This is a genomic window from Methylobacterium sp. AC315 (assembly GCF_979253755.1).
Genome location: NZ_CEEDEA010000007.1, coordinates 1 through 54,666 on the forward strand (window position 1 = coordinate 1; position 54,666 = coordinate 54,666).

At 65.4% G+C, this 54,666-nt stretch carries 56 protein-coding genes and 1 riboswitch (1 of these 57 only partly in view); of the genes, 29 read left to right on the forward strand and 27 right to left on the reverse strand.

The genetic code is table 11. The annotated features are described in order from the left end of the window. Positions 1–82: 82 nt before the first annotated feature. A complete protein-coding gene (locus tag AC0IY0_RS13775; protein WP_147939597.1) occupies positions 83–373 on the reverse strand; it encodes a DUF2312 domain-containing protein in 291 nt (96 codons plus the stop codon). 361 nt (positions 374–734) lie between these two features. Here AC0IY0_RS13775 and AC0IY0_RS13780 point away from each other — a divergent pair, with 361 nt between their 5' ends. From AC0IY0_RS13780 to AC0IY0_RS13795, 4 genes are all read left to right on the forward strand, one after another. Further along, a complete protein-coding gene (locus AC0IY0_RS13780) occupies positions 735–947 on the forward strand; it encodes a hypothetical protein (protein WP_471764109.1) in 213 nt (70 codons plus the stop codon). Between the two features lie 232 nt (positions 948–1,179). After that, on the forward strand, positions 1,180–1,644 hold the full coding sequence (locus AC0IY0_RS13785) for a Ros/MucR family transcriptional regulator (protein WP_471764110.1): 465 nt from the start codon (positions 1,180–1,182) through the stop codon (positions 1,642–1,644). 454 nt (positions 1,645–2,098) lie between these two features. Then, on the forward strand, positions 2,099–2,515 hold the full coding sequence (locus AC0IY0_RS13790; RefSeq protein ID WP_471764315.1) for a helix-turn-helix domain-containing protein: 417 nt from the start codon (positions 2,099–2,101) through the stop codon (positions 2,513–2,515). Positions 2,516–2,836: 321 nt separating this feature from the next. After that, positions 2,837–3,391 (forward strand): PAS domain-containing protein, encoded by a 555-nt coding sequence (locus AC0IY0_RS13795; protein WP_471764111.1) that lies wholly within the window; start codon positions 2,837–2,839, stop codon positions 3,389–3,391. Between the two features lie 33 nt (positions 3,392–3,424). On the opposite strand, the gene AC0IY0_RS13800 is transcribed toward AC0IY0_RS13795, so the two are convergent. After that, positions 3,425–3,676, reverse strand: a complete 252-nt coding sequence (locus AC0IY0_RS13800; protein ID WP_471764112.1) for a hypothetical protein — start codon at positions 3,674–3,676, stop codon at positions 3,425–3,427. Between the two features lie 190 nt (positions 3,677–3,866). Between AC0IY0_RS13800 and AC0IY0_RS13805 the strand changes: the two genes are divergently transcribed. Further along, a complete protein-coding gene (locus AC0IY0_RS13805; RefSeq protein ID WP_471764113.1) occupies positions 3,867–4,445 on the forward strand; it encodes a PAS domain-containing protein in 579 nt (192 codons plus the stop codon). On the opposite strand, the gene AC0IY0_RS13810 is transcribed toward AC0IY0_RS13805, so the two are convergent. Further along, positions 4,414–4,776, reverse strand: a complete 363-nt coding sequence (locus AC0IY0_RS13810) for a hypothetical protein (protein ID WP_471764114.1) — start codon at positions 4,774–4,776, stop codon at positions 4,414–4,416. The two genes, AC0IY0_RS13805 and AC0IY0_RS13810, sit on opposite strands and share 32 nt — an antisense overlap. On the opposite strand from AC0IY0_RS13810, the gene AC0IY0_RS13815 reads away from it, so the two are divergent. Further along, positions 4,775–5,020: a hypothetical protein gene (locus AC0IY0_RS13815; protein WP_471764116.1), complete on the forward strand. Its 246-nt coding sequence runs from the start codon at positions 4,775–4,777 to the stop codon at positions 5,018–5,020. The two genes, AC0IY0_RS13810 and AC0IY0_RS13815, sit on opposite strands and share 2 nt — an antisense overlap. Positions 5,021–5,036: 16 nt before the next feature. Beyond that, positions 5,037–5,245: riboswitch (cobalamin riboswitch) on the forward strand. A 145-nt stretch (positions 5,246–5,390) separates the two neighbouring features. Next, positions 5,391–7,517, forward strand: a complete 2,127-nt coding sequence (locus tag AC0IY0_RS13820; protein ID WP_471764317.1) for a TonB-dependent receptor — start codon at positions 5,391–5,393, stop codon at positions 7,515–7,517. A gap of 104 nt (positions 7,518–7,621) precedes the next feature. On the opposite strand, the gene AC0IY0_RS13825 is transcribed toward AC0IY0_RS13820, so the two are convergent. Then, a complete protein-coding gene (locus tag AC0IY0_RS13825; RefSeq protein WP_471764117.1) occupies positions 7,622–7,978 on the reverse strand; it encodes a hypothetical protein in 357 nt (118 codons plus the stop codon). Positions 7,979–8,461: 483 nt separating this feature from the next. Between AC0IY0_RS13825 and AC0IY0_RS13830 the strand changes: the two genes are divergently transcribed. The 3 genes from AC0IY0_RS13830 to AC0IY0_RS13840 all read left to right on the forward strand — a co-directional run bounded on the left by AC0IY0_RS13830 (position 8,462) and on the right by AC0IY0_RS13840 (position 13,186). Further along, positions 8,462–9,076 carry a PilZ domain-containing protein gene (locus AC0IY0_RS13830; protein WP_471764119.1) on the forward strand — a complete coding sequence of 205 codons (615 nt, stop codon included), beginning with the start codon at positions 8,462–8,464 and terminating at the stop codon, positions 9,074–9,076. 250 nt (positions 9,077–9,326) lie between these two features. Next, positions 9,327–12,578 carry a bifunctional diguanylate cyclase/phosphodiesterase gene (locus AC0IY0_RS13835; protein WP_471764121.1) on the forward strand — a complete coding sequence of 1,084 codons (3,252 nt, stop codon included), beginning with the start codon at positions 9,327–9,329 and terminating at the stop codon, positions 12,576–12,578. Continuing rightward, a complete protein-coding gene (locus AC0IY0_RS13840; RefSeq protein ID WP_471764122.1) occupies positions 12,575–13,186 on the forward strand; it encodes a PilZ domain-containing protein in 612 nt (203 codons plus the stop codon). The genes AC0IY0_RS13835 and AC0IY0_RS13840 overlap by 4 nt, the downstream gene beginning before the upstream one ends. 165 nt (positions 13,187–13,351) lie before the next feature. Here the strand turns inward: AC0IY0_RS13840 and AC0IY0_RS13845 are convergent, their stop codons facing one another. From AC0IY0_RS13845 to AC0IY0_RS13855, 3 genes are all read right to left on the reverse strand, one after another. Continuing rightward, positions 13,352–13,519: a hypothetical protein gene (locus AC0IY0_RS13845; RefSeq protein WP_471764124.1), complete on the reverse strand. Its 168-nt coding sequence runs from the start codon at positions 13,517–13,519 to the stop codon at positions 13,352–13,354. A gap of 593 nt (positions 13,520–14,112) precedes the next feature. After that, a complete protein-coding gene (locus AC0IY0_RS13850; RefSeq protein ID WP_471764127.1) occupies positions 14,113–14,928 on the reverse strand; it encodes a transglutaminase-like domain-containing protein in 816 nt (271 codons plus the stop codon). Positions 14,929–15,385: 457 nt separating this feature from the next. Beyond that, positions 15,386–15,793 carry a response regulator gene (locus tag AC0IY0_RS13855; protein WP_471764129.1) on the reverse strand — a complete coding sequence of 136 codons (408 nt, stop codon included), beginning with the start codon at positions 15,791–15,793 and terminating at the stop codon, positions 15,386–15,388. Positions 15,794–16,409: 616 nt separating this feature from the next. Here AC0IY0_RS13855 and AC0IY0_RS13860 point away from each other — a divergent pair. Further along, positions 16,410–16,973, forward strand: a complete 564-nt coding sequence (locus AC0IY0_RS13860; RefSeq protein WP_471764130.1) for a PAS domain-containing protein — start codon at positions 16,410–16,412, stop codon at positions 16,971–16,973. A gap of 10 nt (positions 16,974–16,983) precedes the next feature. Here the strand turns inward: AC0IY0_RS13860 and AC0IY0_RS13865 are convergent, their stop codons facing one another. Further along, a complete protein-coding gene (locus AC0IY0_RS13865) occupies positions 16,984–17,310 on the reverse strand; it encodes a hypothetical protein (protein ID WP_471764132.1) in 327 nt (108 codons plus the stop codon). On the opposite strand from AC0IY0_RS13865, the gene AC0IY0_RS13870 reads away from it, so the two are divergent. Next, positions 17,309–17,617 carry a hypothetical protein gene (locus AC0IY0_RS13870; RefSeq protein ID WP_471764134.1) on the forward strand — a complete coding sequence of 103 codons (309 nt, stop codon included), beginning with the start codon at positions 17,309–17,311 and terminating at the stop codon, positions 17,615–17,617. The genes AC0IY0_RS13865 and AC0IY0_RS13870 overlap by 2 nt on opposite strands. Before the next feature lie 27 nt (positions 17,618–17,644). Here the strand turns inward: AC0IY0_RS13870 and AC0IY0_RS13875 are convergent, their stop codons facing one another. Beyond that, positions 17,645–19,492 (reverse strand): methyl-accepting chemotaxis protein, encoded by a 1,848-nt coding sequence (locus tag AC0IY0_RS13875; RefSeq protein ID WP_471764137.1) that lies wholly within the window; start codon positions 19,490–19,492, stop codon positions 17,645–17,647. A gap of 379 nt (positions 19,493–19,871) precedes the next feature. Continuing rightward, positions 19,872–21,545, reverse strand: a complete 1,674-nt coding sequence (locus tag AC0IY0_RS13880; protein ID WP_471764140.1) for a TadG family pilus assembly protein — start codon at positions 21,543–21,545, stop codon at positions 19,872–19,874. A gap of 415 nt (positions 21,546–21,960) precedes the next feature. Here AC0IY0_RS13880 and AC0IY0_RS13885 point away from each other — a divergent pair, with 415 nt between their 5' ends. Beyond that, positions 21,961–22,419 (forward strand): serine acetyltransferase, encoded by a 459-nt coding sequence (locus AC0IY0_RS13885; RefSeq protein ID WP_471764142.1) that lies wholly within the window; start codon positions 21,961–21,963, stop codon positions 22,417–22,419. Positions 22,420–22,957: 538 nt separating this feature from the next. Here AC0IY0_RS13885 and AC0IY0_RS13890 read toward each other — a convergent pair. The 3 genes from AC0IY0_RS13890 to AC0IY0_RS13900 all read right to left on the reverse strand — a co-directional run bounded on the left by AC0IY0_RS13890 (position 22,958) and on the right by AC0IY0_RS13900 (position 24,902). Beyond that, the gene (locus tag AC0IY0_RS13890; protein WP_471764145.1) at positions 22,958–23,227 is read right to left on the reverse strand and encodes a hypothetical protein; all 270 of its coding nucleotides are present in this window, start codon (positions 23,225–23,227) and stop codon (positions 22,958–22,960) included. Between the two features lie 141 nt (positions 23,228–23,368). Continuing rightward, a complete protein-coding gene (locus AC0IY0_RS13895) occupies positions 23,369–23,614 on the reverse strand; it encodes a DUF6894 family protein (RefSeq protein WP_147939625.1) in 246 nt (81 codons plus the stop codon). Positions 23,615–24,269: 655 nt separating this feature from the next. After that, entirely contained in the window at positions 24,270–24,902 is a 633-nt protein-coding gene (locus tag AC0IY0_RS13900) for a PAS domain-containing protein (protein ID WP_147939626.1), read from the reverse strand. A 111-nt stretch (positions 24,903–25,013) separates the two neighbouring features. Between AC0IY0_RS13900 and AC0IY0_RS13905 the strand changes: the two genes are divergently transcribed. Together AC0IY0_RS13905 and AC0IY0_RS13910 are read left to right on the forward strand one after the other, a co-directional pair. After that, positions 25,014–25,316: a hypothetical protein gene (locus AC0IY0_RS13905; RefSeq protein WP_471764147.1), complete on the forward strand. Its 303-nt coding sequence runs from the start codon at positions 25,014–25,016 to the stop codon at positions 25,314–25,316. A 273-nt stretch (positions 25,317–25,589) separates the two neighbouring features. Continuing rightward, on the forward strand, positions 25,590–26,015 hold the full coding sequence (locus AC0IY0_RS13910; protein WP_419829784.1) for a VOC family protein: 426 nt from the start codon (positions 25,590–25,592) through the stop codon (positions 26,013–26,015). Between the two features lie 566 nt (positions 26,016–26,581). Here AC0IY0_RS13910 and AC0IY0_RS13915 read toward each other — a convergent pair. The 3 genes from AC0IY0_RS13915 to AC0IY0_RS13925 form a co-directional block, all read right to left on the reverse strand. After that, positions 26,582–27,205, reverse strand: coding sequence for a hypothetical protein (locus AC0IY0_RS13915; protein ID WP_471764150.1), 624 nt, complete (start codon positions 27,203–27,205; stop codon positions 26,582–26,584). A 250-nt stretch (positions 27,206–27,455) separates the two neighbouring features. Next, positions 27,456–27,785 (reverse strand): BrnA antitoxin family protein, encoded by a 330-nt coding sequence (locus AC0IY0_RS13920; protein ID WP_447674484.1) that lies wholly within the window; start codon positions 27,783–27,785, stop codon positions 27,456–27,458. Beyond that, positions 27,772–28,056: a BrnT family toxin gene (locus AC0IY0_RS13925; protein WP_447674483.1), complete on the reverse strand. Its 285-nt coding sequence runs from the start codon at positions 28,054–28,056 to the stop codon at positions 27,772–27,774. Before AC0IY0_RS13925 ends, AC0IY0_RS13920 begins: the two co-directional genes overlap by 14 nt. A gap of 633 nt (positions 28,057–28,689) precedes the next feature. On the opposite strand from AC0IY0_RS13925, the gene AC0IY0_RS13930 reads away from it, so the two are divergent. Next, entirely contained in the window at positions 28,690–30,114 is a 1,425-nt protein-coding gene (locus tag AC0IY0_RS13930; protein WP_471764152.1) for a hypothetical protein, read from the forward strand. A gap of 39 nt (positions 30,115–30,153) precedes the next feature. On the opposite strand, the gene AC0IY0_RS13935 is transcribed toward AC0IY0_RS13930, so the two are convergent. The 3 genes from AC0IY0_RS13935 to AC0IY0_RS13945 all read right to left on the reverse strand — a co-directional run bounded on the left by AC0IY0_RS13935 (position 30,154) and on the right by AC0IY0_RS13945 (position 31,544). Beyond that, positions 30,154–30,279 (reverse strand): hypothetical protein, encoded by a 126-nt coding sequence (locus tag AC0IY0_RS13935; protein WP_471764153.1) that lies wholly within the window; start codon positions 30,277–30,279, stop codon positions 30,154–30,156. A 399-nt stretch (positions 30,280–30,678) separates the two neighbouring features. After that, positions 30,679–30,921, reverse strand: coding sequence for a hypothetical protein (locus AC0IY0_RS13940; RefSeq protein WP_447674480.1), 243 nt, complete (start codon positions 30,919–30,921; stop codon positions 30,679–30,681). Between the two features lie 230 nt (positions 30,922–31,151). Next, positions 31,152–31,544, reverse strand: coding sequence for a winged helix-turn-helix transcriptional regulator (locus AC0IY0_RS13945; protein WP_447674479.1), 393 nt, complete (start codon positions 31,542–31,544; stop codon positions 31,152–31,154). Between the two features lie 82 nt (positions 31,545–31,626). On the opposite strand from AC0IY0_RS13945, the gene AC0IY0_RS13950 reads away from it, so the two are divergent. Beyond that, the gene (locus AC0IY0_RS13950) at positions 31,627–32,358 is read left to right on the forward strand and encodes an SDR family NAD(P)-dependent oxidoreductase (protein WP_147942017.1); all 732 of its coding nucleotides are present in this window, start codon (positions 31,627–31,629) and stop codon (positions 32,356–32,358) included. 105 nt (positions 32,359–32,463) lie between these two features. On the opposite strand, the gene AC0IY0_RS13955 is transcribed toward AC0IY0_RS13950, so the two are convergent. From AC0IY0_RS13955 to AC0IY0_RS13975, 5 genes are all read right to left on the reverse strand, one after another. Further along, positions 32,464–32,640: a hypothetical protein gene (locus AC0IY0_RS13955; RefSeq protein ID WP_187278610.1), complete on the reverse strand. Its 177-nt coding sequence runs from the start codon at positions 32,638–32,640 to the stop codon at positions 32,464–32,466. 136 nt (positions 32,641–32,776) lie between these two features. Further along, on the reverse strand, positions 32,777–32,956 hold the full coding sequence (locus AC0IY0_RS13960; RefSeq protein WP_419829781.1) for a hypothetical protein: 180 nt from the start codon (positions 32,954–32,956) through the stop codon (positions 32,777–32,779). Between the two features lie 300 nt (positions 32,957–33,256). Beyond that, positions 33,257–34,696 (reverse strand): hypothetical protein, encoded by a 1,440-nt coding sequence (locus AC0IY0_RS13965; RefSeq protein ID WP_471764156.1) that lies wholly within the window; start codon positions 34,694–34,696, stop codon positions 33,257–33,259. Between the two features lie 538 nt (positions 34,697–35,234). Beyond that, complete coding sequence (locus tag AC0IY0_RS13970) at positions 35,235–37,661, reverse strand: PAS domain S-box protein (protein ID WP_147907263.1); 2,427 nt, start codon at positions 37,659–37,661, stop codon at positions 35,235–35,237. Between the two features lie 184 nt (positions 37,662–37,845). Beyond that, positions 37,846–38,958, reverse strand: coding sequence for an FAD-binding domain-containing protein (locus AC0IY0_RS13975; RefSeq protein ID WP_471764158.1), 1,113 nt, complete (start codon positions 38,956–38,958; stop codon positions 37,846–37,848). A gap of 258 nt (positions 38,959–39,216) precedes the next feature. On the opposite strand from AC0IY0_RS13975, the gene AC0IY0_RS13980 reads away from it, so the two are divergent. Next, positions 39,217–40,353: an S-(hydroxymethyl)glutathione dehydrogenase/class III alcohol dehydrogenase gene (locus tag AC0IY0_RS13980; protein ID WP_147856776.1), complete on the forward strand. Its 1,137-nt coding sequence runs from the start codon at positions 39,217–39,219 to the stop codon at positions 40,351–40,353. Between the two features lie 132 nt (positions 40,354–40,485). Then, positions 40,486–41,319 (forward strand): S-formylglutathione hydrolase, encoded by an 834-nt coding sequence (gene fghA / locus AC0IY0_RS13985; RefSeq protein WP_147938724.1) that lies wholly within the window; start codon positions 40,486–40,488, stop codon positions 41,317–41,319. A gap of 92 nt (positions 41,320–41,411) precedes the next feature. Here fghA and AC0IY0_RS13990 read toward each other — a convergent pair whose 3' ends face one another. Together AC0IY0_RS13990 and AC0IY0_RS13995 are read right to left on the reverse strand one after the other, a co-directional pair. After that, positions 41,412–41,822 (reverse strand): DUF1236 domain-containing protein, encoded by a 411-nt coding sequence (locus AC0IY0_RS13990; RefSeq protein WP_147907259.1) that lies wholly within the window; start codon positions 41,820–41,822, stop codon positions 41,412–41,414. A gap of 365 nt (positions 41,823–42,187) precedes the next feature. Continuing rightward, on the reverse strand, positions 42,188–43,258 hold the full coding sequence (locus AC0IY0_RS13995; RefSeq protein WP_147938725.1) for a malate/lactate/ureidoglycolate dehydrogenase: 1,071 nt from the start codon (positions 43,256–43,258) through the stop codon (positions 42,188–42,190). Positions 43,259–43,432: 174 nt separating this feature from the next. On the opposite strand from AC0IY0_RS13995, the gene AC0IY0_RS14000 reads away from it, so the two are divergent. From AC0IY0_RS14000 to AC0IY0_RS14020, 5 genes are all read left to right on the forward strand, one after another. Continuing rightward, positions 43,433–44,596 (forward strand): ABC transporter substrate-binding protein, encoded by a 1,164-nt coding sequence (locus tag AC0IY0_RS14000; RefSeq protein WP_471764160.1) that lies wholly within the window; start codon positions 43,433–43,435, stop codon positions 44,594–44,596. A 33-nt stretch (positions 44,597–44,629) separates the two neighbouring features. After that, the gene (locus tag AC0IY0_RS14005) at positions 44,630–45,505 is read left to right on the forward strand and encodes a branched-chain amino acid ABC transporter permease (RefSeq protein ID WP_007562633.1); all 876 of its coding nucleotides are present in this window, start codon (positions 44,630–44,632) and stop codon (positions 45,503–45,505) included. Then, positions 45,502–47,349: a branched-chain amino acid ABC transporter ATP-binding protein/permease gene (locus AC0IY0_RS14010; RefSeq protein ID WP_419829777.1), complete on the forward strand. Its 1,848-nt coding sequence runs from the start codon at positions 45,502–45,504 to the stop codon at positions 47,347–47,349. Before AC0IY0_RS14005 ends, AC0IY0_RS14010 begins: the two co-directional genes overlap by 4 nt. A gap of 5 nt (positions 47,350–47,354) precedes the next feature. Beyond that, positions 47,355–48,113 (forward strand): ABC transporter ATP-binding protein, encoded by a 759-nt coding sequence (locus tag AC0IY0_RS14015; RefSeq protein WP_147856343.1) that lies wholly within the window; start codon positions 47,355–47,357, stop codon positions 48,111–48,113. Between the two features lie 151 nt (positions 48,114–48,264). Continuing rightward, on the forward strand, positions 48,265–48,915 hold the full coding sequence (locus AC0IY0_RS14020) for an SAM-dependent methyltransferase (protein ID WP_147938759.1): 651 nt from the start codon (positions 48,265–48,267) through the stop codon (positions 48,913–48,915). Between the two features lie 57 nt (positions 48,916–48,972). On the opposite strand, the gene AC0IY0_RS14025 is transcribed toward AC0IY0_RS14020, so the two are convergent. Next, positions 48,973–50,316: an APC family permease gene (locus AC0IY0_RS14025; RefSeq protein WP_147938727.1), complete on the reverse strand. Its 1,344-nt coding sequence runs from the start codon at positions 50,314–50,316 to the stop codon at positions 48,973–48,975. A gap of 359 nt (positions 50,317–50,675) precedes the next feature. On the opposite strand from AC0IY0_RS14025, the gene AC0IY0_RS14030 reads away from it, so the two are divergent. From AC0IY0_RS14030 to AC0IY0_RS14050, 5 genes are all read left to right on the forward strand, one after another. After that, positions 50,676–51,458 (forward strand): SDR family NAD(P)-dependent oxidoreductase, encoded by a 783-nt coding sequence (locus AC0IY0_RS14030; RefSeq protein WP_147907253.1) that lies wholly within the window; start codon positions 50,676–50,678, stop codon positions 51,456–51,458. Positions 51,459–51,639: 181 nt separating this feature from the next. Then, positions 51,640–52,338 carry a GntR family transcriptional regulator gene (locus AC0IY0_RS14035; RefSeq protein WP_471764320.1) on the forward strand — a complete coding sequence of 233 codons (699 nt, stop codon included), beginning with the start codon at positions 51,640–51,642 and terminating at the stop codon, positions 52,336–52,338. A 91-nt stretch (positions 52,339–52,429) separates the two neighbouring features. Beyond that, complete coding sequence (locus tag AC0IY0_RS14040) at positions 52,430–53,182, forward strand: ABC transporter ATP-binding protein (RefSeq protein ID WP_147907251.1); 753 nt, start codon at positions 52,430–52,432, stop codon at positions 53,180–53,182. Then, entirely contained in the window at positions 53,175–53,945 is a 771-nt protein-coding gene (locus AC0IY0_RS14045) for an ABC transporter ATP-binding protein (RefSeq protein WP_471764164.1), read from the forward strand. Before AC0IY0_RS14040 ends, AC0IY0_RS14045 begins: the two co-directional genes overlap by 8 nt. Positions 53,946–54,044: 99 nt before the next feature. Beyond that, positions 54,045–54,666, forward strand: partial view of an ABC transporter substrate-binding protein gene (locus AC0IY0_RS14050; protein ID WP_147907250.1) — the 5' portion only. The gene runs 611 nt beyond the window's last position; 622 of the gene's 1,233 nt are visible here — the first part of the coding sequence; it begins with the start codon at positions 54,045–54,047; its stop codon lies beyond the right edge, outside the window.

Genomic DNA, 54,666 nt, shown 5'->3' on the forward strand with positions numbered 1-54,666 from the left:
CATCTACGAGGCCTTCACGAGCCTCGCCGCCAGCCTCATCACTCTCAACCAGATCAGACGGTTCTGTTAGGCGCTCTAAGGCTCAGGCCGCCTCGGCGAGGGGCGCGGACGACGGCGCATCCATGGCGCGCAGGTACACGTCGAGGAGCGTCTCGTGCTCATCGCGTTCATCCTTGTCCTGCTTACGGATCTTCAGGATTTCTTTCAGGATTTTAACATCCAGGCCCTCGCCCTTGGCCTCGGCGAAGATCTCCTTCTTGGCCTCCATCAGATCTTTGATCTCTTCTTCGACCCGCTCGATCCGCTCGATGATGGAGCAGATGCGCTCGCCCGCGACGGCGACGGTGTCGGTGATCTCGATCTTATCGGCCATGTGCTGATCCCTACGATGAAGGGAGTGACCGTGGCGGCTCAGGGTTAGCAGGACGTAAATCGGCGACGGGGTGGCGACGATCACGTTCTTCGACGCGGTGAAGAACATCGGGCCTATATCTGACCGACCGGTCGTTTTTCGTTGTACGAAAATGGTGACTGCGAGATCGGGGACGCCCTCGTGATGATCTTCGAAGACGGCACGTCGGGCGTTTTTCGTAGTACGAAATTTAAGCGGAAGGTGTCCTTGTTATTGGTTATTATGGCAACAATGTAGACCAGTACCTTCTTGAGATTTAGATTTTTTTTACCCTAATCAAGTCGTGATGAAACACGGCTGGGGTCGTATGCGTAACACATACATGAATATCGAACGCACCCTACTGGTTGAGGCGATATCCGAAGACGACGACAGGCTCGTCCACATACCACAAGCCGAGTTCATGGCGGCTTGGCAGGCGCTAGTGGGAGAGCCGCCCGCCATGATGCTCGAAGACCGCTCCGAGATGATCCGCGTCCTGGTGGAGAGTGTGTCGATCGCGCCGGAAGCAGGGGGCGGCAAGTCCCCAGAGTGAGGCGCGAGCGGCGTCGCTCGCACCGATTTATGCACCAACTTGTAGAGCAAGGCTTGACTAAAGATCCGCCGAAGCTGGTGCGGTCTCGATCTCCCGCCGGTCAAATTTAATTTTCAATTTCAACTGGCAGGATAATGTCTGTGTCAACTGACCGCAGTTTCGATTTCTTAATTATTGCCGAATTTAATAACCGCAACCGACGCCAGAAAAATGAATGTTACAGGGTGGGTCCATGGAAGATAATACAAAATTCGAACACCATCACGAAATTGTCGCGTTAACCGCCGATATCGTGGCTGCATACATTTCGAACAATTCCGTGCCGGTCGCTGGGCTTCCGGGGCTCATTCACAGCGTGCAACGCATCGTTTCAGAGCTAACCTCTGGCGGCGTTCCAGATGCCGTCGTTCCAGATGTAGAGGTGAAAAGGCCGAGCGCGGCCCAAATCCGCAAATCGGTCCAGCACGACGGTATCGTCAGCTTCATCGACGGCAAGACCTACAAGACGCTCAAGCGCCACCTGACCGCGAATGGCTTTAACCCGCAGAGCTACTGCGAGCGCTATGGCTTACCTGCGGACTACCCGATGGTCGCTTCGAGCTATTCTGAGCGGCGCTCCGCCATCTCCAACTCGATCGGGCTCGGCCAGCCGGGTGTCATGGCCGGGCATGGTCGGAAGGCTCGCAAATCAGCCTGATCTGAACGGCTCGGCCCCGTCGCCCGATCTGATCACCGGCTGGCGGGAGAGCATCATAGCGAACCATCTGAGCCGGAACGAGCAAAGCCCGCCCTGGTCTCCCAGGAACGGGCTTGATGCGACTGCGTCGGCGAGGCCGCACCGTGTCATCAGGGGAGGCGGTGCTGCTCTGTCCGCGCTCGGCGCTTCCGCCGGTCGCTCAGAGCAACCTGCCGGATCGTGGTTAATGGATCGTTGTCGATGCGAGAGGGCGCGCTCGGCTGATGTCAGGACGGCGCCACATACTCATCAAGGCGGACTGCGTAGGTGCGGTTTTGACCGGATGCGGCCAAGCTGAGCGATTGACGCGCGCCTGGATTGCATTTCTGTGCGCAACTCAATCGTGCGTTATGTGGTTGAAGGGCGATCGTCGCTTCGGCCAACCCTGGCCGCATCACCTGAAAGCCGCTTTCCAATGACCGCCATCGTCAGTTCAACCAATGCGCCCAAACTGGCGACGGACGCTGATCGCACGATTGGCAGTCGTATCGCGGCGCTCCGTGCCGCACAGGGCTTGAGCCAGACGGTGTTGGGGCAGGCGATCGGCGTCAGCTTCCAGCAGGTGCAGAAGTACGAGAAGGGCCGCAATCGCGTCGGCGCCGGACGACTCCAGGCGATAGCCGATGTCCTGAAGGTGCCGGTCGAGACTTTCTTCGCCGGTCAGCCGGGATCGGCTGAGGCCGAGGTTGGAGCCCAGACATTCTTTAACGATCCGAAAGTCATGGACCTCGTCATGGCCTTCACAAGCATCTCCGACGAAAAGACGCGCGACAGCGTCCTGTCGATCGTGAAGGCGGCAGCCAGCCTGCGACAGGCGCCTGCCAAGAACTGACCGCGTCCGCCCTCGGTATTGGCGGTGATGACCCGCTCCGTGATCACGCTGTCGGGGACGGTCAGGCCGGTCGAGATCGAGGCGTTCGATCTGGCTCAGGCAGCCGCAGTCAGAGAGGCATGTCTGAAACCGGCGTTCCGGTCTCGGCCTCCCGTGACCCTCAGCTTGGGAGCAAATTTGTAGGACGATCACGTCAGATCCGGTTAGGCTGTACCAGATTGTGATGCCACACCATTCGCCACTCCGGAGGAATGGGCGCATCAACCAGATCTTGCACACGTCGCCCGGCGCTCCTGCGAGACCTGCTGAGGAGCCCAGCGGATGATCTTCGTGGCGAGCGCGACCGGAGGAGTGACCTACGTCAGCCCGGAATGGTGCGCCTTCACTGGACAGGCTGCCCCAGATGCCGCCGAACACGGCTGGTTCGAGTGTGTACACCCCGATGATCGCGAACCGGCGGTCACCTTTCTGCGCAGTGCCAGGGATCAGCAGAGCGAGTACAGCCTACGCCTGCGCTTGCGCCGAGCGGACCAGAGCTACGCCTGGGTGATGATCGGTGCTGTGCCCTCCTACGGGCCACCGGACCACACGTTCCTTGGCTATCTCGGCTCGCTGACAGAGATCACCGTCAGCGGCTCAGAACCGTTGACTGCCTACGGCACGCTCGCGCGCTTCGTACCACCGCCCATGAGCCCAACGACGCCACCGGGCTCGACGCTCGAACTCGTGGCCGATCATCTGCTGATGGCGCACTCGATCGTGGAACAGGATCATGCTCCAGAACTGTTGCCGGTTCTTCGGCAGGCGCTGACAGTGGCAGGCATACTACTGGCGCGGAACATGGGCTCATCGGAGCCGGGTGATCGGCTTCATTAAGTGACACGAGAAGGCGAACCGGGAGACGTCAGACTATTTCGGTCCGGTCTCGACCAGTCCCTGGACCGCTGTGATGAAGCGTCGGGCAGCGTCGTGATCAACTTCCCGCAAATACGCTCGTACGGCCGCAAGCACTTGCGCCTCGTGCTCGCGCTGGAGATGCCCGACCGCGTCGGCGTCGAAGCCGTAAAACGCCGTTACCGGGACGCCAAGCGCATCGCTGATCCGAGCCAGCGATCCTCGACTCTCACGTTCATCGTCGGGGTTCTTGAAATCGTCACGCATGGCATCTCGCTCGGCGTCTCGCCTCACGGATGCGGCGACGGATTTCTAGGGCAGGTATGCATAACACACCAAGCAGGCGCTGGGTTGCAGAACAAAGGGGAATGCAACCTAAGAGGTTGTTGACGCTTGTTTATGTTCGTTCGCTCGTGCCAAGGCGGCCACAACTCAACATCAAGTTTTGCGAGGCGCTATGCGCATCAACGCCATCGATGGGTTCAGCGAGGATATGGAGCGCCTCAGGGGCGCGCTGGAAGCCTCGTGTGTCGTCGGGACCTGGGATTGGGATCACACCCGTGGGGTCGTCAGCTACGACGCTGGTGCGGCCCGCCTTCTGACCGGTGATCCGGATCTGGCCGAGCGCGAGATCACGGGGATGTCCGGTGCTGCTGCCGTACATCCCGATGACCGCGAATGGCTGGCCGAGCACATGAGGAAGGCCGCTCGGGCTGGCGGCCTCGTGGTGTCCGAGTACCGGGTTGTTGCTCCTGACGGAGCAGTGAGTTGGCTGCTCAGCCGCGGCCGGACCTATCAGGATCATTTCGGCCGCCCGCTGCGATCCTGCGGGATCCTGATCGACATTACTGAGATGCGCGATGGCGGCGAACGGTACGTCATGGGAAGGTCATCGCAGGCCGATGATCCGCTCGACCGGGCCGCCGACCTCGCCATTGCGTTAAAGCAGATCCTCGGCGACGACGCTCCGGCGGAGGTGCGGGCCGCGACTGATGTACTCTTGTTCAGCCTCGGTCGAGCCATCGCTCAATCTTAAGGCCGTTGAGAACTCGCACCGCGAAAGTTTGGCCGATCAGCGCGGTCTTGCCCACCGCCCTCCTGCACCTTCCCGAGATGTTCTTCGTCGTGCCGCGCCGCTCACCACCATTCGTCGAAGAACATGTCGTCATGGTGCCGACGACGATCCGGCTCCCATCATCGACCAATATCTGACTGGCGGTCCCGCGGAAGCGTCGTCTTAGCCCATCCAGATGCGCCTTTCGGTGAAGTTCTTCGAGACGGATAATATTTCCGGAGGGCGGATCGCGGGTGGGTTGAAGATCAACGCGATGTTCTTCGAGATGTCGGAGACGGTGGTCGAATGCCATGCGCCGCCTGCTTGCCCTGAAGGGTGCGGTGCCGGACTACGACGGCCTGATTTTCCGCGCCGTGTTGGACTCGTTGTACTCCGAGATGCCGGAGCGGCTTAAGCGTGACCGATGGGGGCGAAGTTCGATTTTAAATCTTGGGCAGCGGTACTGGTCACCCATCGTCAAAGGCGGAAAGGCGTCTGCATTTGAAAATATGTCGCTGCTTGGCAACACCCAGCGCGCGTCTTGCAACGTCGATTGACCACCCTTTAATCCGGCGTCATTTACTAATCGACGGTTCCCTCGGGGATCAAAAGGGAACGCGGTGAGGATCAGTCCGTGAGGACCACTCCGATGCCGCGGCTGCCCCCGCAACTGTAAGCGGCGAGCCCAGCACCACCGCGTCACTGGATGAGCCTCATCCGGGAAGACGGTGCAAGGGCGGCGACCCGTGAGCCAGGAGACCTGCCGTCAGTCGTGGTCACACGCGAAACACATCGGGCGGGGTGTCCTGGTGGGTATCGAGACGGCCGTCCTGAAGCGGTCTTCTCGGACTTGTTCGCGGTGACGTGCCACTGCCGTCGCCCGAGGCTCCTGTGTCCCTTCGTTCAACGAACCGAACGCTCTCGACCTTGTCGGGGCTTGGCCTCGCCGCTTTGGCATCAGCGGCCGTAGCTCAAGGCAGATCCGCATCGAAAGCAGCCACCACTGAAGCGACGCTGGACGAGATCTCCGTCACCGCAGAGACTGCTGTTGCTGCGTCTCCACAGGCCGGTCCTTCGGCGAGCGCGGGCTACGTCGGTGGCACGACGGGTATCGGCGGGATCAGCAGACCGGTGGACTCCGCCAGTTCCGGCGTCATCAGCGGAGCGCAGCTTAACAGCCGCCCAGTAACGCGCCCCGGCGAGGTGCTGGAGTCGGTGCCCGGTCTGATCGTCACTCAGCATAGTGGGGAGGGGAAGGCCAACCAGTTCTTCCTGCGTGGGTTCAACCTGGACCACGGCACCGACATCGCCCTGTTCCTGGACGGCATGCCGCTCAACATGCGCACCCATGCCCACGGCCAGGGTTACGCCGACATCAACTTCCTGATCCCCGAACTTGTCGGCGCGGTCGAGTTCCACAAGGGGCCGTACTTCGTGCGCGACGGCGACTTCGCCTCGGCGGGCTCGGTCCGGATCGACTACCTCGACACGACAGCCAAGAACGTCGCGCTGACCTCGATCGGCAGTTTTGGCTATAAGCGTGCGCTGTCGATCACCACCGTGCCGCTGGGCGAGGGCAACCTCCTCTTTGCAGGCGAGGCGCAGGTCTACGACGGGCCGTGGGTTGTCCCCGACGCTTTGCGCAAGATCAACGGTGTCGCCCGTTACAGCCAGGGCACGGCGCTCGACGGCTTCTCCGTCACCGGCATGGCTTACGCGGCCCGCTGGACCGCCACCAACCAGATCCCCGAGCGCGCCGTCACGGAAGGGCTGATTAGCCGCTACGGCACGATCAACCCTACGGACGGCGGCGACACCTCGCGCTTCTCGCTCTCGGGCAAATTCAGCGCGACGGACGACACCGGCATCACGCGGGCCTCAGGCTACGTGATCCGGTCCCAGTTGAACCTGTTCAACGACTTCACCTACTTCCTCAACGACCCCGTCAATGGCGACCAGTTTCACCAGCTTGATCAGCGCATCATCGGCGGCGGCGAGGCCCTTCACATCTTCCAGGGCGACTGGTTCGGGCGGCCGATGGAGAACGAGATCGGCGTCCAAACCCGCACTGACTCGATCCGGGTCGGCCTCTTCAACACCACGAACCGGCAGTACCGCTCTGGCGTGCTCGACGATCGGGTGCTGGAAACAAGCGGAGCCTTCTACTTCGACAACCGACTGCGCTGGACCGACTGGCTACGCACCTCAATCGGCTTCCGCGCAGACGGTTACTACGCCAGCGTCGTCTCCGACACGCCCGCCAACTCGGGTCGGGCACGCGACAGCATCGTCAACCCAAAGCTCGGGCTGACCCTCGGGCCGTGGTTCGACACCGAACTTTACGTGAACTACGGCGGCGGCTTCCACTCGAACGACGTGCGCGGCGTGACCGCCACCATCGATCCGACGAGTTCGCTGTTCAACACCACCCGCTCACCATTCTTGGTGCCTTCGACCGGCTATGAGATCGGCCTGCGGAACCGCTCAATCGCCGGACTGGAGACCGCAGTAGCGCTGTTCCGACTCGACTTCGCCTCGGAGAACCTGTTTCAGGGCGATACCGGCACCACGGAGCCGAGCCGCCCGACCCGGCGGTTCGGCGTCGAGTGGACCAACCGCTATGCGGTGACACCTTGGCTGTCACTGGAAGGCGACTTGACGATCACCAACGCCCGGTTCTCTGACTACGACCCGGTCGGCAACCGAGTGCCGGAGGCGCCCACCACCATCGCGTCGGCGGGCGTCACCTTTGGCGAGCCGCTTGGCTGGTTCGGGTCGCTGAGGTTCCGCTATTTCGGCCCACGCCCCCTGATTGAAGATAATTCGATCCGGTCGCGGGAGACCGCGCTGTTCAACGGCCGGGTCGGCTACAACTTCGAAAACGGCTTGAGCGTCTCGCTCGACGTGCTGAACCTGACCAACAGCAAGTCCGATCAAATCACCTATGCCTACGTCTCGCGTCTACCGGGTGAGCCTGCCGAAGGGCTCATAGATCGCCATTTCCATCCTGTTGAACCGACCGCTGTTCGCCTTACGATCGCAGGACGGTTCTAACAGCGGATCAAATCAGACGACTTGCAACTCGTTCAGGTGCTCAAGGATCTGTCGGGACAGCGGGCGATCGTGCTGCCACCCGTACTGCCGAGCCATGTCGTGGGTCAGCCGTTCCCCCGGTGTCGCTTCGGCAGATATTCCCTCGGCTGAACCAGCGGCGAGCCGATCCCGCGTTCGACATCAGTCGTCATCGCATCGACGTTCGGCTCGAATTTTTCCGTGAGGACATCGGACGCCGGGGTAGCCATCCATGCCCCATAGGTCGGCGACGATCTCGTCCTTGGCGTTCGGCACGTTGACGACGGAGATATCGTCGTCCTACCGGGCGTACCGAGCGAAATCCGGGCCTTGAAGAGGGTTTCACCGGCTTCGGGGTCTTGGATGCCATCTTGGCTCAACATCCGCCCACGGCCCTGCGCGCGCATCTGCGGGCTGTTCTTCGGCGTGCGGATCTCGTCCATGTCTCCGAGGGGCTGGAAACGTCAGGAGGTCATGAGGCGGTGCTGGTTGAGGCGGGTTGGTCCACGAGCCCTAACTGCTGCGTCTCAGCCCTCGAAGACGAACAGCAGTCGAGAACGACAACCTCAATTCGCCCGAGTCACCTCGACGTGGTTGTCCGAGAACGATGGTGCGGGCGGGAAGTTGCCCTCCCGCTGCGGGGCGAAATCATCGGGCGTGCCGCCCCTCGAACGGACAAGTTGCTGGCAGGGATCGTATTTTCAAACCTGCGCAATTTTCTACCAGTATAAATGTACTATCTCGGATTGGTATTCAAAATTATCAGTCTAAGCAAAATACAGACTACGTATAGACTCTATTAATCGGCTAAACCTAAGATCGACATTCGAGTTCCACGCATCCATTTCTAAAATTCTGATCCGAGTAGTCATCAAGTCCGACGCGTCAAAATCTAATAATCGTCAAATCGGTCCCGAGGAACCCGAATGACCACAGCCAGCACTTACATTTTAGATCGCGCACAATCATATACCGTACCACAGGTGCAACTTGAACTTCCGTTACCGGGCCGGATTTTAATTGCGACAGGGGAGGAATTCGCTTGCTCGGCTCGCAGTGTGACAGTTGATTCCGCTGAAGTCTTGCTCGACATCGATATAAATATAGGTCAGATTGTCGTTTGTTATTTTGATCAGATTGGTCTTCTGCCTGGGAAAGTATCCGCGCGAACTCAGCACGGTTTTCTCGTCAATTTCTCGGTCAAGTTGAGCCGACGCGATCTAGTCGCAGCACAGTTGGAGAGACAGTCTCACCAAGCCGCCCAGACTGCTGAACTCCTCCGCGCGCGCCGCCTCGTCCCATTCCACCGCAGCGTCGAGGTCCGGCTTGGGGAACGTCTCGTCCTACGCGGATCAATCAACAATATCTCGATATCCGGTGCGGCGATCACACTGTCTGGCGCGGAGATCCCATTCACTGGGACGCGTGTGCGCGTCGGTGCTCGATACGCCGTGGTGGTGCGGCTGCTTCAGGCGGGCATCGCCGTTCAGTTCGAGCAGCCCTTCACACCGCATAACTTCGACGAGCGGGTGCGGCTATGAAGAGGTCGAACGATCTGCGGCGCTCATCAAGTTCTTATTGCGAACGCATCTCTTGTTGCAGCGACGTGTTCAGGACAGGGCAGTGATGGGACCGAATTTGCACAGCGCCCATGCGTCACCTACAATCAAGACGACCTTCGTCGTCGCCGTCAGCTTGGTCGTTCCATTCCTACTTCTGGTCGGGGGCATCACAGCGCAATGGGTCTCTTCAGAGCAGAAACGGTCACTCGCGACCACAACTTCCATCTCCATGAAGGCAACCGACGATCTCACTAGTTACCTTGAAGAGCAGATCAGCATCCTTCAAGCGCTGGCAAGTTCACCCGCCCTGGACCATGGCGACTTCGCGCGGTTTGAGGCCCAAGTCCGCGAGCTTCTGGATCAGGATGGGGTCGGTCTGATCCTGCTGGACAGAGCCGGGGCCGTTCGCGTTAACACGTCGGGGTTGATCGACCAAAGTGCGATCCAATCCCTCCGGCGGCAGGACGATCTCATCCGCGACCTTCGGCAACCAATGGTCTCGGACCTGATTGATCGGCAGGGCGGTAAGGTTCCACTGGTCGCGATTGGGGTGCCGGTCCTGCGAGATGGCGAGGTCCGCTACATCCTGAGTGCCTCGGTCCATCCGGTTGCGATCACCAACCGGCTCAAGCTCAGTGGTGTCGATGGGGATTACTTCGGATCGGTAATCGATCGCCAAGGTCGGGTTCTCGGCCGGTCAGCCAACAGCGCCCTGACGATCGGGCAGGTGCTGCGGGGCGTCACCGAACGGACGGGTGAGCGTGGCCTGTGGTTCGGCGAGAACATACAGGGCGAACCGATCCAGGTTCATTACCGGCGTCTTCCGGGCTCTGGTTGGCTGGTCAACGTCGGGATCACCTCGGCTGCGCTGAACGCTCCCCTGACCCGATCAATCTGGGTCATGGTCGGCCTTACCCTGGTGCTCGTGACCGGCGCCCTCGCCTTGACGTTGCCTGTGCTCCGGCGACTGCGTGCCGCCCGGCAGGCGACTGAAGACGCTCATCGCACCCTTGCCGAGCAGGACAAGCGGCACCGCACCCTCACCGAGATCCTGCCGCAGATGGTTTGGGTCTTCTCTCACGACACGGGGTCGGTCCTGTATGCCAACGAGAAGTTTCAACATTTTCACGGTCCCGACGCCCGGTCGTTAGATCGTGCTCGACGCTTCCACCCCGACGATGCACCGCGTCATCTCGCGAGCGTCCAGGCCGCGATTACCGCGCGGATCCCGTTCGCGGGCGAAGCCCGGCTACGTCGCCATGACGGTTCCTACCGGTGGCACAAGCTGATGGCCGTGCCGTTGGAGGCGAACGGGTCCTATCGGGAGTGGCTCGGCACCGCCCTCGACATCGAGGACATCGTCGTGTCTCGTTGCGAGCTTCAAGCCAAGACAGATTTGCTTCTCCTGGCTCAGGACGCGGCGGGCGCCGCGGTCTGGGATTGGGATGTGGCCAACGACCGGGTTCATCTCTCGCCGGGAAGCGCCCGGATGCACGGCGTTGCCTGCACCGACGAAGCAGGATCCGCGGTCCTGACCCGCGCGCAATGGGAAGCGTGTGTGTTCGCTGACGACCTCCCGCCATTGTGGGATGATGTGCGGCAAGCGATCGAGACATGCTCGACCTTCGTGTCCGAGTTCCGAACGCTGGATCCGTCCGGGCGGCTCCGTTGGATCCAGACGTTCGGGCGCGTCACGTTCGATACACAAACAAACGAACCGGTACGCTTCGTTGGCTTACATCTCGATGTATCAGCCCGTCGCGCGTCGGAGGAGGCCCTACGCGAGAGCGAGGCACAACTCCGGCGTAGCGAGGAGCGGCTGGCTCTCGCCCTAGACAGCGGCGAGGACGGCCTGTTCGACTGGGACCTCGCGACCGATGCGATCTGGGTGTCGCGAAGCTGGACCACCAAACTCGGGGGCGCCGAGGACGGACTGGCCGAGCGTGGCAGTGCCCTAATGGACACCGTCCACCCAGATGACCGGCAGGAGTTAGACGAGCACCTTCAGGCGCACCTTCTCGGCCACACGCCGACCTTTGAGGCCGAATATCGGCGCGTGCGGGCGGATGGCAGCCACCTATGGGTGCTCCATCGGGCGCGGGCGGTCAGCCGTGATGTGGATGGTCGGGCACTACGTCTCGTGGGGACGCTGATCGATATCTCACGCCGTAAAGTCGCCGAGATGCATGTCGCCCATATGGCCCATCACGATGCCCTGACCGACCTGCCGAACCGTTCCCTGTTCCGCGAGCGCCTCGACTGGGCCTTGAAGCAGGCAGCGCGTGTGCCCAACCGCTACGCGGTGCTCGCCTGCGACCTCGATCGGTTCAAGGCCGTCAACGACACGCTCGGGCATCTCGCGGGCGACAAGTTGCTGTGCATCGTCGCTGAACGCATCAATGCCGTCGTGCGAGTCCAGGATACCGTGGCGCGCCTGGGGGGCGACGAGTTCGCGGTGATCCTCGCCGACATCGACGGTGAGCCTGCGGTCCGCAGCGTGTGCGAGCGCATCATCGCCGCCATCGACGAGCCAATCCCGCTCGACGGCCTGTCGATCGACATCGCCGTGAGCATCGGCGTCGCACTCGTGTCTACCGACGTTGAGACGGCCGAGGATGTCTTCCGCCGGGCGGACATGGCCTTGTATCAGGCCAAAGCTGCGGGCCGGAACACCTACCGCCTGTACGAAGCCGAGGCTCAGGCCCGCACCGTCACGCGCAGCCTCCTCGCCATGGACATGAAGGAGGCGATCCGCCGGGGCGACTTCTTCCTGATGTACCAGCCGGTGGTGGACGTGATTACCGGCTCAACCGTCAGCTTCGAGGCGCTCATGCGCTGGCAGCATCCGGTCCATGGACTGATCTCGCCGAGCGATTTCATCCCGGTCGCGGAGGAGACCGGGATGATCGTTCCGCTCGGATCCTGGGCGCTGAAGGAGGCGTGCCGCGAGGCGATGTCGTGGCCCGACGCCCTGCGGGTCGGTGTAAACGTCTCGGCGGTCCAGTTCCGTGGAGGGCTGGAGGAGGCCGTTCTCACCGCGCTTGCCAGCACCGGCCTTCCGGCATGGCGCCTGAAGCTGGAGGTGACCGAGAGCGTCCTGTTGCAAGATGCGGAGGGGGCCTTGGCGTGTCTGCACCGCTTGCGTGCTCTCGGCGTCAAGATCGCCCTGGACGACTTCGGCACCGGTTATTCCAGCCTGAGCTATCTGCGCCGCTTCCCGTTCGACAAGCTCAAGATCGACCGGGCCTTCATCCGCGATATCGCCGATCCGGACGCGGCGGCGATCGTGCGGGCCGTCGTCGGCATCGGCGAGCGGCTTGGCATGGGTATCGTCGCGGAAGGCGTCGAGACCGAGGAGCAACTCGAACTAGTCCGCCACGAGGGCTGCACCGAGGTGCAAGGCTTCCTGTTCAGCAGGCCACTTCCGGCGTCCGAGGCTCGGGCCTTCATCGTGTCGTCACGCGCCAGAGCAGCGGCATGAGTGGTCTGATCTACCCGATGCCCGACGAACAGGACGCGGCGGAAGGATCCCATGCGGAAGGTCCGCTTTTCCTGGGACGGGTCATCGTCGAGGGAGGCTCGGAGCATGTCTGCCGGGCGCGGTTCAATGGTCTCGACGTAATCGCGATCGTTACCGGGGCGCCGGGGCAGATCCACGACTCTGTGGTTTGCTACTTCGACACGATCGGCGCATTGCCTGGACGGATCGCTGCGACGAACGCGGCGGGCTTCGACTTGCACCCGGTCCTGAGCGCTGAGCGCCGCATTCGCCTCACTGTCCGGCTGGCATGGCATACAGCGCAAAGTGCCCTGACGGTCGAACAACGTGGTGACCCTCGCATCATGCCGGATCATAGTGCAGTGACCGTGCTGCTTCCGGAAGGACCGATCCAACACGCTGTGATCCTCGACCTTTCGCGGACGGGGGCTAAGATCGAACTCTTCGAGGTGATGAAGATCGCGGTGGGCTCGGCGGTGACGGTCGGGAAGCGCTACGCCACGATCGTACGCGTCGAGGGCGCCGTGATCTCCGTGCAATTTAGATTGCCGTTCAGCGATCAGACCTTCAATTCGGGCGTTCTGCTCTGATGTGAGCCTATCTGTTGGCCATTCTTCGACATCTCGATCTCGCCCATGTCCGCGAGAAGATCGAGACGACTTCGTGCGGTCGGGAGGTCGTGGGCGAACCCGTCGAGGCGCACCATCGCCCGGTGTGTCGCGGCTGCCATGCCGTAAAGCGACCGTCACCCGGTCCTACTCGCTCATGAGCCCCAACTGGCGCGCCTCGTCGAGGAGTTCGGTGCCGGTCATTACCTCACCGTTCACCCGCCATAGCGTGGGATCCTCGTCGAAGCGCTCGACCATGAAGTCGGCCGCAACGAGAACCTCCACGGCCTTGAGAGTAGGGTCGCCTTCGATCATGCCGCGAGGCTACCTCGATCACGGGAGGCGCGCGATCCCTTCTCCTCATCGACCAATCTCTGACTGGCGGTCCCGCAGCAGCGTCGGCGTAGCCCTTCGAGATGCGCTTCTCGGAGACGGTCTTCGAGACGACAACGAACGCGGTCTTCTCGGTCGTAGCGTCGGTCTTTGGGTGGTCCTCTACGTACCAATCAGTCACGACGATCTCGTCCTGACCGTTCGACAGGTCGAACACGACGGCGCGATCTTCGTCCCACCAGCCGTATCAAGCGATTTCCGAGGCGTGGAGGGGGCTACGCGCGTTTTAGGCAATTGAGAGCCAATTCAGCGCCACGGCCGTCCACGGGCTTCTCAGGCTCATAATTCGAAAGTGGTCGGCGGAAGTTCACGCATCATAAGGCACACAACGGGTGTCCGCTGGATCCGAGGCGGTACTCCGGCACGCCATAAGGGCACCCGCAATCGTTGACTTGAAGTTCCGGCTCGGCCCAGTTGCCCGATCTGATCACTGTCCGATGGGGAGGCCATCTATCTCACCGCCCTCCCAACCTGTTTCGGGGGGGCGCGCAAGCTGCGCCAACCACACCGACCATTCAGGGTAGGGGCGGGGCTTCTTCGGTCGTCACATGAAACCCGGTGAGATTGTTCGCTCCGAAAGTGAGCGTCAGCGGCACATCTGCGGCATCTCGACCGTAGGAGATGAGGATGCGGCCAATCCGCGAACTGTTGTTGCGTGGATCGAAGGTGTGCCAGCGACCTCCAAGATAAACTTCCATCCACGCAGCAAAATCACCCGGTGCGTGCGGCAGAGGCAAGCCGATGTCGCTGACATAGCCGTTACAGTAGCGAGTCGGGATATTGAGGCAGCGGCAAAACGTAATCGCCAGATGCGCATAGTCGCGGCAGACGCCCCGCTGTTCTTCGAATACGTCGAAGGCTGTCCGAGTAGCTCGGGCATGCTCATACCCAAAGGCGATGCGATCATGCACGTAGTCGCAGATCGCCTGCACGCGGCCCCAGCCCGGCGGGATATGGCCAAACAAATTCCAGGCGATGGACGACAGGCGGTCGGTTTCACAATATCGGCTGCCGAGGAGAAACAGCACTGTGTCAGAAGGCAGTTTCTCGACCGCGATCTCTTGGGCGTCAGCCTCCTGCGTATCGCCGCTGCCGTGATCCCGCACGATCGTATCGGTTTTCAGTGTAAACCGGCCAGATGGCGCAACCATACGATTACACCAGTTCCCGAAGCTGTCGCGGTAACCATCCACGGGGACTGCCGGTGTCGTGATGAGATAGTCGGGCCGTTCGAGATCGGAGAAGCGCGACGCGTGTACATTGAGCGTCGCAATGACGGGTGTGGGGTGTGGGAATTCGTAGGTCATCTCGCAGCCGACGAGGATACGCATAGGCTCAGTCCTAAAAAGAGGCGCCGAGATCAGCGCTGGCCCCACAAGCTTCGGACCGTATCACGATGTGAGGTCGGCAGCCCGCAGGGCCTGCGTCAGGGCGTGACCGGATCTTTGACGGGCACGTCGCTCGGAGCGACATCACCTACATCGCGGTCGGGCTGTGCCTGATTGGAGGAACGGCGGGACGTGATGCGGGCGGCTCTGGCAAGAGTGCGGCAGATGCCGTGAACTTCTTCCCTGTTGCGGAGGTGGCCGGATAACCACGGTTGCGGGCGGGCTGACGATCCACTTCGGCGCCGTCGTCTGCCTTGATGGGTCTGGTTCCGGGAGCGTTTGGTGCATCGCATAGGCAACGTCAGGGCCGAACCGAACCAGCACGATCAGGGCTGTGCGCATGGTGGGGAACGTCTGAGGATGGTGAGACCTCCCACCAAGGCTTCCAATCGATCGGTGCTCAGCGCTTGAGAGGGGCCGGTTTCTGTTCGTCCGGCATCACCTTCTGCACATGGTGATGGACGATCTGAGCGCTGAATGGCTTGTCGATGAACCGCGCCCCTTCCGGCATGTCTCCCGGACCCGGGCGGGATTGGCCCGATGCGACCACGATGGAGATGTGTGGGTATGCCTCGGCCGTCTCACGCGCGAGGGTGAAGCCATCCCGAGACCCTGGCATGAGTACGTCGGTGAAAAGGAGAACGACCTCCTGCTGGTGCTGTCGCAACAACTCGTGCGCCTGATCACCCGTCGAAGCTTCAAGGGTCCGGAACCCTGCCTGCTCCAGGATATCGACCGCATCCATGCGGATCAGCCCCTCATCATCGACGATCAAGGCGTAAGGCGCGGCGGGCGTCACGTTTTCCATCAGCCCTAAGTTCGATCGCGACGAAGAGGTCCGAGGGCTTCTACGCGTGCGATCACGTACCGGCCCTCAGGCTCGCCAGCCGTGAGGACCTGGAGCACGTCCGGCGGGCTGATCGAGTGTAGCGGCAGTTGGAGCGCCGAGAGGGTCGGATAGCGGATCACGTCACGCTCATGTTCGATCCCCGGACGAGAGCGAGATGTGGTCCAAAGATCGAAGACGAATTTGAGATCGATGTGCTCGGATATTTTGGCTCAAACTCTTGCAAAATAAAGGATTTCATTTGTGCTAGAACAATGCGATCTTTTGAGACCGCATCTCGGTGGCATGTCGAAGAAGTCGTCATGATGCAGAAGCTCAGTCGAACTTATCGGCCCTGCCGCCTCCAGCACCACGTCGCCATCGCGACCCTCCAAGCACTAGCCGAAGGTGCTCGCGACCTAATGTTCTTCGCCATGGTCGAGCTACCCTATCAGCCCTGCATGGTATGCTGAAGGGCATGGAGCCATCGGCGTGGCGGACGACATATCGGAGAGGTGCGAAGCTCAGGAGCTAATACGCGCATCATATGTTACAGCGACACGCACGTCCCCAGGAGACCTGATTTCGGAGATCACCGATGCCATTACCGCTTCAGTCCGCCCTCGCTGCCTCAGGTTACGTCGGCACATGGGAGACGGACATCGACGCTCAAACGGTCGAATTTACAGGTGCGCTCCCCCGTCTTTTGGCTCTTAACGAGGAACAGGTCTTCGCCGGAGTCCCCATCTCAGCCTTCCTGGAGGGCGTGCATCCTGAGGATCGAGAGCGCGTCGCTCAACTCGTGCACGAAGCGCACAATACTGTGGGCCGCTTCGAGGCTGAGTTCCGGTCGTGCGACAAGGCAGGAGCTACACACTGGATTGCTGCGCGGGGTCGAGTCGAAGCAGGCCGGGGCGGCCGAGGACCTCGCTGCATCGGCCTTGCCGCAGACATCACCGAGAGTCGCCAAGCCGACCCAACGTCTGCGGATCAAGCAGCGCAGGCCATTGAGCGGATCGCAGATGCTTTGATCGCGGTACGGCCCTTGGCGGAAGGGTTAGACTCGCCGACCTTGAAGACGCTGATCGACGCCACGCTCTTCGAACTTGGGCGTCTCCTCGCCAAACGGGTCGGCGGTCCTGTTCCCGAAGACACTCATTGAAGACTACGGCTCAGGAAGTCGGCTGCTGCCGGGCTGCGACGGAGCGGACGAAGTCCAGGCAGATTTGCCGCTCTTCAGCGTCGGCGATCGTCTCGAAGGAGCGAACCAGTTCCGCCGCCTGCTGAGCACGCTGCGGTCCGAGATCATTGCCGTAGTAAAGCGCTGATGCGCTCGTGCCGAGCGACGTGGCGAAGTTCTTTGAGGCGGACAATATCTCCGGAGGGCGGATCGCGGGTGGGACGAAGATCACGGTGATGTTCTTCGAGATGATGGTTGTCCCGGCGGCGCCGTCGCCGACAGGTCGATCTTGATCTCGGAGACGATGGCGAGACGCCATGCGCCGCCTGCTCGCCAAAAAGGATGCGACGCCGGACTGCGACGGCTCGATCTCCGGCGCCGTGGTTGAGGCGCTCTCTTCCGACGTGGTAGATGACCTTCAACGCCATACCATGGTGGCAACCGGATCTCGGCCCACCGTCCCAAAGCGGACATGCGGTCTCGGACCAAGGCCGAGTACGCTGAGGATAGACGGCGCGGCGGTGCAGCTATTCGGCCCTGAGGAGATCGAGCTTGATCTGCGGGCTCGAAGCGCGACTGATCTCGATGGTCACTGTGCCAACATCGAGAGCGATGGTGCAACTTAGGCGACGCACGCGGTCCTTACCCGGAACTCATGCCCAGGCGGAGAGGCCCTCTCCGATCAGCCCCACATCCGAAGCGGCGTGCTGCATGCTCCCTGAGATCTCTCGCGTCGCCGCCCGCTGCTCCTCGACCGAAGCCGTGGCCGCGGTGACGAACGCCTGTACCGCCGCCACGCCTGAGCCGATCGACAGCAGCGCCTGCCCGACTTCCTTCGAAACTGTCTGCATGCCCGCGATCTCGCCCGAGATCCGGCCCGTGGCCGCCTGAGCCTGCGTGGCGAGGCTCTTCACCTCGCTCGCCACAACCGCGAAGCCCTTGCCCGCCGATCCAGCCCGCGCCGCCTCGATCGATGCGTTCAGTGCCAGCAGGTTGATCTGCTCGGCAATCCGAGACACCGCCTGCACCACTCCATCCATCGACCCTGCCGCTGTCCGCAGCCGCGCCTGCGCGTCGTCGGCGCTCTGCGCCTGTGCGTGGATCTGATCGACCGCCGCCTTCGAGCGCGCCATCGTCTCGGCGATGCTGGTGATCGAGCCGCTCATCTCCTCCGCCGCCGCCGCCACCGCCTGCACGTTGCCGAGCGTCTCCTGCGTCGCCGACACCGCGCGGGCGCGCGCCTGCATGTTCCGCGTCACGTCGGTGGCGTACTTCACGATCTTGTACGGCTTGCCGTTCAGGTCGAGGATCGGATTATAGCTCGCCTGGATCGACACGCGGCGCCCACCACGCCCGACCCGCTCGAAGATCGCCGTGATGATCTCGCCCGCGCGCAGACGCTGCCAGAACTCCTGGTACTCGCGGCTCTGGGCGAATGCAGGCTCGACGAACATGCTGTGGTGCTGGCCACGGATCTCGTCCAGGCCGTAGCCCACCGCCTCGCAGAACTTCGCGTTCGCGTCGAGAACCTGACCGTCGAGGTCGAACTGGATCACCGCCTGGGCACGGCTGATCGCGTCGGACTGCCCTTGAATCTCCGCTGCCGCGAGCTTTTGAGCGGTCACATCGGAGGCGTACTTCACGACTTTGAACGGTCGCCCATTCATGTCGAAGATCGGATTGTAGCTCGCCTGGATCCAGACCTCTCGACCGTCACGGGCGAGGCGCTTGAACTCCCCTTGCTGATATGTGCCCACCCGCAGCGCCTGCCAGAACGCCTCGTAGTCGGCGGAGTTCGCCGTCTCCGCCGCAACGAACATGCGATGGTGTCGGCCCCGCACCTCGTCGAGGTGGTAGCTCATGGCGCTTAGGAAGGCGGGGTTGGCGTCGATGACGGTGCCGTCCATGGCGAAGTGGATGACGGCCTGCGACTTGTTGATGGCGGCGATCTCTCCCTCGAACGCGGCGTTGCGCAGCTTCTGGGCGGTCACGTCGCTGGCGATCTTCACGACACTGACGAGGCGTCCGCGCCGATTTCGGATCGGGTTGTACGATGCCTGGATCCAGACCTCTCGTCCATCGCGGGCGATGCGCCTGTACTCGGCGCTCTGGAACTGCCCATCCCGTAAGGTTTGCCAGAACTGGCGGTAAGCTTCCGTCGTCGCTTCTTGCTGCTCGACGAAGATGCTGTGGTGCTGGCCTCGGATCTCCGCCGCCTCGTAGCCCATGAGGGTGAGGAAGTTCTGGTTGGCGCCGAGGATGGTGCCGTCCATCGCGAACTCGATGGTGGCCAGGGCCTGATCCAGCGCGCGGAACTTGTCATCGTTCGTGCTTGCAGCAGGCGAGCCGCCACCGATGGCTCTGCTTTGGCGACCAAACATTTCTCGATGCTCCTGCAACGAGAGGAGCGTAGGGCGAATGTGATTAATTAAATCAGAAGTTGTGGATCGGCGCTCGCGCGATGGGCCGATGGGGGAGTGGGCGGCGAACACGATCCCCATTCAGCAGTTTGCCGCCTTGAAAGGCCAAGCTGGAAATGCAGCTAGGGGTTGTGCAGATGGATTGGAGGTAAGGGTGCAAGCGTCTGAGTGCTGCATCATTCGCGTCGCCATCGCGGCGAGTCTTGGCTTTCTCATCGCGATCAGCCTGATGTGGGAGCACAGCGTGTTGGCTGCCCTGCTCATCAGCCCCCTGTTCGGGAGTGCCGCGGCTATCGCAGCGATGACGCTATTCTGGTTCGTCAGCTTGTTTGTCTCATGCGAGCCCATTGCGGTACAAACGACGCTCTCAGACCGAAAGTAAGCTTGGCCCTGACGGCTCGGTCTTCATCATCAGTCAGCCGCGCCCGGAGGCACTATGCGGCCGAGAGAAGCGGTGGCCTTACTGGACCAGCACGGCCTGATCGCAGCGGGTGCCATCGACTGTGATCTCGGCATAGCCCAGCCGCACGCCGAGCAGCCGGAGCACGTTGTCGAGGATCAGGTCCAAGCTCGGGGTGACGAGCGAGAGTACGGGCATGAGCAGCGGCTTCAGTAGACCCAGAAGCCCCAAGTCCAGACCATCGATGCTGATCTTCAGGCTCTGGATCAGGCTGCCGGTGAGGGACGAGGTGAGGCCCGTGCTGGTGACGGTGCGGCTGACCTGCCGGGTGATGTCGCTGTTCGAGAAGGTCAGCGTTTGAGGGCTGGGAGGTGCGACGATAGTTCGTGCCAGCGCCGTAACCCAGATGAGCGGCAGGTTGAGGAGCGGAGCGGGCTGGGTCAAGTCCGGCGTGGCGGCTCCGACCGCGATGGCCGAGCGGGAGACCTTGGCGACAGCCAGGGTGAGAAGACCCGGCTGGGCTTCAATGACGACCTTACGCTGACTCGGATCTGACCAGGGACAGGTCACCGACTTCAGCGTAGCCGTGGCCGGAGCGATCTCGGCGTAGACCGGTAGGTAGATGCTGCCCAGTCCGAGCGGCGCGGCGATGGTCACCTCGATCAGCAGCCGGGTCTGGGCCGTGTGGATGGTGGCATTGCTGGTGCCCGGCTGCGCCCAGCTTGAACTCTGACGCCGCTCGCCCACCGCCACGGTCACGCGCGAGGACAGCAGGCCCGTGATGTTAGCACCGAGGTCGAGGGAGATCTGCTTCTGACCGTTGGCGACGGCTGCCGCATCGGTGATCAGGTCGAGCAGCCCGACCTTCGGCCCCGTGGTGCCGCGCGTCGGGTTCAGCGCGGCAGAGTCGCCAAGGTCCACCACCGAGGAGACCGGCACCGTCGTGCTCGCGCCCGACGAACCGGTCAAGTTGCCCAACAGGCTCCCGAGGGCGCTCAGGACGGGGGCGGCGTTCAGTTCGCCCTGGGCAGCTACCTGCAAGGCGGGGATGATCTGCCCGATGCTGGCGTTCGCCTTGAGGATGTCGGTGTAGCTCGCTGCCTGGAGGTTGAGGCTGGTCGAGAGAGCGTCGAGGAAGCGGAAGGCGTCCACGCGCCCGCCCGCCAGGGCTGTGTAGTCCATGACGCTGAGCGAGAGCTTCGTGCCGAGTAGGGCACCGAGCAGCGCGTTGGCGATGCCGCCATCGAGGGCTGCCGTACCCGAGCCGATGGAGAAGGCAGCGAACTGCGCTTGAGCAGCGGTTCCAGTAACACGCAGGGGGACGACCGGAGGAAGCCCGATGAGGCGCGCGAAGTGCGTCTGCACCGAGGTTTGGAGGGCGACGCGTACCGCGTTCGTGGGTGAGACGCCGCCTTGGAAGCGGTTGGCGGCCGCCACCTGTGCGTTGGCGGCGTAGGCGCCCGCGCTGACTGTGACCGGGCTGGTGGCGCCGTAGCCGTTGTCGCTGAGCGAGCGCCGGGCGAGCGCGTCGGCTTGAGCGGGATTCACGGCAGCGAGCATGGCGGCCATATCGACGGCGCCCTGTGCCTTGCGACGGGCCTGGAACACGACGCCGAGGTCGATGCCGATGCTGGCCACGCTCATCAGCATGACGGCGCCGAGGGCGAACAGGATGGCCACACTGCCGCGCCGCTCTCGGGTGAAGCGTCGCAACACGGCGGCTCGGACATTCATGGCAACCCGATCCCGCTGGTTCGTTCGAGCGCAGGCATGCTGATGTTTCACCGGGCTCTGCATCCGATTGCCCTGCCGCTTCAACACAACCAGAGATAGTGATTGGTGTTCTAAGATCCGGTTACGGTCGCGTGTGCGACCTTCGGTGTGCAAGGATGAGAATGCTGCGGACGGGCATCTCGCTGAGGGGTGGTATGAGTTCCGGTCGCAAGGAACGAGAACATCCGGGACGCTATCTAAAATCAACTCTTGATTGTAATATCTGCCTTCCTTACGGGTGTGTAGCCGCACATGACTCAGTCGCCCGCCATGGGTACGGAACGAGATATCGCTCCCGTTCACGTGCTTGACCCACTTCCAGCCTGGGCGGCCATGAAAGCCGCGCTCGCCGCTGATCGGGAGCACTGGCGACGACGTGGCGACGGCTCGGCTGCGACGCAGCTACCACGCAATCCTTCTGTATCGGCTGTCGCGCTATTTCCAAGAGCGTGGCTGGCGCATGGCGGCGTGGCTGCTGTGGCTCGTCAATAGCTGGTGGACAGGCGCAGATATCCCGCCATCGAGCCGGATCGCCGGAGGGTTTTTCCTATCGTATCCAAACGGTGCGGTAATCGCCGGAGCCGTTGGAAAGGATGTAGCCTTCGGTCTGCATGGATCGATTGGCAGACTGATGGAGGAGCCGGATGGAGACATCGGCGGTGGTCCCGGTCTTCCGGTGCTCGGCGATGGGGTAGTGCGGGAGGCCGGAGCGATCGTGCTTGGCTCCGTCAGGATCGGTGAAAGCGCCCGCCTCGGGCCACGAACGATCACGCTGAAGGATGTTCCGCTGGGCGTGGAAGTGATGTTGCGGCCCTATCGTCCTCTGTTGCGGTGACCCAGACCGTTCAAACTGTGCCCGCCGTTAATCCTTCGCTAACCATGTTGGGTCATCCTGCGGACAGGATGGGGCGCGACCTCCATTCGCTCTCGGGAAGCCCCGCCGTGATCTCAACACGCGGTGGGGCTTTTCGCGTCCGGCTAGTCGGCAGCCGACGAACGCTGGCAAGATCGCCGCCTTCAACGCTGTTGCCCCCGACCTACCCGTATCAACCGCCCCACGAAACGGCGCAGCGTCCGGGGATGATCTTCATCGAGCCGCGCCGCACGCCACCATTCGTCGAAGAACATGTCGGTCACGGTGCCGACGACGATCCGGCTCTGAGCGCATCTGCACGCAGTTCTTCGCCGTGCGGATTACCGGCGACCGCGCTCAGCCCGTCGAGCCGCACTGGGTGGCGTTCGAACGAGGTCGAAGCGCCGCGATAAAATGGGTCAGGTCTGGGGCGTGCCGGTCTGGGCGTTCAAGGCGAAGGGCGAATAATCGTCGTTTGGCGCAGAGGTCTTATCTCTGTCGCGCTGCCGGATCTCCTCCTCTAACGCCACTGTTCCTTCATGCAGGCCAGCACATAGACGGTCCGCATGCACCGCTCTGTCTCGACCTGAGAGCGCGCACTGCTCATGCAGGCGTCCACCCCCGACGAGAGCAGCAAGCGATCAACGTCTTTCGCGCTGGCGCAGGAGAAGATAGGCTGAAAGCCTTCGAACCTGCTCACTTGCCAGAAGATCGCAACGACCGACAGCAGGCAGAACGAGCAGACCATCAGCCTGCTATCGTAGAACCAGTGCCTGCCATTGGTGGTCATGGTCGTAAGCTCGCTCACTCCCTCACCGGGTGCGCGACCAGGATCGCGCATTTGATCGCCGCCCGCTTGATACCGGCTTTGGCAGTTGGCTCTTTAAGAATGGCTGATGCGTGTCGATCTGCTCGCGCAGCCACGGTGAGGTCACAGCCCAGCCTTCCTGCCAAGGATCTCGCTGAACGGGATCCGCCACAGGATGCGCCCTGCCTCATCCGCAATCTCGAAAGCGTAGCCCTGGGGAATACCGCCCGCGTGCACGAGTTCGGTCGTTAATTCAGGGATGGCTCTGCAAGCCTCGATATACGCGATCTCAGCGCTCGCGAACTCAAGCCCAGTGTCGTCAGGCATCAGCCCACGTCGCGACCGCAAATCGAAGAAAAACAGCGGCATCGGCGCCATCCCAGGTGCGCCCCTTCAGAAAAACCTGAATTGGCTGATCTGGTCACGAGAACGTGACGAAATGTACGGAGGCAGTCGCAGGTTGATGCGGCTTCAAGCGGATTACCTGACTAACCCCTGAGATCCGCCGCGTCTTCCTCGTCCGCACCGGTCTTCCAGGCGGCGTAGAGAGGGGGCAACTCGGATGGCACAACGCGATGATGCCTTTGAGGGTAAACGTAATTTTTGATGGAGTTCTTCCACGACGAAGGTCGTCGTAGATTGCGGATTCACTGGCCGCAGGCGTCCTCACTGCGACCTTCGAGAGGTCCAAGGATTTTCTATGCTGCGATACGACGCCGCATCGCTGGAACCCGAGAAAGCAACACTCCGCGCGGCATGCTCCGCAGGACACAGTAGGCATTGCGGGCCTGCCCGATGCTCCTTGTGGCGTCGAGGACGAGTGCGTGCTGCTCCTGCATCCATTCAGGTGCATCCAGGACCCCGCTTAAGCCGCGTCAGCTTCTAATTCTGGTGCGGGAGACGGCTGATCGCGGCTGAGGCAAAACCCTGGTCCGCAGGCCCGACCCGCTCGTATCTTCGGGCAAAGGTGTCGATAAGCAAAGGGCAGCACCGCTCGCATATCGCCGTTGGTGTCGTGTATCGCTCAGTGCATCGTTTGGTCTGACGGCCGCTCGGGTGTCGGGTCCTCTGCCAGTGATGCAGAGATTTGCCGACCAAGCTCGTACAGCAGACCCTCGATCAAAGGGCGAACCTGCCTCGCGGTTTCGTCATCAAGGCCACGACCCATCTCCTCAATCTCCAGAGCGCGCTCGGCTATGGACTCCAGGAGCGGACCAGATACCTCGGGGGTGGTTAGGAACCGGGCTGGCCCGTCAGTGTGCCCGTCACGTCGGCTGTCGGTTACGTCGATGACGATGCCCCGCCCGAACATCCGGCCATTCGCATCTCGCCAGAACTGACCGCGTGCCAGCACCCAGCGCACGACCCCCGGCGCTGGTACGACGCGGTGCTCCCAGACGAAAACACCCCCCTCCTCGCGTATGCGGCGGCGACGTTCCTGACCCTGGGCCAGATCATCCGGGTGGATGGCCGACAGAAAGCGTGAGATCGGAACGCCTTCCTCAGCCTCTGCCTCTGACCAGCCGAAGAGACGGGCTACTACCGCATCACCACGCGTCAGGTCGGCTTCGAGATCAGTCTCCCAGACGCCGATGCTGGGCGCAGCGAGCGTCAGAGAGCGTGACCACAGGGCGCTTTCAGGTGACTTACGCGGCATGCACGATCCGACGCTTTCGCAATTCGACCAACGAACAGCATCATAATCTTGCGTCGCTTCGCAACAAGGGTATCTAAATCCTGCGCACCTGCAACTGGCGGCGGAACTGAAATGGCGAAGCACGACGACGGATGTGGGCGTGCGTTCAGCTTCGCCCCGGAGGATCAAGCCGCGGCAGAGCGTGCCCGCAAGATGCGACTGCTGAAGCGCATTGCCGAGGTGTTGCAACTACCGCAGGCCACGCTGCACGGCACGTCTGACCCGCTGGTCGGATCTGAAGCCGACCCTCCCAGCGGAAAGGCTGATCTCGACGAAGCCTGCGCAGCACTGCTGCTGGCCTACCGGCGCATCAGCGATCCAGAGATACGGCGCCGCATTCTGATCCTCGCACAAGCGGCGGCCAAGCGAGATTGATCCGTGTTCGTGGGCGGCGAGTCCGCGATTAAGCGGCATAGCGTCCCGAGATGATCTTCGCCGTGCCGATCACCGCACGCACCATTCGTCGAAGAACATGTTGGTCACGATGCCGACGACGACCGGGCCTTCACCATCGCCCGATCTGGGTCTGATTTCCTCGACACCGCGTCCTAGTGGTCCAAGTCAGACACTTGGCACTCACCGCGAGGGGGGGGCTTCCAACGCTGTGTTATCCTTGATAACAGCCACGTAATTGAGCCGATCGCAGCTATGGAACCACGCCTCAGTCTCGTGACCCTGGGTGTCGCCGATCTCGTTCGCGCCACGACCTTCTACGAAGGGTTGGGATGGCCCAGGAAAATTATCGCGGCTGAAGGCGTCGCCTTCTTCCAACTCAACGGCATCGGCCTTTCGCTGTATCCTCGCGCCGACTTGGTCGCCGATGCCGGGGTTCCCTTGCAAACCGCACCATCACAGGGCCTGACCCTGGCCTACAATACGCGAAACCGGGACGAGGTGGACACCGTGCTCGTCCAAGCGGAGGCGCTGGGGGGATGCGTCACGTGTCCTGCACGGGAAGCGGTCTGGGGCGGCTATCATGGCCACTTTGCCGATCTCGATGGCTTCCTGTGGGAGGTCGCGTGGAACCCAAGCTTTGCCCTCGCGGCCGATGGCGGTCTCAGCCTACCGGAATAGCGGCTTGGGTGTATCGCTGCCGATGCAGGCTCATCACCCTAAGCCAATCTCACGAGTGGGTGCCAAGTGTCAGATTGTGTCCGCTAGAAGCCCTTCGAAATGCGCTTCTTTAAGACGATCTTTGAGGCAAAAACGAATTCGGTCTTCTCGGCCGTGTCTTCCGCATCAAGGTGGTCCTTCAAACCCTACTCCGTCACGACGATCTCGTCCTGACCGATCGGCACGTCGAAGACGACCCCGTGATCTTCTTCCACTCGGGCGGACCGAGCGAAATCCGGTGCGTGGGGAGGGTTTCACCGGCTTTGGCGATCAGAAGGCAGCCCTGACCCAACGGCCGCCCACGGGGCTTCTGATCGTATCTGTTGGCCATTCTTCGACATCTCGATCTCGCCCATGTCCGCGAGAAGATCGAGACGACTTCGTGCGGTCGGGAGGTCGTGGGCGATCCCGTCGAGGTGCGTGATCGCCCGGTGTATCGCGGCTGCCATGCCGTAGAGCGACCGTAACCCGGTCCTACTCGCCCATGAGCCCCAACCGCCGCGCCTCGTCGAGGAGTTCGGTGCCGGTCACGCCAGAACCATGTTGGGCGCCGCGAGATCGAACCCACGGTTCCTGTCGTAGAGGATCAGAACCCCTTCTTCGAGGCGTACTCCGAGGCGCACCGGCACGCCAATCTGACCGGCGAGGTTCCGCATCTGGTCCGGCGGCAGCGTGTTCGTCCTAATCTCATGGAGCACCTTGCCGATCAGGTGTGCGAGGTAGTCGGCCAGGACGCGGAAGCGCAGGCTGTCACCGGAACTCATGATGGCCCAGCCGGGCGGGTTATAGGAGCGCCCGTCGATCTGAACCGCAGCGTTGGTGTGCTTCTTCTTCCGCAGGACCCAATGATCGGCATCGGTCAGGGGCGGCGAGCTTGCGGGGCCGACATCCTGCATCGTGGTCGGATCGATGCGCAGGAGGATCCGGAGCAGGTTGGTCTGTGTCCACGCCTCGTGCGGTTGAACGTCCAGGAGGATCGCCCTGTCGGCGGCGATGTGGGCGAACAGTACGGGTCCGGTGCGATCTACGCGCCGTGGGTTGTCCAGCCAGGGACCGAGGTGGAAATGGTTCACCTGCCACTGGTTGAACATCAGATCGATGCGCGGGTTGCTCGGCTTGGTGCGGATGGAGTCGCTGAGCCACGGCGACACATCGAGGCCATGGGCGAGGTGGTGTGCAATCTCGTCGATCGCCGGATAGGTGGCTCGGTGGGCCTCGACCTCGTTCGATCGGACGACTTGGCGGGTGCGGCCGACGACGCGGCGCGCGGTAGTGCAGCCAGTCTACGAGATCGCGGCCGGGTGTAGAGGGCGCCCGCAACTTCCCGAAATCGGCCAGGATCAGGGCGGCGAGATCAGCCTGCGTTTCGTCCACGACGAGCATCCGTCCGCCCCTTCGTTGTTAGGCGGCGTCCGACTTGTTGAGCCCAGCCCTCGCGGCGTTGCCCAGAATCTCGTTCATCCGGGTCTGCCAGCCCGGTCCGGTCGCCCGGAACGCCTCGACAGTCTCGGGATCCAGCCGGAGCTTGATTGCGACCTTGCGGGTGTCGGCCGGTGGTCGCCCGCGGCTTCGTTTGATCGCGGCGAGCATCTCGGGGAACGCCTCGGCGAAGGGGCGTGCCTGCGCAGCCTGCTCGTCCGTCACCTCGGGCGCGTCGGGGTCGCGGGCGATCATCGCCTGGATCCGCGCCTCCTCGGCATCGCTGATCGGGCCTGCCCTACGCTTTATCATGGATCTTCCTTTCTCTCCGGCTGGCCGGGCGGAAGCTGATGATCGACAGGGCCTCCGCGCCCAGCGGGGAGAAGACCAGGGACCGCAGATGATCGTCGAACCAGCCGATCGCGATGAACCGTGGGCGCCCGTCCCGGCCGGGATAGGTCGGCACGACCACGGCGGCGTCGAAATCGAACCGGTCGCGGGCGTCGGCGAAGTCGAGGCCGTGCCCGTCTGGCTCCGGGAGAAGGTTCTGCTGCCGCTTCGCCTCGTCCCACTCGATCCGCATGAATAACTGTACCCCCAGTTAATGGGATAGGCAAGGATTTTCTGGGGGTTCGCGCCTGAAACTGGATCCATCGCATGCCTGACCGCGTCTGCGGCGCGTCGAACCAAGGAACAGAACTCGACGAGGGGCGAGGGGCCGAGATCGAGGGACCTGTGGTGTTGATCGAGACCTGGTTGTCCATCGAGACCCAGACCTCCAGGCCGAGCCGCGAGTGCACAGCGAGTGGGGCGTCAGCCCCGGTCGAGGTGCGCGAAGTGGCTTGAGATCCTGGCGCGGCGCGGGCTGCGCCGCTTCGGGATTGATCCCTCACGATCTCCACCTGGTGTGACAGGGCGGGCCTCGCCCGCCACTGTTCGCGCTCGTCTACCTCGGGCACGGGCGGGCGCCCGCACCCGGAAGCAACGGCGCGAGTTCTCGCAAGGCAATTCATGTAGCTAAGTCAAGATATCTTTTAATTACCTCGTCAGGTGCCGCCAGACGTAATTTCAGTCCAGAAATTACAGATTGGTTTTCTTAAGAATGCTCCGGACGGATTTTAATTGTACGACGCAGCCCGAAATTGCGGGCCACACTACTGTCACCCTCCTCGCCAGCGCGCCGGGAGGCGGCAAGTCGGAGGCGATCATCGAGGAGATGGCGACCACGCCCGCGGTCTACCTGTTCGTCGTCCCCCGGATCGACCTCATCAAGGAGCAGATCGCGCGGCTCAAGATGAAGGCGACCGCGGCGGGGCGGTCCCCGACGATCGTGCCGGTTCACTCCCGGATGTCTGGTGTGAAGCGCAAGGTCGTCGGCCATCTGCGGGACACCATCGAGGCAGTCGTCGATCCTCATACCGTGATCGTCACCACGCATCAGGCGGCGATGGGCCTGTACTCGACCGATTTCGAGGGGCTGAACGTCCGGTGGGACGAGAACCCCGAGGCGGCGACGCCGTCTGGGACCATCGGGCTTGCGACCTCGTGGCCCGCGATGCGGGAGCGCTACACTCTCACCCCCAGCCGCAAGGCCGGGTGGTTCCGGGTTAACCTGCGGCCGGACGCGGAGCCGATCAGTCTGGACCAGATCCGTGGTGATGTCGGCGCCCAGAAGCTCGCCGAATTCCACCGTCTCGCTGGATCCGGCGGCCGGGTCGTCGAAGTCGATATCGGAGCGTGGGAGGATGCGGGCGTGCCTGGAGCGCCTCCGGTGCGGTGGCGGTCGATCTGGTCGCTGGCCGCGCTCGGCGCTGCCGCCTCCGTCACCTTGGCCGCGGCTGGATACCCTGGCAGCCTCGCCGATCATGCGCTGCGGCGCGCGGGCGAGGTTCGTGTCGAGACGATTCGTGTCGGCGGGGCGCGCACTGGCCAGCCGCGGATCCAGGTCCACTACTACACGCTGCACCCCGGCTCGACGGCATGGTGGAAGACGAAGGCGGGGAGCGCCTGCCTCGTGGCGATCTCCCGTCACCTGGAGGCCAGTAGGTTCGACGGCTTCTGGGCGGCGAACGCCGACATCGTCCCCTTCTTCACCGCCCGCGTCGGCGGGGACGAGTGCAGCCCGAAGCTGGCAGGCACCAACGGCCTGCGCCATCACACGTCCTGCGCGATAGTCTACAGCGCCAAGGCGACGCCGGACGACGAGGCCATCATCGAAGCCCTCGACCTCGACCGTGACACCGTCCGTGACGCTCGCGAAGGCGAGGATCTGTACCAGTTTATCTGCCGCGGCGCCCTCCGGGATCCGGGATATGCGGGTGCCTACGACGCCTTCGTCTACGACATCGATCAGGCCAAGCGCCTGCGAGACCGGCTGACTGCGGACGGCTTCGACGACGTGGACCTCGTGCCGATCTACGAGGCAGGCATCATGGCGGTCGAGCGCCCGCAGAAAACTTCCCAGCGTGGGAAGAACGCGGCGGCCATCAGCATCGCTGTCGAGACCGCGGCCGAGCGCGCAGTTCGCCTGAAGGCCCAGGAGGCTGAGCGCGGCCGGAACCGCCGCGCCCAGGCGAAGGCGGACAAGGAGGCAGCGGGGATCGACATCCGCCCTCGGGGTCGTCCTCGTCGTTCGTCTTAACGATCGATCACAGACCATCAGCGCATGGCTCTTCGCGGTCTACCACTCGTCTCGGAAGACGATGACCGGCAGCAATCGTGCGTCCCAGCGCATCAGGTCGGTGTTGAGGTAGATGACGGTGGCGTTCGTGATTTCCGGCGGTGACTGGAAGTCTACGTCGTCCATATCCTGGATCCAAGTTCTCGGACTGTGGCGGCTTCCTTCAGGAGGCGTAGTCCTTGATCCTATGCTCGATGTTGGCTCGGGTGGACGAACGTGCGCGAGTTCACCCACGCCGACTGGTCTCGAACCCGTTGAAGACATAAGAGAGATCGGCACGTTATCGAGTGGATCGAAGAGCACCGGGCGTGGTGGAAGATCGCCAATAGAAGAAGGTTGTGATCCCGCTTGCGTGCTCGGCACCGGGCTCGTGCGCCGATGAAGATCGCCACCAGCGGGAAGATCGCGTGCCTGATCTGACGGAGGCCCGGCGTCTCCAGTTCGGACTTCTCTTCGAAACGGCCGCGTCTGCGGGCGCCGATATGGGGTTGTCGATCCCGTCGCGGGACCCGACGTAGTAGATCATCACGATGACGCCGCCCGGCGTGTCGGTCGTCTCGGGCGCCGCCGAATTCGCCACCCAAGGGGGATACGGGTCGCGAGTTCACGGACGACGGCGGCTTCCTGGAGATCGAGTTCGTGGGTCTCGATGACTGCCTGGACCCCGGCCTCGTTCCCCCACAACAGGCCCCGGTCGTAGAAGACGTGGTCCTCATGGAGGGGCAAAGTGATTTTCTTGATCACCCGCTCGTAGGCGTCCCAGTGCATCCGGTTCTCCAGGTTCCGCGGATGGCAACCAGAGGTGATCGGCTGGGGCGATCTCATAAGTTAGGGCTGGCGGGGGCGGACTGCGGGGACCGCGAGATCGGGTCGGCGATATGGCCTTTCGCTGAGAGTACAAAGCGAGCCCCAACGCTTGTTACCCGGCATGAGGGACCGGTTCGACACGGATAAGACATAGCGGTTCACCATCTGGCGAACCGAAAGCGGACGCGCTCTCACGGCCTTGTTTTAAGGCTGTCATGCTCGCGATTGGCCGCCTCAATCGCCGCGCCATTGTCGAGTGCCCACGCGCAGAGCGCCTCGAAGGGTTGGCGCAGGGAATGGCCAAGCGGGGTGATCGCATACTCGACGCCTATGGGCGCGGTCGGCAGCACTGTCCGGGTCACCATACCGTTGCGCTCCAGCCGCTTCAGCGCGTCCGCCAGCGCCTTGTGCGTGATGCCGTCGAGCCGCCGCTTGATCGCGTTGAACCGTGCCGGTCGCGGGCAGAGCACCGTGAGGATTAGGATCGTCCACTTGTCGGCGATCTTATCCAGCACCGGGCGGACCTGCGCCATGTCGGCGAGCGCGCACGCGGATAGGATATCGAGATCAGTATCATCGGTCATATCTAGGCTAACCTAAGTGCGTTCTTGATAGCAGATATATGCCGTGTATCTCATGCGCCGTTGCAGATGAAGGGATGCCGCGATGGCTCGCATGGTGGACAAGGTTGCGCTCGTGGTCGGCGGGGCGAAGGGCATCGGCCTTGCGGTCGCCGAGAGGCTGGCGGTCGAGGGCGCGTCGGTCGTCTTCACCGGACGGCGAGCAGACGAGGTCGAGGCAGCCGCCGCGAGGATCGGGCGCGGTGCGCGGGGTCTCGTCGCGGATGCGGCCCTACAGGAAGATTTGCACCACGTCGTGGCGACGGTGCGGGAGACACATGGCCGGATCGATGCGCTGGTCCTCAACGCGGGCATCTCGGAACCGGCGACCCTGCGCGACGGGACGCCCGAGCATTTCGACCGGCACTTTGCGGTCAACGTCCGTGGGGCCGTCTTCGGGTTGCAAGCGGCGTTGAGTGCGATGGGACGGGGTGGCTCGGTCGTGCTGATGGGGTCGATCGCCGATGCCGCAGGCATCACGCCCTACGGGACCTATTGCGCGACGAAGGCGGCGCTGCGCTCTTACGCGCGCACATGGACAGCAGAACTGGCTCCGCAGGGTATCCGCGTGAACGTGGTGGCCCCCGGCCCAACTGACACCGCCATGATGGCCAGCGTGCCTGAGGAGCAGAGGGCCGCACTGATCGCGCCAATCCCGCTCGGCCGCATGGCGCGTCCCGAGGAGGTGGCGGCGGCCACACTGTTCCTTCTGAGCGACGAGGCGAGCTTTGTCGCGGGGGCCGAACTGTGCGTCGATGGTGGGATGCGACAGATCTAGCCCCTCAATCGCAGTTTCAGCGTGTCCGCTTTGGCCGGTTTGCCTGCTCGAAGCGGACCATCTTGAAACCATTCTGTGCGGGCGAAGCCGGGCGTCAAGTTTCAACTACGTCCGCTTGATCGTCCTCTCGACGATGTCGCGCAACGATCGGATCTCTCCGTCGTCCAGGCTGTAACGATCGGTGAGCGCCTGAACGGCCGCCTCATACCCGGCGGTGCAGTACACAATTTCGAAGACCGGGTGACACAACAGCCCGCTGATGATCTCGTAGAGTCGGGCCATGGGTCACGCTTCTTTAAGCCGTTCGCGGCTTCCCAGGCCGGATGGATAGCTTGGAGACGGATCACCAGATATCGACGACCGATTCGGTCATCCGCCTTGTTTCACGTGTAAGCCCATCAAGTCCGTACGAGGTCGATCACGCTGGGCCTGTTCTCATTTGACGGTGGTCGCGTAGCGCCGCGGCTTCTTCGGCGTCGAGGTAGAACTTCTCAATGAGGTCCTCGGTGGCGGCCTTCAGTCTCTTGGCGTCGTCGATCTCGATGAACGGCGGGTGCCCCGGCGAGTGACAGCCGACGATTTTATAGTGACGAAGCATCGAGTTCAGCCCGTAGTCGTCGCCGACTGAGATCTCTTACATCACGTGCCCAGCCTTGATCCGCTTCGTGCGATCTCGGCGAGTGTGCTTTCCGTCAAAATCGTTTGCTGTGCCCAGGATCGTTCGTCAGAGGCTTCCCGCGGTTCGAGTTGGGCGCGGATGTTCCGATGACGTAATGCGTCTAGACGGTTTCCGTCGCGACCTCATAGGCACCGTTACTCGGATGGCCTCGCCTCGGCCACACAGCGGCATCTCCAGCGTCCGCTGTCTGGTCGAGTAAACTTCGCGCTCTTGAACCTCTCAGCGCAGGACGAGCGCCTGCCCGTTCGAATCAATGCCGATCTTCGGGGCGTTCGTGCGGGCCGACTGGCTGGACCTGAGACGCAGCGGACTCCCTGCATCCACGGGCCGGAGTGCAGCCCTGATGTGTTCCGCCCGAAGGTGGTTGTAATGGCGGGTGATCATCTCGACGGAGGTGCCGCAATTGATCGCCAAGATGTCCGAGGTGACACCCCGCCGCAACCGCTCGGTCAGATAAGTGTGGCGACAAATATAGAGGGCCTCGCCGGAGGCCGTCGCCTGGAAACCGAGTCGCCGAAGGGTCGATTTGAAGCTGGTGCCCATGTCCCGCACGACGCCACCGCGACGCGAGGGCCAGAGGGTCGTGCGTCCCGCGGTCGGGAAGCCGAATTCCGTCAGGAGCGCGCGCAGGTCGAAGAGCACATCGATGGCCTCAGGATCGCAGTTCACGATCCGCGGGCCGGTCTTGCCATCGCCGCAAGGGTCGATGACGACGATGTCCTCGCCATGCTCGTTGCAGACCTGTCGGATGCGATCCCAGGTCAGTTCAAGAATCTCGACGCCGGGGCGCATGCCGGAGCACAGCAGCAACCGGACGTGCAACGCCATCAAGCGCCGGTCGAAGTTCCTGCGCCGCCCCCCCTCCCCCAGCTTCCTGACACGGGCACGTTCGGTGGCCTCGATGCGCACGAACTCTTCCAAGAGTGCGGCGACCTGCTCGCGCGAGAGCGCGTCGCGCCGATCCTCGGCGGCCCGCTGCTTTTTGGTCTCGCGCGGACGAGGCAGATGGCGGAGTTCGTGAACGACCTCGTCGCTGACGAGGGGCGTGGGCCGGTCGCTCGCCCAAGCCAGGGCCTTCACGAAATACTGCTTCTCGCGCCGCAGGGTCGTGGCAGCGGGCGGTTGAAGGCGGCGTCCAACCGACACCGTCTGATCCCCGCGCCGATACGGCGCGACGGCAGCCCCCTCCCCGTTCTGCTCCAGACGCCAGCGTTCCCAAGCGTAGAACTGCTGCCGACCGAGATCCGCCACCGGCACCTGCCGCCAGAACGGGAGGAAGTTACGGCGCATGACCGAGATCTCCGGCCCGAGCTTCCGCACCCCGGCGTCGAATCGACGAACGAGGTCCTCAAGACAGCGCTCAAGGATGTCACCCACGCTCGGTCCGTTCAAGGAGATGGGCTGTCCGGCCTTCTTGCGGGTTTCAAGCACCTTGCGGCGGCGATTCGCGACCGTCTCCGCCATCGCGAGGTCCGTCGTCTTGGTCGATTCTCGCACACGATCGTTGGGGCCAAAGCGGTAATCGGCGTAGATGTTCTGCGAGCGCGGATGCCGATAGAGCGTGACGCCGTGTCCGAGGTCGAGGCGCCCGTAGCTGTCGTAGGTGTCGCGTCGCTGATCGCGCTGGTGCGTCCGGGCGGAGGTGCGGGGGGTGGGCATGGGATTCGTGTGCTTCGCGGGAGGTGTGCCAAAGGTGTGCCGAGCGGCGGACGCGTGGTCCGGCGACGGCCGAAGTGAGCGTTCCGGCCCGTGAAACGGCGGTGAGCGCCGTTTCCCTTGCGGAACAAGACCTTGGTAACGACTGCCGCCGCCCGGCGCATTATTCTTGAACGCTTGAGACCGCCAGTAAAACTGTGTGTCGTACACTCCGAAGGCAAAGGTCACACGTTCGAATCGTGTCGGGTGCGCCAATCTCCTCAATGCTTTAGGGCGTCAGCGTAACGTGTCGGTTTGCCTGGGGTTAAAGCCCGGCTGCCGTACGTCCGCGTACTGGTGACGTGCCAATTAGCGCAGTTGGCCGGCCAGAGGCCGGTGAGCTGAACGCTTGGCCTTTCCGATCAATCTCCGCCGTGGCGATCTCATCGCGGGTTGGCCTCGGCGCCCGGATGCCAGTCCCGGCGCTGGTTCAGTTCAGGCCGCCCACACCGCGGGGAGTGTGCCCTTCCCTGCGCGCGCAGCCTGCGGGAGATCCCGTCCGTCAGCGCCGGGCCGGCGACCGTGCCCGTTCGACGGCGCGCCGCAGGATGCGCGACAGGTCGGTGACCGAGTACGGCTTGCGCAGCAGCTCGAAGCCGTGGGTGCCGTGCGCTGCAAGCACGTCGCTGTAGCCCGACGCCAGGACGACCGGGAGGTCGGATTGCCGGCGGCGGATCTCGTGGGCCAGCTCGACCCCGTTCATGCCGGGCATCACCACGTCCGAGAACACGACCTCGAAGCGGAACGGGACACGCTCGAACTCGCGTAGCGCCTTTTCCGCGTCCGTCGCCCAGACCGTGCTGTAGCCCAGTTCCTGCAGGGCCTGCGCGGCGAACGCGCCGACCTCGAGGTTGTCCTCGACCAGGAGGACGCAGGTGCCGTGGCCGTCGGCCAGGGCCGCGGGCTCGGGCGCCTCGGCCTCCGGGACAGCCGCAGCCACCGCCCGCGGGAGATACAGGGTGAAGGTGCTGCCCGCGCCCAGGCGGCTCTCGGCGACGACCTCGCCACCGGACTGTTTGGCGAAGCCGAACACCTGGCTGAGGCCCAGACCGGTGCCCTGCCCCACCCCCTTGGTCGTGAAGAACGGCTCGAAGATCCGCTCCAGGTCACCGGGGGCGATGCCGGTGCCGGTATCGGTCACCGAGACCGCGACGAAATCCCCCTGTATCGCCGGGTGGGCCCGCACGGCCGGGACGCGATTCACGGGCTGCACCCGGATGGTGATCCGGCCCTCGCCCGCCATGGCGTCGCGCGCGTTGACCACCATGTTCACCAGAGCCGTATCGAACTGGCTCGGATCGGCGTCGATCAGGCACGGGCTCTCCAGCCCCGCCGCGTCCCGCAGGGGCACGACCTGCATGTCGACGTGGATGCGCGCCCCCGTCAGGGTCCGTACCATGTCGGAGACCGAAGCCACGCCGCGGCCGACGTCGAACACCTCGGGCTGGAGCGCCTGGCGCCGGGCGAAGGCCAGCAATTGGCCCGTCAGCTTGGCGGCGCGGGCGACGGTGTCCGAGATGGCGTCGACGTACCGGGTGCGGCGCTCCTCGGGGAGGTTCGGGCGCTTGAGCAGGTCGGTCGACGACTTGATCACGGTGAGCAGGTTGTTGAAGTCGTGTGCCACCCCGCCGGTGAGCTGGCCCACCGCCTCCAGCTTCTGGGATTGGCGGAGCTGCTCCTCGAGGGCTTTGCGCTCGGTGACGTCCCGACCCGCCGCGTAGAAGTGGTCGCCGCGCGGGACCACGTTCCACGAGATCCAGCGATAGGCGCCGTCGCGCGTCCTGAACCGGACATCGACGTCGTCGACGTCGCCGACGGCAATCACCCGCTCCAGCGCCTGTTCCGCGAGCGTCCGGTCGTCCGGGTGTACGAACGCGTCGAACCGGGCGCCGACCAGATCCTCGGAGGTCCAGCCGAGGGTCGCGGTCCAGGCCGGGTTCACCGCCCGGTACACGCCGTCGAAGCCGCAGACCACGAACAGGTCGCGGCTCGCCCGCCACAGGGTGTCGCGCTCGTCGGTCCGCTCGCGGGCGGCGGTCTCCAGGTGATCCTCGAGGCGGCGCCGGTCGGTGATGTCGTTGAACAGGATCGCGACACGCCGCCGCGCCGGCTCGCCGACGCGCAGGGCATGGACGTCGAACCAGCGCCCCATCGACACGGCGGCGCTCTCGAAGCGCACCGAGCGCCCGGTCATGGCGACCGCACCGTAGGTCTCGAACCAGGACGGTTCGAGATCGGGAACGAGTTCGCTGACCCAGCGCCCCGCCGCGTTTCGCAGGCCGGTATGGCGCTCGAAGGCCGGGTTGACCTCGATCAGGCGGTAATCGACCGCGCGGCCCTCGGCGTCGAACCGCATCTCCACCACGCAGAAGCCGGCATCGATGGCCTCGAACAGGGTCTGGTAGCGCGCCTCGCTCTCGGCCAGGCGCTCCTCCTCGGTGCGGAAGCGGGTAACGTCCAGCTGGCTGGCGAAGAAGTAGCGCAGCTGCCCGTCCGCATCGAAGACCGGGCTGACGTAGAGTTCGTTGCGGAACGGCCTGCCGTCGCGGTGATAGTTCAGGATCTCGACGACCACGTCGCGGCGGGCCGCAATGGCGTCGCGGACCTTGGCGACGTCGGCGGGATCCGTCCCGGGCCCCTGGAGGAACCGGCAGTTGCGGCCGATCAGGTCCTCCGCGCCGTAGCCGCACAGCTCCTGGAAGGCGCGGTTGGCGAAGACGATGGGATTGTCGGGCAGGTTGGGATCGGTGACGATCTGCGGCATGCGGGTCTTCTCCGCCGCCGTGAACAGGAGGTCGATCCCGGCCGCCGACGTGCGCTCGTTGCCGCTCGGCGCATGCACGGCGCTCGCGTTGTACGCCCGCAAACGCTCGATTTCGGCCTCGGCCTCCTGAAGGCGCCGACGCAGCGCGTCGTGTTCGACATCCATGCAGCGAAATCCCGCCCCCGCGTCGCCAGACCTGGCCGTCGGTCTCCCAACGGTCAGGCCGTCCGGCGGCTCCATACCGTATCTGCCGGGTCGGTCGCCATGAAGACCGGGGCCGGAAGACCCGGAACCGCGACGATTCAAATCAGCGCGGCGCGGACAGTCGGCGGCGGACGGGTCCGGGACCTCATGCTGTCAGGACCGCGGGAATCACCGAGCGCAGGCGGGAATAGCCGCGCGTGGATCGCGGCCAGGCGGTCTCGTCCCATGCACGGCGAACCCGGATGCAATCCTCCGGCAGGGCATCGGCCGACGGGCCCACCGGAGCCCAGGCGGTGACGACCGGACGATCCCCGGACCAGCCTGCCTCGACCGGGCCCGCTTCGCAGCCGAACTGCGCCGCGGAGCGTTGCAGCGCATCGGCCATCGCCTCGGCGTCGGCTGCCCGGACCCGCTCGGAGGCCCCGGGGGCATGGACCAGCAGGCCGCCGACGCGAACCACCCGGGAGTCCCTCAGCGGCAGGCTCTCCGGGTGCAGGTCGTCGAGATGCAGCAGCAGCGCGATGTCGCCTGCCGGCACGGTCTCGGCCCGGGGCAGCGGGACCTCGCGGGGCGGCATCGCCTCGTCGAGGGCGTCCGGCTCCTCGTCGAGGCCGACGGGGTCGAAGCGGCCCTCGGTGTAGCGCCGGATGTTCTCGGCACGGGCGACATAGTGCTTCCCCCGGGTGTGCAGCCCCGCCACCCAGCGCCAGGACAGGGTGTTGCTCGCCGGATCGCCATCGACCAGGTGGTCCATGAAGAACGCGGCTCCGAGCGCCCAGGGCAGGCGCAGCGTGAAGATCCAGATCGAGGCGAACCACATCCGAGCGTGGTTGTGCAGCCAGCCGGTCTCGACGAGGTCGCGGGCCCAGTCGTCGAACCCGTCGATCCCGGTCCGGCCCTCGACCGCCATCGCGTAGGTGCGGCGCAGTCCGGGCTCGGCGGCGAGCCGCTCCCGGTCGCAAGCAACCCGGGCGTGGTAGTCCGTCCAGGCGGACGGGTGGGTCTCCAGATGGCCCTTGAAGTAGGTCCGCCAGAACACCTCGGACACGAACTTCTCGGCGCCGCCATCGCCGAACGCGTTCTCGGCGGCGGCCGCGACTTCGGCCTCCGTGATCAGGCGCCGGCGCAGGTAAGGTGAGAGGGCCGAGGTGGTCGGCGCGCGGCCGGGACCGCGGTCGGTGTTGCGGCAGGCGGCGTAATCGGCCCCGGCTCCGGCCAGGAAGGCGGCGAGCCGGTCGAGCCCGGCGGCTCGGGTCATGGGGCGATTGATGGGAGAGGTGCGATCCATGCGCCGGAGTTAGCGCGCGGCCCGCGCCGTGCGGATGCGACCCATTCCCCGGACCGCCCGGGCGGGGGACGTGTTCGAAACGCGACCGCAAACGTTGCATCTCGGCGCCAGAACCATCAAACACACCCCAGATTTTCGGACCGTTCGGTGTGCCGCCCCAGGGCGAGGCGCGCCGAAGAGTCGGCCGTTCGACGCCGTCCGTGATCGTCCAAACAACAGGAACACGTGATGAAGACGCGCGCCGCGGTCGCGTGGGAAGCCAAGAAGCCTCTCACCATCGAGACCATCGACATCGAAGGGCCCAAGGCCGGCGAGGTTCTCGTCGAGCTGATGGCCACCGGCATCTGCCACACCGACGCCTACACCCTCTCGGGACTCGATTCCGAGGGCAAGTTCCCGGCGATCCTCGGCCACGAGGGCGCGGGCATCGTTCGCGAGGTCGGCGCCGGCGTGACCACGCTGAAGCCCGGCGACCACGTCATCCCGCTCTACACGCCGGAATGCCGCAACTGTAAGTCCTGCCTCTCGCAGCGCACCAACCTGTGCACCGCGATCCGGGCGACCCAGGGCCAGGGCGTCATGCCGGACGGCACCAGCCGCTTCTCCTGCGTCTCCACCGGCGGCAATCCCGGCGGGTCGAACACCGTGTTCCACTACATGGGCTGCTCGACCTTCTCGAACTTCACGGTCCTGCCGGCCATCGCGCTCGCCAAGATCCGCGAAGACGCCCCCTTCGACAAGATCTGCTACATCGGCTGCGGCGTGACCACGGGCATCGGCGCGGTGATCTACACCGCCAAGGTCTGGCCCGGCGCCAACGTGGTGGTGTTCGGCCTCGGCGGCATCGGCCTCAACGTGCTGCAGGCCGCCCGGATGGTCGGTGCCGACAAGATCATCGGCGTCGACATCAACCCGGAGAAGCAGGCCATGGCCCGCAAGTTCGGGATGACCCACTTCATCAACCCGAACGAGGTCGGCACCGACAAGGTGGTCCAGGCCATCGTCGATCTCACGGGCGGCGGCGCCGACTTCTCCTTCGATTGCACCGGCAACGTCCACGTGATGCGCCAGGCCCTCGAATGCTGCCATCGCGGCTGGGGCGAGTCGATCGTCATCGGCGTGGCGGAGGCCGGCCGCGAGATCTCGACCCGCCCGTTCCAGCTCGTCACCGGCCGGGTCTGGCGGGGCTCGGCGTTCGGCGGCGCCCGCGGTCGCACCGACGTGCCGAAGATCGTCGACTGGTACATGGAGGGTAAGATCAACATCGACGATCTGATCACCCACACCATGCCGTTGGACGAGATCAACCACGGCTTCGACCTCATGCACGAAGGCAAGTCGATCCGCTCCGTCGTCGTCTACTGAGGAAGACCGATCCGGGGCTCCCCGCCTGCAAGGCCGGGGAGCCCCGCGCACGTCCTCGCATTCTCGAAGACCCGGGCCCGCGATCCAGCCCCCGAGCGGGGCTCCCGCCTCCCGAGCAGGAGATCACAGCTGATGGAAACCGTCTCGAAGGCCCGCGCCCACGGCGGCACGCAGGGCGTCTACAAGCACGACGCGCAGACCACGGGATGCCCGATGACCTTCGCGGTGTTCGTGCCGCCCCAGGCCGAAAAGGGCCCGGTGCCGGTGCTGTGGTACCTGTCCGGGCTCACCTGCACGCACGCCAACGTCATGGACAAGGGCGAGTACCGCGCCGCTGCCGCGGAGCACGGCGTGATCATCGTGGCCCCCGACACCAGTCCGCGCGGCCCCGGCATCCCGGACGAGGAGGGCAACTGGCAGTTCGGCTCCGGCGCCGGGTTCTATCTGGACGCCACGCAGGCGCCCTATGACAAGAACTACAGGATGTGGAGCTACGTGACGGAGGAGCTGCCGGCCCTCATCGCGAAGGAGTTCCCCGCCGACATGACCCGCCAGGGCATCTTCGGCCATTCCATGGGCGGCCACGGCGCGCTCACCATCGCGTTGACCTACCCGGAGCGCTTCAAGTCCTGCTCCGCCTTCGCGCCGATCGCCCAGCCCGCGACGGCCGGTTGGTCGAAGCCGGCCTTCGAGAAGTACCTCGGGTCCGACACGGCCGCCTGGCGCGCCCACGACGCCACCGCGCTGATCGAGGACGGCAAGCGCTTCCCCGAGTTCCTGGTCGATCAGGGCACCGCCGACAGCTTCCTCCAGGACGGCCTGCGCCCCTGGCTGCTGGAGGAGGCCTGCAAGAAGGCCGGGATCGCACTGACCCTCAACATGCGCGAGGGCTACGACCACTCCTACTTCTTCATCTCGACCTTCATGGCCGACCACATCGCCTGGGCCGCCGCGCGCCTGAAGTAACATCGCGTCGGCGCCCCGCGCCGATCACGACCACGCCGCCGGGCGCGTCCCGGCGGCGTGACACCTCGGCTCCGCGCGGATGCGCGCAGCCCCTAATCGATGACCTCGACGATGCGCCGCGTCCGCGGCTCGACCAGCACGGGGTGATCGTTAACGATGGTGTAGTTGTAGTTCGGCAGCGCGAATTCGGCCGGCACGTCGTAATAGACCACACCGTCCTCCGGCAGGACGGTCCCGACCCGCACCGGCCCCGCGTAGGCGAAGGAGGGCCGCTGCTCGCCGATCGCGTAGATGCGGAAGCGGTCCCGCCGGTCGATCCCGAGGATGCTGTTGGCCGTGCCGACGGCGGCACCGATCGCGCCGCCGACCACGGCGCCGAGCGGGCCCGCGATGGCCTCGCCGCGCTCCCGACCGTCCTGCGCGCCGCGCGCCAGGCCTTGCGCGTGAGCCGGCGTCACGAAGCCGAGCATCAGCACGATCGGCAGGGAGATCCAGTGTCGCATGAGATCCTCGTCAAGCAGTGGAAACGGTAGCGACGGTCAGCGGCACCACGGGGCGGCCCCGCACCATCGGATCGGAGCCCGGTCGATGGATCCCGTCGTGACGGGATCGGAGGATGACGGCGCCGCGACCGACCGCTCCGCGGGGCGGTTGGCCTTCACCAGCATCACGGCCGAAAAACAGCAGAGTGCGAGGGCCGCGATCCAGAGGACGCCCCTCGCCGTTCGGATCGTTCGCTTGGACATGCGCGCGAGGGTGGGCGGCTTCGGTTAGCGAACCGTTTCACGCCCCGGCGCGCCCCTGATGCGCGCCGTCGAGATCCTGCCCAAGGGGGGGGTGTTCGCACCGCTCGGGCGACCGGGCCCCCTCAGGCGCAGTAGGATTGCCCGTCGAGGCCGTGCGGCCGGCCGGCGGCGAGCAGCGTCTCCCAGACGGGCTCGGGAAGCGGCACGCCCTCGGCGAGGCGTTCCGCCTTCATGCGGCGCTCGGGCTCCCCGGGCAGCAGCACCGCGCCACCCGGCGCCGGCTGGGCGGAGGCGAAGAAATCGAGATAGCTGCGCGCCTCGGCCGCGATCGCGTCGTCCGAGCCGAAAGCGCTCGGCGTCATGTAGAGCGAGAGCATGCCGTTGCAGACCCGCCGCTTGCCCGGCCCCGCCGTACCGGAGCCGGTGAGCGCGCCGGCCAGGAGTTCGCACATCAGCGACAGGCCCGAGCCCTTGTGCTCGCCGAAGGCCCGGATCGCGCCCGTGCCCTTCTGATTGTCGCGGTCCGGCCCGTCGAGCGGGCCGAACAAGGTGGTCGGGTCGGCGCTGAGGCGGCCATCCGGCTCGATCAGCACGCCCTCGGGCAGGGGCTTGCCCCCCTGCGAAGCCACCAGGACCTTGCCCTCGGCGACCGCCGAGGTCGCGAAGTCGAGGACGATCGGGTCGCGCCCCGGAAGCGGAAAGGCGGCCGCGACGGGGTTTGTGGAGAAGCGTCGCTCCACCGAGCCGAACGGCGCGACGAGCAGGCTGCCGGCGACGTTGACGAAATGCACCGAGATCAGGCCCGCGGCGGCGGCACGCTCGGCCCATTCGCCGATCCGCCCGAGATGCCCGGCATGCCGCAGGGCGATGACCGAGACGCCGTGCTCACCGGCCTTGGCGATGCCGAGATCGGTGGCGAACGGGCCGGCGGTCTGGCCGAAGCCGTAATGGGCGTCCACCAGCGCGAAGGCACCCCCGTCGATCAGCACCTCGGGGCTGCGGTCGGCCACGAGTTCGCCGTCGCGCAGCCACGCGACATAGCGCGGCACCCGGATGACCCCGTGGCTGTCGTGGCCGGTGAGGTTGGCGGCCACGAGGAACTGGCCGATCCGCCCCGCTTCCGCCTCCGAGCAGCCCTCCCGAACGAAGATGTCCCGCACGAAGGCGGTCAGTCCGGCGGCGTCGATCCGCATGATGGTCTATCTCCCGTCGTCGCGCCTCGTCGGGCGCGTTCGGGTAACGATCCTAGGCTTTCTTAACCCGCAAGGCGACCGGTTCGGGTGACGCGGGATAGACAATGAAGCGTTCCGCATGGCCCAATACAATCAACGTCGGGCACAAGAACCGGCGGCGGGACGGGAATGCCGATGAAGACGACGCGTCGCGTTTTCTTGACGGGTGCCGCTTGCGCGGCTGCGAGCGGCCTCGCCCCTGGGGTGATCCGATCGAGTCACGCGCAGGGCGCCGGCGCGACGATCCGGATCGGCATGGTGCTGCCGGTCACGGGCCCCGGCGCGGATGCGGGGCGCTTCGCCCTCAACGGCGCCAAGATCGCCCTGGAGGCGGTCAACAAGGCCGGCGGCGTGCTCGGCAAGCCGCTGGAGATCGTCACCGAGGACGACCAGACCACCAATCCCGGCGCCGTGCTGGCCTTCTCCAAGCTGGCCTCGCAGCCCGATCTCGTCGGCTTCCTGGGCTCGGTCCGCTCCACGCAGAACCACGCGATGGCGCCGGACATCCTCAAGACCGGCAAGCCGATGTGCTTCGGCGGCACCGACCCGGTGCTGACGCAGCTCGGCAACCCGTGGATGTTCCGCTTCCGGCCCAACGACAGCTTCTCGGCCCGGGTGATCGCCGAGCACGGCGTCAACGGCCTCGGCAAGAAGAAGTGGGCGATCATCCATTCCACCGACGCCTTCGGCACGAGCGGCGCCAAGGCGCTGACCGAGAGCCTGGGTAAGGTCGGCGCCACGGTCGTGCTCGACCAGGGCTACGCCAACCAGGGCCAGGACTTCACCCCCGTGGTGCTGGCGATCCGGCAGGCCGGGGCCGACGTGATCGGCTCGTACTTCACCTTCGAGAACGACCTCGGCATCTTCGCCCGCCAGCTCCGCCAGCTCGGCGTCACCGCCCCCTGGGTCGGCTCGCCCTCGATCACCAACGTCACGGCGCTGAAGCTCGCCGGGCCCTCGCTCTACGGGACCTACGGCGTGGCCGACTACGCGGAGGAATCGAGCGACGCGGCCCGGGCCTACGGCAAGGCCTACCGCGCCGCGACCAAGATCGCCCCCGACAACCAATCCTCCTGGACCTTCGACGCGGTGACGGTCCTGGCGCTGGCGATCAACAAGGCGGGCAAGTCCGACCCGCAGGCGATCCGCGAGGCGCTGCTGGCGGTGCGGGGCCACGCGGGCGCCGAGGGCACCTACAACTTCGACAAGAACGGCGACGGCCTGCACGGCTACAACGTCGTGCGCAACGACAAGGGCACGATCACGTTCGACCGGCGCATCGACTTCTATCAGGGCTGAACACGTCGTCGCGGACGGGGCACGGGCGCGCACATGGACCTGATCCTCCAGCTCCTCTTCACCGGAATCGGCATCGGCTCGGTCTACGCCCTCGTGGCCCTGGGCTTCGTGCTGATCTTCCGCGCCACCAACGTCGTGAACTTCGCGCAGGGCGAGTTCTCGATGGTCGCGGCCTTCCTGATGGTGGTGTTCGCCGTCGATCTCGAGTGGCCGTACTGGCTCTCGGTGCTGCTCACCATCGGCGGGATGGCTCTGCTCGGCGCCCTGTTCAACCTCGGCGTCTACTATCCCCTGCGCCACCGCACCTACCTGCCGGTGATCATCTCGACCATCGGCGCCTCGATCTTCCTGGCCAACACCACGCTCGCCCTCTACGGACCGCAGCCGCAGGTCCTGCCGCCGGTGTTCGAGACGCAGGGCTTCCTGCTCGGCCCGGTCTTCCTCGACAGCCAGTACCTGCTGATCATCGCGGTGACCGCGGCGCTCGTGGCGTTCCAGTACTGGTTCTTCGAGCACACCCTGGTCGGCAAGAAGCTCCAGGCGACCTCCCAGGACAAGGAGATGGCGGCGCTCCTCGGCATCCCGGTCGCCGGCATGATCATGCTCACCTTCGTCTACAGCGCCGTGCTCGGCGGCATCGCCGGCATCCTCGTGGCACCGGTTCTGTTCGTGTCGATCCAGATGGGCGCGACCATCGCGCTGAAGGCCTTCGCCGCGACGATCATCGGCGGGTTCGGCGACGTGACCGGCGCGATCATCGGCGGGCTGGCGCTCGGCATCATCGAGACCTTCGGAGCGGCCTACGTCTCGGTGCCGTACAAGGACGCCTTCGCCTTCATCGTCCTCGTGGCCTTCCTGGTCGTGCGCCCGCAGGGGCTGTTCGGCGAGCGTGTGGCGGAGAAAGCATGAGCGCCGATCCGACGACGGCCAACCCGACCCTCTCGGGGACCGCCCCCCGGCCCTCCCGGCCGATGCCGCTCGGCAGCCTCGCCTATGCGGGTTTCGCCGCAGCCGCCGTGGCGCTCGCCGCGACCACGCCGCTCACCGGCTACGTCCTCAACATCCTGATGCAGGCCGCGACCTACGCGATCGCGGTGATCGGGCTCACCGTCGTGCTCGGGCTGTGCGGCCAGATCAACCTGGCCCAGGCCGCCTTCTTCGGGATCGGCGCCTACGCGGTCGGCCTCGGCACGGTCGATCACGGCCTGAATTTCTGGCTGTGCCTGCCGATCGGGCTCGCGCTGGCGGTCGTGCTCGGGGCGGTGCTCGGCGCCTCGACGCTGCGGCTCGGTGGCCACTACCTCGCCATGGTGACGATCTCGTTCCAGCAGATCCTCACCCTGGTCCTGACCAACTGGATCCCGGTCACCCACGGCCCGGACGGGGTGCCGAACATCCGCCGCCCGGCGCTGTTCGCGGATGGACAGAGCTACCTCGCGCTGTGCGTCCTGGTCCTGGCGGTGGTCGGCTGGCTGGTCTGGCACCTGCCGCGGACCCGGCTCGGGCGCGCCATGCGGGCGGTGCGCGACAACGAACTGGCCGCGGGCGTCAGCGGGATCGACGTCTACCGCACCAAGGTCGCGGCCTTCGCCATCGGGGCGTTGCTGGCGGGCCTGGGCGGCGGCCTGTTTGCCGGCAGCTTCACGTATATCAGCCCGGACCAGTTCTCCTTCGCCGAGTCCATCGTCTTCCTGACCATGGCGCTGCTGGGCGGCGTCGGTTCGCCGGTGGGCGCGGTGATCGGCACGGGCCTGCTGATCCTGATCCCGGAATGGCTGCGCTTCCTCAAGGAGATCCCGGGCCTGTACCTGGCGATCTACGGGCTCGCGGTGATCCTGATCGTCGTGTTCATGCCCGACGGCATCTGGGGATTTCTGGGCGATCAGGTCCGGCGGCTGCGGCCTGCCAAGCCTGCGCCTGCGCCCGCCCCGGAGCTGACCCTGAGCCAGGAGCGCGACGCCTCGGCGACGCTGCTGACCGTGTCAGGCCTGTCCAAGCATTTCGGTGGCCTCAAGGCCGTGGACGCGATCGATTTCACCGTCACCCGCGGCGGCATCCACGCGCTGATCGGCCCGAACGGCTCGGGCAAGACCACGACGCTCAACGTCCTGTCCGGTCTCTACACGCCGACCGGCGGCAGCATGCGCCTCCAGGACCGGGACATCACCCGGTTTCCCCCGCACCGGCGCGCCGCGGTCGGGATCGGGCGCACGTTCCAGAACATCCGCCTGTTCCGTTCGATGAGCGCCCTGGAGAATGTGGTGATCGGCGCCGAGCGCCCGAACAACCCCCTCGGCGCAAGCGACCGGCCGGCGCTGGAGGCCCGGGCGCGCGCGGCCCTGGCCTTCGTCGGGCTGGAGGCGCGGGCGCAGGAGCCGATCTCGGGCTTCTCCTACGGGCACCAGCGCCTGATCGAGATCGCCCGGGCGCTCGCCGGCAACCCGACGCTGCTGCTCCTCGACGAGCCGGCCGCCGGGCTCAATTCCAGCGAGAAGAACGCCCTGACGGTGCTGCTGCGCCGGATGGCGGCCAAGGGCCTGACCATCCTGATCATCGACCACGACATGACCCTGGTCAGCGACGTGGCGAGCCACGTCACCGTCCTGAACTTCGGTCGGCGCATCGCGGACGGGGTCACCGCCTCCGTGCTGCGCGAACCCGCCGTGATCGAGGCCTATCTCGGGGAGGACGCCGCGACCGGGCCGGGCGCGGGGCTCCAGACCGCGTTGAAGACCGATCTCGCGCCGGCCTGAGCAGGATGAGCACCGCCGTGTCGAACCCGGTCCTGGAGATCCGCGACCTCACCGTCCGCTACGGCGAGATCGAGGCCGTGCGCGGGCTCTCGTTCGTGGTCGGCACGGGCGAGGTCGTGACCCTGCTCGGCTCCAACGGGGCCGGCAAGTCGACCACCCTCAAGGCGATCTCCGGCTTGGTGAAGCCGGCGGGCGGCAGCATCCTGCTCGACGGGCAGCCGCTCCACGGCCTGAAGCCCGAAGCGATCGTGCGCCTCGGCGTCGCCCACGTGCCCGAGGGGCGCCGGGTCTTCCCGGGGCTCACGGTGCGCGAGAACATCATGCTCGGCGCCTCGAACCGGTCCGGCGTCCCGAAACGCGCCTTGCGCGACGAGGTCGAGGCGATGTTCGAGCTGTTCCCCGACATCCGGCGCTTCGGCGACGCGCTCGGCTGGACCCTCTCGGGCGGCCAGCTCCAGATGGTGGCGCTCGCCCGCGGCCTGATGGCCAAGCCGCGCCTCCTGCTGCTGGACGAGCCCTCGCTCGGCCTCGCCCCGGTGATCGTCCAGGCGGTGTTCGCGATCATCGCGGAGGTGCGGCGCCGCGGCACGACGGTGCTGCTGGTCGAGCAGAACGCCCGCATGGGCCTGTCGGTGGCCGACCGCGGCTACGTGCTGGAGACCGGCCGCCTCGTCCTCGAAGGCGATCCGCAGGCGCTCTGGGCCAACGACGACATCCGCGCCGCGTATCTCGGCGGCCGCGCCGCGGCGGGCAGCGCCGCCTGACGCCGCAGCCCGGAACCGCCCGGACCGCGCCCGGTTTCACCGTCACAATCCCGAAGGCGCGGTGAGGCCTCTCGTGCGTGATCGCAAATCGGCCTCCCGGCGCCGCCTGCTGCAAGCCGGAGGCGCAGCCGTGACGAGCGCGATGCTTGGGATGCAAAGTGCCTCGGGCGCCGAGGTCGACCCCACGCGGCCGGCCGAGACTTCGGCGGGCCGCCGCGCGAAGAGTCTCGATACCGATTACTTCAAGGGCATGTACGCCACGGAGTCGGATCCGTGGCGCTTCGCCACGAGCCCTTACGAGCGCGACAAGTATGCGGCGACGCTCGCGGCCCTGCCGCGGGCCCGCTACGCATCCGGCCTCGAAGTCGGCTGCTCGATCGGCGTGTTCACGCATCAGCTCTGCCCCCGGTGCGACGCGCTGATCGGGCTCGACGTGGTCCCCTCCGTCCTGGACGACGCACGGGCGCGCTGCGCCGATTGCCCGAACGTGCGCTTCCAGCTCGCGGCCGTTCCGGGCGCATGGCCGGACGGGCGGTTCGACCTGATCCTGATCTCCGAGGTCGCCTATTATCTCGACCGCGCAGACCTCGCCCGGCTGGTCGCGCGGGTGGAGGGCTCGGTGCTCCCCGAAGCGGACATCGTGCTGGTCCACTGGCTCGGCGTCACCCATTACCCGCTCTCCGGCGACGAGGCGGCGGAAGGCTTCATCGCGGGCGCCCAAGGTTTTGCGCGGGTCCTGAAGCAGTCGCGAACCGCCGAGTATCGGCTCGACGTGCTGCGGGCGTTCAAGCCCGCTCCCTGAAGACCGTGATCGCGCGCGGCCCCGGGCCGGGTGCCGTCCGGGCAGGCGGCGCCGGCCTCACCGCGGCGGCGCCATGCGCGCCGTCTTCCGCTCCCGCGCCGTCGCGATGCCGTACAGGAGGAAGCCGGCCAGCATCAGCGCGAGGCCCGCGAGGGACTGGAGCGGCCGGACGGTCACGAGGTGGACCAGCATGAACAGCGTGACCGACAGGAAGATCATCGGGGTGACCGGGTAGCCCCAGGCCCGGAACGGCCGCGGCAGGTCGGGCCGGGCGATCCGGAGCTTGATCAGCCCGATCACGGTCAGGAACGAACACAGGATCAGGCTGAACTGGATGAAGTCGAGCACCGCCTCGAAGCTCTGGGTGAACAGCAGGATGGTGGCGACGCAGGCCTGAAGGAGAAGCGCGGCGCCCGGCACCCCGCGCCGCGTGCGCCGGGCGAACAGGCGCAGCAGCGTCACGTCCTCGCCCATCGCGACGGTGACGCGCGGGCCGATCCACATCATCGCGCCGATCGTCGGGATCAGCCCGGCGCAGATCAGCCCACCCACGACACGGCCGCCCACATCGCCGAAGACGTGACGGCCGGCGATCACCGCGACCTCGACCTGGCCGGCGAGCTCGGCGGCGGGCGTCGTGTAGAGGAACACCGCGTTCAGCGCGATGGAGAGCGCGACGACGAGGCCGGTCCCGAGGAACAGCGCCCGCGGCAGGCTGCGCGGCGGGTCGGCGAGCTCGCCGACGATGTAGGTCGCGGCGTTCCAGCCCGAATAGGCGTACATCACGAAGACGAGGCTGATCGCGAAGCTGGCGCTGACGACCTGCGCCGGATCGAACGAAGCGGGCGAGAAGCCGATCGCCGCGCCGCCCCCTCGCGCGAAACCCGCCCCGATGAAGGCGATGATCAGCGCCAGCTTCAGCAGCGTGAACCCGATCTGGAACGCGCTGCTGTGGCGCGTGCCCCGCAGGTGGACGAGCGAGACGATCCAGATCGCCGCGAGGCCGAGCAGGAGCGGCGGCGCCCCGGGCAGCACCGCCTTGCCGTACTGGCCGAGCGCCATGGCGGCGAGCGCCACCGGCGCGGCGAAGCCGACGGTGCCCGAGAGCCACCCGGCCATGAACCCGACCGCCGGGCTGTAGATCTGCGTGAGGAGGTTGTACTCGCCGCTGGAGCGGGGAAACATCGTGGCGAGTTCGGCGTAGCAGAGCGCCCCGCACAGCGCGACCACGCCGCCGACCAACCACAGCAGCAGCAGCGTGAAGCCGGACGGGATGTCGGCGACCTGGAAGCCGAGGCTGGTGAAGACGCCGATGCCGATCATGTCGGCCACGACGATGGCCGTCGCCGCCAGCGTGGAGACGGTCGGGGCAGCTGCTGCAGCGCCGGATCGGTCGGTCATGACGTCGGCCCGTCGTGGCCAGCCGCCGGGACGGGATTCCTCGGCGGGTGCCCGGACCGCGTCGGCACGGCTGCGCCATCACCGTGCTAGCCGCGTTGCACATCGCGGTCACGCGGATGCAGGCCCCGAAGGTGCCGAGGCGTCCGTTTGCCGCGCGCAGGCTTCGCGTTCAGCGCAGCCGGTCCTGATGTTCGGTGCAGCGCTGCCGACGGAAGGACTGGAAATTCAAGTCTCGCATCGTATGGACTTGCGGAAGCGGTCTCGGTCGGTGCTGCTGGCGCACATCATGAGCAAGGCCGGCCGCTGCCGGAACGATCCCCCGCCGCCGCCGCGCGGCCCTCGCCCACGGATATGACGCTATGAGCGACACCCAGGACCGGACCGCGCTGGTGACGGGGGCGGCCCGCGGCATCGGGCTCGCCGCCGCGAGCCGGTTCCTCGCGGACGGGTGGCGTGTCGCCCTCCTCGACATCGACGGCCCGGCCGTGGCCGCCGCCGCCGCCGGGCTCGACCGGCCCGAGGCGGTGCTGGCGGTCACCGCGGACGTCTCCGATCCGCAGGCGGTCGCCGGCGCGATGCGGCAGGTCGCCGACCGGTTCGGGCGGCTCGACGCGCTGGTCAACAACGCCGGCATCGCGATCTTCAAGCCGCTGATGGAGACCACGTTCGACGATTGGTCGCGGGTGCTCGCCGTGAACCTGTCGGGGCCGTTCCTGTGCACGCAGGCGGCCGTCCCGCTGCTTTCCGAGCGCGGCGGCGCGATCGTGAACATCACCTCGATCTCGGGCCTGCGCGCCTCGACGCTGCGGACCGCCTACGGCACCAGCAAGGCGGCGTTGGCCCAGCTCACCAAGCAGCAGGCCGTCGAGCTGGCGCAGTTCGGGATCCGGGTGAACGCGGTCGCCCCCGGGCCGGTGGACACCGCGATGGCCAAGGCGGTTCACAGCCCGGAGATCCGCGCCGACTATCACGATGCCGTCCCGTTGGGGCGCTACGGCCTCGAGTCGGAACTCGCGGAGGCGATCGTGTTCCTCTGCTCCGAACGGGCCTCCTTCGTCACGGGCCAGCAGCTCGCCGTCGATGGCGGCTTCGAGGCGACCGGCATCGGCCTGAAGACCCTGCGCGGCGAACGGGGGGACTGAGTGGCACCCCCAGCCCTCGCGTCGCGGCGGCGATGGCGGCCGCGACGCGAGGGTCGGGCCGGCTTGGTGACCCACGGGACGTTCATCGGCCTGCGCCCGGCAACGCCCCGGCCCGCGTGAGGACCCCGTCTGTCGCAACGCATCGACTTCGGATAAAATCTACACGCATTCCGAGGTGCCGATGCCTGATCCCAATCCCAATCCTCCGTCACGTCCCACCGATCGCCTGCGCCACAAGACCGTTTCGGCCGCGGTCACGGAATCGCTTCGTCAGCGCATCCTGAACGGTGAGTTCGCGCCCGGGATCCAGCTGCGCCAGGATGCGCTGGCGGAGGAGTTCGGCATCAGCCGCATCCCGGTTCGGGAGGCGCTGCTGCAGCTGGAGGCTCAAGGGCTGGTCAGGATCGTGCCGCATCGCGGGGCGCTCGTGACCGGCCTGACCGTCGAGGAAGTGGAAGACATCTTCCGCCTGCGCGAGCAGCTCGAACCGCCGCTGCTGGCGCTCTCCGCACGCCGCTTCGGGGCGGCGGATTATCGGAGGCTGCGCGGCCTCACCGACGAGTACGGCGCGGCGCTCGAGGCTGGCCAGGTCGACCGATGGGGCGAGCTGAACCGAAGCTTCCACCTCGATCTGCTCCGTTACGCCGATCGCCCCCGCTCGCTCAGCATCGTCTCCGCCCTGCTGCAGGATTGCGATCGCCCGACGCGGCTGCAGCTGTCCGCCTCCGGGGACACCGCGCGTGCCGATCACGAGCACACGCAGATCGTGACGCTCTGCGAAGTGGGCCGCATCTCGGAGGCGGCCGAACTCTTGCAAGCGCACATCGCGCACGCCGCCGTATCGCTGGTGGCGATCTACCGGAACGCCCCAGCCGGGTAAGCCCGCTGATTGTGCAGCTGTCGTCGCAGAGGACGCTTGACGCATCTGAAGATTTTATACAATCTACAGAAACGGAGCCGGTGGGGGTGTCGTGGCTGAGCACGCGTTGGTGACAGAGGGGCTGACCAAGGCGTTCGGCGGTTTCACGGCCGTCCGGGACGTCGACTTTTCGGTCCGCCGTCACGCCATCCACGCGCTCATCGGCCCCAACGGCGCCGGCAAGACCACGTTCTTCAACCTGCTGACCAAGGTCCACACGCCGACCGGCGGACGCATCCTCTACGAAGGGGCCGACATCACGCACGAGAGTTCGGCGGCGATCGCCCGGCGGGGAATCGTGCGCTCGTTCCAGATCTCGGCGACTTTCCCGCACATGAGCGTGCGTGACAATGTCCGTGTCGCGCTCCAGCGGCGATTGGGGACGCAATATTGGTTCTGGCGCTCGATCCGATCGTTGTCCGTGCTCGACGACGAGGCCATGGTGCTTCTGTCCGAGGTCGGCCTTGCGGATTACGCCGACACGAACGCCGCCGATCTTTCCTACGGGCGCAAGCGCACCCTCGAGATCGCCACGACGCTTGCCCTCGATCCGCCCCTCCTTCTCCTCGACGAGCCGACCCAGGGCATGGCCCTCGACGATGTCGACCGGATCAAGCGGCTGATCCGGCGGATCGCCGTGGGTCGCACCATTCTGATGGTCGAGCACAACATGTCGGTGGTGGCGGACCTCTGCGACGCGATCACCGTGCTCCAGCGCGGCGAGATCCTCGCCCAGGGCAGCTACGCCGAGGTCTCCAACGATCCCGGCGTTAAGGCGGCCTATCTCGGAGGCGGACATGCCTGAGACGGACTTGCCCGAGACGGACTTGCCCAAAAAGGACTTGCCCAAAAAGGACTTGCCTGAGCCCGCCATCGCCCTGCAGATCCGCGGGCTCGAAGCCTGGTACGGCGAGAGCCACGTCCTGCACGGGATCGACCTCACGGTGCGCGAGGGCGAGTGCGTGACCCTGCTCGGCCGCAACGGTGCCGGGCGCAGCACCACGCTCAAGGCCATCCTGGGCCTGACCGACCGGCGCGCCGGCTCGGTGCGGGTGCGCGGGCAGGAGACGATCCGGCTCAGCACGCACCGGATCGCCCGGCTCGGCCTCGGCTACTGCCCGGAGGAGCGCGGCATCTATCGCTCGCTCACGACCCAGGAGAACCTGACCCTCCTGCCCCGCCTCGGCCCCGACGGGATGTCGGTGGCCGAAGTGCTGACGCTGTTTCCGAACCTGGCCGAGCGGGCCGACAGCGGCGGCGGCCGCCTCTCGGGCGGCGAGCAGCAGATGCTGGCGCTCGGCCGCATCCTGACCACGGGCGCCCGCATCCTGCTGCTGGACGAGATCACCGAGGGCCTCGCCCCGGTCATCGTCGAGGCGCTCGGCCGGGCGGTTGCCCTGCTCAAGAGCCGCGGCTTCACCATCGTGCTGGTCGAGCAGAACTTCCACTTCGCCCGGCACCTCGCCGACCGCCACTACGTGATCGAGCACGGACGGGTCGCGGCCGAGATCCCGGCCGACGCGGTGGCGGCACGGGAGGCCGAGGTCGGGCGCCTGCTCGGCCTCTGAGTCTTATCCCGAAAGGCGGCTGCCGGCTTTCGGGACACGACGATGCACAGACAACGCTCCGGCAGGGGCAAGTATTCGGGACGAACAGGAGGCGGGAACATGCGGTCACGGTTCATCGGTTACGTGCTCGGCGCGTCGCTCGCGTCGGCCCCCCTGTCGATCCCCCTGCCGGCGCTCGCCGCCGAGGCGATCAGCGACGGCGTCGTCAAGATCGGCATCCTCAACGACCTGTCGGGCATCTATTCCGACTTCACCGGGCGCGGCTCGGCCGTGGCGGCGCAGATCGCCATCGACGAGATGGGCGGCAAAGTGCTGAACGCCCCCATCGAACTCATCGCGGCCGACCACCAGAACAAGCCCGACATCGCCGCCAACCTCGCCCGGGAATGGTTCGACCAGGGCAAGGTCGACATGATCGCCGACTTCCCGACCTCCTCGACGGCGCTTGCCGTGATGGAGATCGCCAAGCAGAAGAACCGGGTGACGATGCTCTCGGCCGGGGTCGCCATGGCGGCGATCAACGAGAAATGCTCGCCGCTCAACGCGCAGTGGATGGTGAACACCTACGCGCTCGCGGCCGGCACCGCCAAGGCGCTGCTGAAGACCGGCCGCAAGACCTGGTACTTCGTCACCGCCGACTACACCTTCGGCCATTCCCTCGAGAAGGACGCCTCCGCGGTGGTTGAGGCCGAGGGCGGCAAGGTGCTGGGCGTGTCGCGCC

Bases quoted from the DNA above. Each gene is read 5' to 3' on its own strand.
- AC0IY0_RS13970 (WP_147907263.1), bottom strand. From the start codon at position 37,661: ATGGATGTCGAACACGACGCGCTGCGTCGGCGCCTTCAGGAGGCCGAG.
- AC0IY0_RS13815 (WP_471764116.1), top strand. From the start codon at position 4,775: ATGCGCCGCCTGCTTGCCCTGAAGGGTGCGGTGCCGGACTACGACGGC.
- AC0IY0_RS13805 (WP_471764113.1), top strand. From the start codon at position 3,867: ATGCGCATCAACGCCATCGATGGGTTCAGCGAGGATATGGAGCGCCTC.
- AC0IY0_RS13955 (WP_187278610.1), bottom strand. From the start codon at position 32,640: ATGGCCCGACTCTACGAGATCATCAGCGGGCTGTTGTGTCACCCGGTC.
- AC0IY0_RS14000 (WP_471764160.1), top strand. From the start codon at position 43,433: ATGAAGACGACGCGTCGCGTTTTCTTGACGGGTGCCGCTTGCGCGGCT.
- AC0IY0_RS14015 (WP_147856343.1), top strand. From the start codon at position 47,355: ATGAGCACCGCCGTGTCGAACCCGGTCCTGGAGATCCGCGACCTCACC.
- AC0IY0_RS13810 (WP_471764114.1), bottom strand. From the start codon at position 4,776: ATGGCATTCGACCACCGTCTCCGACATCTCGAAGAACATCGCGTTGAT.
- AC0IY0_RS13995 (WP_147938725.1), bottom strand. From the start codon at position 43,258: ATGCGGATCGACGCCGCCGGACTGACCGCCTTCGTGCGGGACATCTTC.
- AC0IY0_RS14030 (WP_147907253.1), top strand. From the start codon at position 50,676: ATGAGCGACACCCAGGACCGGACCGCGCTGGTGACGGGGGCGGCCCGC.
- AC0IY0_RS13960 (WP_419829781.1), bottom strand. From the start codon at position 32,956: ATGCTTCGTCACTATAAAATCGTCGGCTGTCACTCGCCGGGGCACCCG.
- AC0IY0_RS13865 (WP_471764132.1), bottom strand. From the start codon at position 17,310: ATGGCGTCTCGCCATCGTCTCCGAGATCAAGATCGACCTGTCGGCGAC.
- AC0IY0_RS13880 (WP_471764140.1), bottom strand. From the start codon at position 21,545: ATGAATGTCCGAGCCGCCGTGTTGCGACGCTTCACCCGAGAGCGGCGC.
- AC0IY0_RS13910 (WP_419829784.1), top strand. From the start codon at position 25,590: ATGGAACCACGCCTCAGTCTCGTGACCCTGGGTGTCGCCGATCTCGTT.
- AC0IY0_RS13795 (WP_471764111.1), top strand. From the start codon at position 2,837: ATGATCTTCGTGGCGAGCGCGACCGGAGGAGTGACCTACGTCAGCCCG.
- AC0IY0_RS13780 (WP_471764109.1), top strand. From the start codon at position 735: ATGAATATCGAACGCACCCTACTGGTTGAGGCGATATCCGAAGACGAC.
- AC0IY0_RS13840 (WP_471764122.1), top strand. From the start codon at position 12,575: ATGAGTGGTCTGATCTACCCGATGCCCGACGAACAGGACGCGGCGGAA.
- AC0IY0_RS13860 (WP_471764130.1), top strand. From the start codon at position 16,410: ATGCCATTACCGCTTCAGTCCGCCCTCGCTGCCTCAGGTTACGTCGGC.
- AC0IY0_RS13900 (WP_147939626.1), bottom strand. From the start codon at position 24,902: ATGCCGCGTAAGTCACCTGAAAGCGCCCTGTGGTCACGCTCTCTGACG.
- AC0IY0_RS13850 (WP_471764127.1), bottom strand. From the start codon at position 14,928: ATGCGTATCCTCGTCGGCTGCGAGATGACCTACGAATTCCCACACCCC.
- AC0IY0_RS13930 (WP_471764152.1), top strand. From the start codon at position 28,690: ATGGCGACCACGCCCGCGGTCTACCTGTTCGTCGTCCCCCGGATCGAC.
- AC0IY0_RS13845 (WP_471764124.1), bottom strand. From the start codon at position 13,519: ATGATCGAAGGCGACCCTACTCTCAAGGCCGTGGAGGTTCTCGTTGCG.
- AC0IY0_RS13965 (WP_471764156.1), bottom strand. From the start codon at position 34,696: ATGCCCACCCCCCGCACCTCCGCCCGGACGCACCAGCGCGATCAGCGA.
- AC0IY0_RS14025 (WP_147938727.1), bottom strand. From the start codon at position 50,316: ATGACCGACCGATCCGGCGCTGCAGCAGCTGCCCCGACCGTCTCCACG.
- AC0IY0_RS13830 (WP_471764119.1), top strand. From the start codon at position 8,462: ATGACCACAGCCAGCACTTACATTTTAGATCGCGCACAATCATATACC.
- AC0IY0_RS13945 (WP_447674479.1), bottom strand. From the start codon at position 31,544: ATGACCGATGATACTGATCTCGATATCCTATCCGCGTGCGCGCTCGCC.
- AC0IY0_RS13775 (WP_147939597.1), bottom strand. From the start codon at position 373: ATGGCCGATAAGATCGAGATCACCGACACCGTCGCCGTCGCGGGCGAG.
- AC0IY0_RS13890 (WP_471764145.1), bottom strand. From the start codon at position 23,227: ATGACCACCAATGGCAGGCACTGGTTCTACGATAGCAGGCTGATGGTC.
- AC0IY0_RS13980 (WP_147856776.1), top strand. From the start codon at position 39,217: ATGAAGACGCGCGCCGCGGTCGCGTGGGAAGCCAAGAAGCCTCTCACC.
- AC0IY0_RS13785 (WP_471764110.1), top strand. From the start codon at position 1,180: ATGGAAGATAATACAAAATTCGAACACCATCACGAAATTGTCGCGTTA.
- AC0IY0_RS13875 (WP_471764137.1), bottom strand. From the start codon at position 19,492: ATGGGGATCGTGTTCGCCGCCCACTCCCCCATCGGCCCATCGCGCGAG.
- AC0IY0_RS13835 (WP_471764121.1), top strand. From the start codon at position 9,327: ATGAAGGCAACCGACGATCTCACTAGTTACCTTGAAGAGCAGATCAGC.
- AC0IY0_RS13855 (WP_471764129.1), bottom strand. From the start codon at position 15,793: ATGGAAAACGTGACGCCCGCCGCGCCTTACGCCTTGATCGTCGATGAT.
- AC0IY0_RS13940 (WP_447674480.1), bottom strand. From the start codon at position 30,921: ATGCACTGGGACGCCTACGAGCGGGTGATCAAGAAAATCACTTTGCCC.
- AC0IY0_RS13950 (WP_147942017.1), top strand. From the start codon at position 31,627: ATGGCTCGCATGGTGGACAAGGTTGCGCTCGTGGTCGGCGGGGCGAAG.
- AC0IY0_RS13975 (WP_471764158.1), bottom strand. From the start codon at position 38,958: ATGACCCGAGCCGCCGGGCTCGACCGGCTCGCCGCCTTCCTGGCCGGA.
- AC0IY0_RS13895 (WP_147939625.1), bottom strand. From the start codon at position 23,614: ATGCCGCTGTTTTTCTTCGATTTGCGGTCGCGACGTGGGCTGATGCCT.
- AC0IY0_RS13790 (WP_471764315.1), top strand. From the start codon at position 2,099: ATGACCGCCATCGTCAGTTCAACCAATGCGCCCAAACTGGCGACGGAC.
- AC0IY0_RS13870 (WP_471764134.1), top strand. From the start codon at position 17,309: ATGCGCCGCCTGCTCGCCAAAAAGGATGCGACGCCGGACTGCGACGGC.
- AC0IY0_RS14020 (WP_147938759.1), top strand. From the start codon at position 48,265: ATGCAAAGTGCCTCGGGCGCCGAGGTCGACCCCACGCGGCCGGCCGAG.
- AC0IY0_RS13800 (WP_471764112.1), bottom strand. From the start codon at position 3,676: ATGCGTGACGATTTCAAGAACCCCGACGATGAACGTGAGAGTCGAGGA.
- AC0IY0_RS13990 (WP_147907259.1), bottom strand. From the start codon at position 41,822: ATGCGACACTGGATCTCCCTGCCGATCGTGCTGATGCTCGGCTTCGTG.
- AC0IY0_RS14045 (WP_471764164.1), top strand. From the start codon at position 53,175: ATGCCTGAGACGGACTTGCCCGAGACGGACTTGCCCAAAAAGGACTTG.
- AC0IY0_RS14035 (WP_471764320.1), top strand. From the start codon at position 51,640: ATGCCTGATCCCAATCCCAATCCTCCGTCACGTCCCACCGATCGCCTG.
- AC0IY0_RS13935 (WP_471764153.1), bottom strand. From the start codon at position 30,279: ATGGACGACGTAGACTTCCAGTCACCGCCGGAAATCACGAACGCCACC.
- fghA (WP_147938724.1), top strand. From the start codon at position 40,486: ATGGAAACCGTCTCGAAGGCCCGCGCCCACGGCGGCACGCAGGGCGTC.
- AC0IY0_RS14005 (WP_007562633.1), top strand. From the start codon at position 44,630: ATGGACCTGATCCTCCAGCTCCTCTTCACCGGAATCGGCATCGGCTCG.
- AC0IY0_RS13905 (WP_471764147.1), top strand. From the start codon at position 25,014: ATGGCGAAGCACGACGACGGATGTGGGCGTGCGTTCAGCTTCGCCCCG.
- AC0IY0_RS13920 (WP_447674484.1), bottom strand. From the start codon at position 27,785: ATGATAAAGCGTAGGGCAGGCCCGATCAGCGATGCCGAGGAGGCGCGG.
- AC0IY0_RS13825 (WP_471764117.1), bottom strand. From the start codon at position 7,978: ATGGACGAGATCCGCACGCCGAAGAACAGCCCGCAGATGCGCGCGCAG.
- AC0IY0_RS13925 (WP_447674483.1), bottom strand. From the start codon at position 28,056: ATGCGGATCGAGTGGGACGAGGCGAAGCGGCAGCAGAACCTTCTCCCG.
- AC0IY0_RS14010 (WP_419829777.1), top strand. From the start codon at position 45,502: ATGAGCGCCGATCCGACGACGGCCAACCCGACCCTCTCGGGGACCGCC.